The organism is Gluconobacter sp. Dm-74, from assembly GCF_018256135.1.
Classification (GTDB): Bacteria; Pseudomonadota; Alphaproteobacteria; order Acetobacterales; family Acetobacteraceae; genus Gluconobacter; species Gluconobacter cadivus.
In genome coordinates this window covers 56,770-114,440 of sequence record NZ_JAERLX010000003.1, presented here as the reverse complement: position 1 = coordinate 114,440, position 57,671 = coordinate 56,770, and the positions used below count along the sequence as shown (strand labels likewise).

46 protein-coding genes, 1 tRNA gene and 1 riboswitch (2 of these 48 only partly in view) are annotated in these 57,671 nt (G+C 57.0%); of the genes, 16 read left to right on the top strand and 31 right to left on the bottom strand.

What is annotated here, in order from left to right; translation table 11 throughout:
- Positions 1-53 carry the 3' portion of a DNA gyrase inhibitor YacG gene (locus JK208_RS06035; RefSeq protein WP_194267264.1) on the top strand. It extends 127 nt beyond the left edge of the window, so only the last 53 of its 180 coding nucleotides appear in the window; the start codon falls outside the window, past its left edge; the stop codon is at positions 51-53.
- Between the two features lie 60 nt (positions 54-113).
- A tRNA-Phe gene (locus tag JK208_RS06030) sits at positions 114-189 on the top strand.
- Positions 190-442: 253 nt separating this feature from the next.
- On the opposite strand, the gene JK208_RS06025 is transcribed toward JK208_RS06030, so the two are convergent.
- Entirely contained in the window at positions 443-895 is a 453-nt protein-coding gene (locus tag JK208_RS06025) for a MarR family winged helix-turn-helix transcriptional regulator (protein ID WP_194261039.1), read from the bottom strand.
- Between the two features lie 67 nt (positions 896-962).
- On the opposite strand from JK208_RS06025, the gene JK208_RS06020 reads away from it, so the two are divergent.
- Positions 963-2,453 (top strand): FAD-dependent oxidoreductase, encoded by a 1,491-nt coding sequence (locus JK208_RS06020; RefSeq protein WP_349291963.1) that lies wholly within the window; start codon positions 963-965, stop codon positions 2,451-2,453.
- A gap of 41 nt (positions 2,454-2,494) precedes the next feature.
- Here JK208_RS06020 and ctlX read toward each other — a convergent pair whose 3' ends face one another.
- Positions 2,495-3,424, bottom strand: a complete 930-nt coding sequence (gene ctlX / locus JK208_RS06015) for a citrulline utilization hydrolase CtlX (RefSeq protein ID WP_211574918.1) — start codon at positions 3,422-3,424, stop codon at positions 2,495-2,497.
- 37 nt (positions 3,425-3,461) lie between these two features.
- A complete protein-coding gene (locus JK208_RS06010; RefSeq protein ID WP_211574916.1) occupies positions 3,462-4,478 on the bottom strand; it encodes an ornithine cyclodeaminase in 1,017 nt (338 codons plus the stop codon).
- Positions 4,479-4,603: 125 nt separating this feature from the next.
- Here JK208_RS06010 and JK208_RS06005 point away from each other — a divergent pair, with 125 nt between their 5' ends.
- Complete coding sequence (locus tag JK208_RS06005) at positions 4,604-5,023, top strand: Lrp/AsnC family transcriptional regulator (protein ID WP_194267278.1); 420 nt, start codon at positions 4,604-4,606, stop codon at positions 5,021-5,023.
- A 63-nt stretch (positions 5,024-5,086) separates the two neighbouring features.
- Here JK208_RS06005 and JK208_RS06000 read toward each other — a convergent pair whose 3' ends face one another.
- From JK208_RS06000 to JK208_RS05935, 14 genes are all read right to left on the bottom strand, one after another.
- Entirely contained in the window at positions 5,087-5,518 is a 432-nt protein-coding gene (locus JK208_RS06000; RefSeq protein ID WP_211574914.1) for a hypothetical protein, read from the bottom strand.
- Positions 5,519-5,685: 167 nt separating this feature from the next.
- Positions 5,686-6,711 carry a type I glyceraldehyde-3-phosphate dehydrogenase gene (gene gap / locus JK208_RS05995; RefSeq protein ID WP_211574912.1) on the bottom strand — a complete coding sequence of 342 codons (1,026 nt, stop codon included), beginning with the start codon at positions 6,709-6,711 and terminating at the stop codon, positions 5,686-5,688.
- A gap of 67 nt (positions 6,712-6,778) precedes the next feature.
- The gene (locus tag JK208_RS05990; RefSeq protein ID WP_211574910.1) at positions 6,779-8,179 is read right to left on the bottom strand and encodes a sugar porter family MFS transporter; all 1,401 of its coding nucleotides are present in this window, start codon (positions 8,177-8,179) and stop codon (positions 6,779-6,781) included.
- A gap of 108 nt (positions 8,180-8,287) precedes the next feature.
- Complete coding sequence (locus JK208_RS05985; protein WP_249201975.1) at positions 8,288-9,937, bottom strand: electron transfer flavoprotein-ubiquinone oxidoreductase; 1,650 nt, start codon at positions 9,935-9,937, stop codon at positions 8,288-8,290.
- Between the two features lie 43 nt (positions 9,938-9,980).
- Positions 9,981-10,907: an electron transfer flavoprotein subunit alpha/FixB family protein gene (locus JK208_RS05980; protein ID WP_211574908.1), complete on the bottom strand. Its 927-nt coding sequence runs from the start codon at positions 10,905-10,907 to the stop codon at positions 9,981-9,983.
- Positions 10,907-11,668 (bottom strand): electron transfer flavoprotein subunit beta/FixA family protein, encoded by a 762-nt coding sequence (locus JK208_RS05975; protein ID WP_211574906.1) that lies wholly within the window; start codon positions 11,666-11,668, stop codon positions 10,907-10,909. The genes JK208_RS05980 and JK208_RS05975 overlap by 1 nt, the downstream gene beginning before the upstream one ends.
- Before the next feature lie 14 nt (positions 11,669-11,682).
- On the bottom strand, positions 11,683-12,540 hold the full coding sequence (locus JK208_RS05970; protein WP_211574904.1) for a sugar phosphate isomerase/epimerase: 858 nt from the start codon (positions 12,538-12,540) through the stop codon (positions 11,683-11,685).
- A complete protein-coding gene (locus tag JK208_RS05965) occupies positions 12,540-13,691 on the bottom strand; it encodes a dihydrodipicolinate synthase family protein (protein ID WP_211574902.1) in 1,152 nt (383 codons plus the stop codon). The genes JK208_RS05970 and JK208_RS05965 overlap by 1 nt, the downstream gene beginning before the upstream one ends.
- Positions 13,692-13,699: 8 nt before the next feature.
- Positions 13,700-14,467: a 3-ketoacyl-ACP reductase gene (locus JK208_RS05960; RefSeq protein ID WP_211574900.1), complete on the bottom strand. Its 768-nt coding sequence runs from the start codon at positions 14,465-14,467 to the stop codon at positions 13,700-13,702.
- On the bottom strand, positions 14,464-15,606 hold the full coding sequence (locus JK208_RS05955; RefSeq protein WP_211574898.1) for an acyl-CoA dehydrogenase family protein: 1,143 nt from the start codon (positions 15,604-15,606) through the stop codon (positions 14,464-14,466). The genes JK208_RS05960 and JK208_RS05955 overlap by 4 nt, the downstream gene beginning before the upstream one ends.
- A 111-nt stretch (positions 15,607-15,717) precedes the next feature.
- On the bottom strand, positions 15,718-16,977 hold the full coding sequence (locus JK208_RS05950; protein WP_211574896.1) for a glycerate kinase: 1,260 nt from the start codon (positions 16,975-16,977) through the stop codon (positions 15,718-15,720).
- 40 nt (positions 16,978-17,017) lie between these two features.
- The gene (locus tag JK208_RS05945; protein WP_211574894.1) at positions 17,018-18,589 is read right to left on the bottom strand and encodes an acyl CoA:acetate/3-ketoacid CoA transferase; all 1,572 of its coding nucleotides are present in this window, start codon (positions 18,587-18,589) and stop codon (positions 17,018-17,020) included.
- Between the two features lie 118 nt (positions 18,590-18,707).
- Complete coding sequence (locus JK208_RS05940) at positions 18,708-20,303, bottom strand: GMC family oxidoreductase N-terminal domain-containing protein (RefSeq protein ID WP_211575225.1); 1,596 nt, start codon at positions 20,301-20,303, stop codon at positions 18,708-18,710.
- Entirely contained in the window at positions 20,303-21,799 is a 1,497-nt protein-coding gene (locus JK208_RS05935; RefSeq protein ID WP_211574892.1) for an aldehyde dehydrogenase family protein, read from the bottom strand. The genes JK208_RS05940 and JK208_RS05935 overlap by 1 nt, the downstream gene beginning before the upstream one ends.
- Positions 21,800-22,135: 336 nt before the next feature.
- Between JK208_RS05935 and JK208_RS05930 the strand changes: the two genes are divergently transcribed.
- From JK208_RS05930 to JK208_RS05915, 4 genes are all read left to right on the top strand, one after another.
- A complete protein-coding gene (locus JK208_RS05930; RefSeq protein WP_211574890.1) occupies positions 22,136-22,792 on the top strand; it encodes a TetR/AcrR family transcriptional regulator in 657 nt (218 codons plus the stop codon).
- Between the two features lie 166 nt (positions 22,793-22,958).
- Positions 22,959-23,555, top strand: coding sequence for a TetR/AcrR family transcriptional regulator (locus JK208_RS05925; RefSeq protein WP_211574888.1), 597 nt, complete (start codon positions 22,959-22,961; stop codon positions 23,553-23,555).
- Between the two features lie 248 nt (positions 23,556-23,803).
- Positions 23,804-25,195: an NAD-dependent succinate-semialdehyde dehydrogenase gene (locus JK208_RS05920; RefSeq protein WP_211574887.1), complete on the top strand. Its 1,392-nt coding sequence runs from the start codon at positions 23,804-23,806 to the stop codon at positions 25,193-25,195.
- 228 nt (positions 25,196-25,423) lie between these two features.
- On the top strand, positions 25,424-26,716 hold the full coding sequence (locus tag JK208_RS05915) for an NAD(P)/FAD-dependent oxidoreductase (protein WP_211574885.1): 1,293 nt from the start codon (positions 25,424-25,426) through the stop codon (positions 26,714-26,716).
- A gap of 466 nt (positions 26,717-27,182) precedes the next feature.
- Here JK208_RS05915 and JK208_RS05910 read toward each other — a convergent pair whose 3' ends face one another.
- The 5 genes from JK208_RS05910 to JK208_RS05890 form a co-directional block, all read right to left on the bottom strand.
- On the bottom strand, positions 27,183-28,139 hold the full coding sequence (locus JK208_RS05910) for a WcbI family polysaccharide biosynthesis putative acetyltransferase (RefSeq protein ID WP_194261019.1): 957 nt from the start codon (positions 28,137-28,139) through the stop codon (positions 27,183-27,185).
- Positions 28,140-28,154: 15 nt separating this feature from the next.
- Entirely contained in the window at positions 28,155-29,336 is a 1,182-nt protein-coding gene (locus tag JK208_RS05905) for an FkbM family methyltransferase (protein WP_211574883.1), read from the bottom strand.
- Positions 29,337-29,345: 9 nt separating this feature from the next.
- Positions 29,346-30,566, bottom strand: a complete 1,221-nt coding sequence (locus JK208_RS05900) for a glycosyltransferase family 9 protein (protein WP_211574881.1) — start codon at positions 30,564-30,566, stop codon at positions 29,346-29,348.
- Positions 30,567-30,616: 50 nt separating this feature from the next.
- Complete coding sequence (gene rfaD / locus JK208_RS05895; protein ID WP_211574879.1) at positions 30,617-31,600, bottom strand: ADP-glyceromanno-heptose 6-epimerase; 984 nt, start codon at positions 31,598-31,600, stop codon at positions 30,617-30,619.
- A gap of 457 nt (positions 31,601-32,057) precedes the next feature.
- On the bottom strand, positions 32,058-33,500 hold the full coding sequence (locus tag JK208_RS05890) for a glycosyltransferase family 2 protein (RefSeq protein ID WP_211574877.1): 1,443 nt from the start codon (positions 33,498-33,500) through the stop codon (positions 32,058-32,060).
- 249 nt (positions 33,501-33,749) lie between these two features.
- On the opposite strand from JK208_RS05890, the gene JK208_RS05885 reads away from it, so the two are divergent.
- On the top strand, positions 33,750-34,772 hold the full coding sequence (locus tag JK208_RS05885; protein ID WP_211574875.1) for a bile acid:sodium symporter family protein: 1,023 nt from the start codon (positions 33,750-33,752) through the stop codon (positions 34,770-34,772).
- Here JK208_RS05885 and JK208_RS05880 read toward each other — a convergent pair.
- The 4 genes from JK208_RS05880 to JK208_RS05865 are packed head-to-tail and all read right to left on the bottom strand — an operon-like array spanning position 34,697 to position 39,269.
- Positions 34,697-35,467 carry an ABC transporter ATP-binding protein gene (locus JK208_RS05880; protein ID WP_211574873.1) on the bottom strand — a complete coding sequence of 257 codons (771 nt, stop codon included), beginning with the start codon at positions 35,465-35,467 and terminating at the stop codon, positions 34,697-34,699. The two genes, JK208_RS05885 and JK208_RS05880, sit on opposite strands and share 76 nt — an antisense overlap.
- 10 nt (positions 35,468-35,477) lie before the next feature.
- Positions 35,478-36,464 carry an iron ABC transporter permease gene (locus JK208_RS05875; protein WP_211574871.1) on the bottom strand — a complete coding sequence of 329 codons (987 nt, stop codon included), beginning with the start codon at positions 36,462-36,464 and terminating at the stop codon, positions 35,478-35,480.
- A complete protein-coding gene (locus JK208_RS05870; RefSeq protein ID WP_211574869.1) occupies positions 36,461-37,321 on the bottom strand; it encodes an ABC transporter substrate-binding protein in 861 nt (286 codons plus the stop codon). The genes JK208_RS05875 and JK208_RS05870 overlap by 4 nt, the downstream gene beginning before the upstream one ends.
- The gene (locus JK208_RS05865) at positions 37,311-39,269 is read right to left on the bottom strand and encodes a TonB-dependent siderophore receptor (protein ID WP_249201973.1); all 1,959 of its coding nucleotides are present in this window, start codon (positions 39,267-39,269) and stop codon (positions 37,311-37,313) included. The genes JK208_RS05870 and JK208_RS05865 overlap by 11 nt, the downstream gene beginning before the upstream one ends.
- A 106-nt stretch (positions 39,270-39,375) precedes the next feature.
- Positions 39,376-39,583: riboswitch (cobalamin riboswitch) on the bottom strand.
- 158 nt (positions 39,584-39,741) lie between these two features.
- On the opposite strand from JK208_RS05865, the gene JK208_RS05860 reads away from it, so the two are divergent.
- From JK208_RS05860 to JK208_RS05835, 6 genes are all read left to right on the top strand, one after another.
- Complete coding sequence (locus tag JK208_RS05860) at positions 39,742-40,509, top strand: sulfotransferase family 2 domain-containing protein (RefSeq protein WP_249201972.1); 768 nt, start codon at positions 39,742-39,744, stop codon at positions 40,507-40,509.
- A 225-nt stretch (positions 40,510-40,734) separates the two neighbouring features.
- Entirely contained in the window at positions 40,735-43,251 is a 2,517-nt protein-coding gene (locus tag JK208_RS05855; RefSeq protein ID WP_211574867.1) for a TonB-dependent receptor, read from the top strand.
- Between the two features lie 168 nt (positions 43,252-43,419).
- Positions 43,420-43,923 carry a DUF892 family protein gene (locus JK208_RS05850; protein ID WP_211574864.1) on the top strand — a complete coding sequence of 168 codons (504 nt, stop codon included), beginning with the start codon at positions 43,420-43,422 and terminating at the stop codon, positions 43,921-43,923.
- Between the two features lie 49 nt (positions 43,924-43,972).
- The gene (locus JK208_RS05845) at positions 43,973-45,223 is read left to right on the top strand and encodes a DNA repair exonuclease (protein ID WP_211574862.1); all 1,251 of its coding nucleotides are present in this window, start codon (positions 43,973-43,975) and stop codon (positions 45,221-45,223) included.
- A complete protein-coding gene (locus JK208_RS05840) occupies positions 45,223-48,633 on the top strand; it encodes an AAA family ATPase (RefSeq protein ID WP_211574860.1) in 3,411 nt (1,136 codons plus the stop codon). The genes JK208_RS05845 and JK208_RS05840 overlap by 1 nt, the downstream gene beginning before the upstream one ends.
- Positions 48,634-48,843: 210 nt before the next feature.
- Positions 48,844-49,710, top strand: coding sequence for a helix-turn-helix domain-containing protein (locus JK208_RS05835; protein WP_211574858.1), 867 nt, complete (start codon positions 48,844-48,846; stop codon positions 49,708-49,710).
- Here the strand turns inward: JK208_RS05835 and rfaE1 are convergent.
- The 5 genes from rfaE1 to flgE form a co-directional block, all read right to left on the bottom strand.
- Complete coding sequence (rfaE1, locus tag JK208_RS05830) at positions 49,696-51,135, bottom strand: D-glycero-beta-D-manno-heptose-7-phosphate kinase (RefSeq protein WP_211574856.1); 1,440 nt, start codon at positions 51,133-51,135, stop codon at positions 49,696-49,698. The genes JK208_RS05835 and rfaE1 overlap by 15 nt on opposite strands.
- Before the next feature lie 129 nt (positions 51,136-51,264).
- On the bottom strand, positions 51,265-53,136 hold the full coding sequence (gene htpG / locus JK208_RS05825; protein ID WP_211574854.1) for a molecular chaperone HtpG: 1,872 nt from the start codon (positions 53,134-53,136) through the stop codon (positions 51,265-51,267).
- A 78-nt stretch (positions 53,137-53,214) separates the two neighbouring features.
- Complete coding sequence (locus JK208_RS05820; protein WP_211574852.1) at positions 53,215-54,276, bottom strand: flagellin; 1,062 nt, start codon at positions 54,274-54,276, stop codon at positions 53,215-53,217.
- 2 nt (positions 54,277-54,278) lie between these two features.
- Positions 54,279-55,811: a flagellar hook-associated protein FlgK gene (gene flgK, locus JK208_RS05815; RefSeq protein WP_194261002.1), complete on the bottom strand. Its 1,533-nt coding sequence runs from the start codon at positions 55,809-55,811 to the stop codon at positions 54,279-54,281.
- Positions 55,812-55,836: 25 nt separating this feature from the next.
- Positions 55,837-57,144 (bottom strand): flagellar hook protein FlgE, encoded by a 1,308-nt coding sequence (gene flgE / locus JK208_RS05810; protein ID WP_249201971.1) that lies wholly within the window; start codon positions 57,142-57,144, stop codon positions 55,837-55,839.
- 246 nt (positions 57,145-57,390) lie between these two features.
- Here flgE and JK208_RS05805 point away from each other — a divergent pair, with 246 nt between their 5' ends.
- On the top strand, positions 57,391-57,671 hold the start of the coding sequence (locus JK208_RS05805; RefSeq protein WP_211575221.1) for an MATE family efflux transporter. Its footprint extends 1,042 nt past the window's final position; 281 of the gene's 1,323 nt are visible here — the first part of the coding sequence; the start codon lies at positions 57,391-57,393; its stop codon lies off the right edge, out of view.

The window sequence follows — 57,671 nt, the reverse complement described above, 5'->3', positions numbered from 1 at the left end:
TTCGTCAGGACAATCACGAAGAACAGGACGAATATCGCGACGGAGAGGGTTGATCCCACCGCAATCATAAGCTACATCCCATCTCCGCAACGGGGTTCGCCCTGAAGCTCGGTGCCCAAGTAGCTCAGTTGGTAGAGCATGCGACTGAAAATCGCAGTGTCGGTGGTTCGATTCCGCCCTTGGGCACCATTTATTTTCCCTGAAATCGGGTGCATTCCGCCCTATCAGCAGATGGTCGCTCCTCAGAGCGTAGCGCCTGTCAATCCCCAGTTCCGTTCTGCCATATAAGTTGCTCGATCCCGCGTCGCGATCAGGCCATGCACAATGGCTCGCAACGCGCGGAACCAGTCGAGACCCTGCTTGGCGGCTGTGCGGGGGGACGCAAGAGCAGACAACGTGACGGATTTGGATCAGGATCGGGCCGCAACGTCTGTTTTCGAACTCATCGCATCAGATCGTCAGCGAAGCGTCTCAGAAGCGCCCTCAACTGAGCGAGGTCTTCGTCGGTCCAGTCGACGAGAATGCGGTTCGCCAGCCTCTCGCGCGCTGCGTTGAGCAGGTCGACCATTTCCTGCCCCTTTTCTGTCACTGTCGCTTCCCGAACACGCCTGTCCGTCATGGACGGCTTGCGCTCGATGAGGCCCAGTTCCTCCAGCTTGGTCATCTGTCGGCTGATGGTCGTATGATCGCGGCCCGTCCGATCCGCGAGTTCGACAACACCGATCGGACCATAACGCCATACGCGCGCCAAAAGCGGAAACAGGGCCCGATCCAGCGGAATACCGGCCTCTTCGATCAGGCGATCATCCCGACGCGGCCGGTTAATTTCATCGACCAGATCGATAATTGCGGCATGGAGTCCGCGCAGGATTTCAGAATCGTGTGCATTATTCACGTTTTTCGTTGCCTTCGACGCGGAGCCTATATATGTGAATATTACACATTGATTCGCGGAGCTGCCAGTGTCTTTCGATACAGACGTCCTGATCTCGGGTGCGGGGGCTGCGGGCCTGACACTTGCCATCGACCTCGCCCGACGTGGAATTTCGTTCCGACTGATCGAGCAGAATACGCAGCCGTTCAGCGGGTCGCGCGGCAAGGGCATCCAGCCCCGAACGATGGAGATTTTCGAGGATCTCGGCATCGTTGATCGTGTGGCTGCGGCAGGCGGCCCCTATCCGCCGCTGTGTCAGTATCGCCCTGATGGAACCCATAAAATGTCGCTTCTGACGGAAGCAGACGTCTTCCCGACCGCAGCCGAGCCCTATGCGGCGCCACTGATGCTGCCGCAGTTCGCCACCGAAGCCGTCATGCGAGAGCGGCTTTCCGAACTAGGCCATCATCCACATTTTGGGACGAAGCTGACAGGGTTTGAACGGGACGCCCAGAGCGTTACGGCGAGCATCGAACAGGACGGCGGGGAGCAGGTTATCCGCGCCCGGTTCCTCGTCGGGACCGATGGTGGCCGCAGCTTCGTGCGTCATGCATTGGCGATCGATTTTCCGGGAGAAGCACTGGGCGTGCGTGCAATCGTGGCCGATGTGCAGTTGGAGGGGTTGGATCGGACCGTCTGGCATCGTTTCCAGTTCGCTTCACCGGCAATGCAGGTGATGATCTGTCCTCTGGCGGGGACGGACCTGTTCCAGATTCAGGCCCCTGTGGCTCTGGACGGAGAGGTCGATCTGACTCCTGTCGGACTGACCGCGCTGATCAAAGACCGGACCGGCAGGGGAGACATTATGGTCCGTTCGGTGTCGTGGTCGTCAGTTTATACCATGAGTGCGCGTCTGGCCGATCGCTATCGGGTCGGGCGCGTCTTCCTTGCGGGGGATGCCGCGCATGTTCACCCGCCAACCGGCGGTCAGGGGCTCAATACCAGCGTTCAGGACGCCTATAATCTCGGCTGGAAGCTGGCGTCCGTGCTCGCGGGGGCGCCGGAAGCGCTGCTCGACAGTTACGAAGCGGAACGACGACCGATCGCATTGAACATGCTGCGCCTCTCGACGCGGCTGCTTGGGGAAGTCAAGCAGGGCACCATGCGACGCGATCGCGAGGCGCGTCAGCTTGACCTCGGCTATCGCGGTTCATCATTGAACGTGCCCGGTTCGGTGAGCGGCAAAGTGCAGGCGGGCGATCGCGCCCCTGATGCGCCCTGTCGCGGACAGGCCGGGCAGCGGACGCGGCTGTTTGCGGTTTTTCAAGGAGCTCACTGGACCCTGCTCGGTTACGAGGTGCGTGACCGGCCGTTGGTCATCGCAGGTGTTCGGATCGTCACCATTGGCGCGGGGCATGAACTCGTCGATGAAGAAGGCGATATCGCCGAAGCGTACGGTGTCGAACCCGATCAGTGGGTCCTTGTGCGTCCGGACGGTTACATCGCCGGAATTATCCCTTCTGACAATTTGGAGGCGCAGCTTTCGCACTATTTTTCACACATGCTGCCGCCTCGTTGATCGATACATTCGAGGGGGCATATCGCGGGCGGTTTTGGCATTCAGAAGCGCGGTGTCAGATGAACTCCTGCCATCATGCAGCGAACGGAGCCGCCGGCCAGTTCGATGGTTGGGACGTCCAGAGGCAAAAGCGTTGCCGAGCGTTCGATGATCCGGATCTGCTCTGGCCGCAGCGCCTTGAGGGCGCGTCGCGACAAGGCCAGAACGCGCCCCTGAGATCCTGAAAGTTCTAAAGCATTTCCAGCAAAATCATTGATTTGGTTAAAGGAGAGATCAATGATTTCACGACCATTTTCGGTCAGTCTGTTTCGGACTTCCTGACGACGGTGCAGGTTGCTGATTGTCTCCAGGCTGATCATTGCAAAGCTGGTACCCACACACATCAGCACATTTGTATGATAGATCAGGCGCCCGGCCTCATCTGCCGCGTCAAAAACAATCGGTTCAAAGTTGAAATGGGTGCAAAAGCGCTCCATGGCAACCTCGTTGGTCCGGTTGGATTTAGCCGCGTAGGCAATGCGGCTGATATGGTCGAGGACCATGGCCCCGGTCCCTTCGAGAGACAGGCCGTCCTGCTCCAGTCCGGAATAATCAATGACATCCTGAACGCGGTATTCGTGTTTGAGCATTTCGATGACGTCTCCGCGGCGCTCACGGCGGCGGTTTGGAGAAAACATCGGGTAAATTGCAATATGGCCACCAGCGTGAGTGGAAAACCAGTTATTGGGAAATACGGAATCCGGCGTTTCCTTGGTTTCGTCTTCGAACAGATGGACTTTCACACCGACCTGTTCCAGAGCTTCTGCCGCCCGGGTGACTTCGGCATGGGCCTGTGTCGCAATTTCTGAAGTCGTCCGCGTACCGTCCCGCGTCTGAAAGACGTTATCCTGTTCCGTTTCCGGATTGGGATGGAAATAGTGCGGTCGGATCATGACCACCGCTCTCGGGGCCTGAACTGAGAAGGACGTCATGAGAATATTCCCCTGAAATGCTCTGGAATGACTGAGTTCAGACCTGATTGAGAAGACCGAAGAGGTTACGGGGGTCTTCCGGCTCGGCCACAAGGTCAATTTCCGTATAAAAATCGGTGCCCAGAATTTTATCTTTGAGGTAACGCAGCGCAGAGAAATCCTCCGTGGCGAAACCCACCGAATCAAAGATCGTGATGTCCTGTTCGGAGCGGCGGCCCTGAACGTCTCCGGTCATGACCTGCCAGAGTTCCGTCACGGGGAAATCTTGCGGCATCTGCTGAATTTCACCTTCAATACGGGTCTGCTCAGGATATTCTACAAAAACGCGTCCACGGTTCAAAAGCGCGGCCTGCAACTCGGTTTTTCCCGGGCAGTCGCCCCCAACGGCATTGATATGAACGCCCGCGCCGATCATGTTATCAGACAGGATCGTGGCCTTCAGTTTGTCAGCCGTCACGGTCGTGATGATATCAGCGCCCGATACGGCATCCTGACTGCTGTTTGCGACGGTGATATCGAGCCCACTGATCTGCATGTTCCGACAGAATTTTTCCGTTGCGGCAGACTCCACATCGTAAACTCTGAGATGCGTAATGCCGCACAGCGCCTTGAAGGCCGTCGCCTGAAATTCAGACTGCGCGCCGAGACCGATGATGGCCATCACCCGGCTGTTGGGCCGGGCCAGGCAGCGAGCCGCCACTGCAGACGTCGCGGCCGTTCGCAGAGCGGTGAGCAAGGTCATCTCAGAAAGCATGAGCGGATAGCCGGACTGCACATCTGACAGCACACCGAATGCCGTAACGGTCTGGAGGCCTTTGCGCGTATTCCTAGGATGACCGTTAACATACTTGAAGCTATAGAGCGCATCATCGGCCGTTGGCATCAGTTCAATCACACCATCGCGGGAATGGCTCGCCACGCGCGGCGTCTTGTCGAATTCCGGCCAACGGCGGAAGTCTTCTTCGACATAAGTGGCCAGTTCCGTCAGAAATGTTTCTACCCCAACCGAACGTATCAGCTGGATAAGGTTTTCGACACCGACATACTGGACCATGATCTCTCCTGCTTTCTGCTGTGGGATAATGGTGCCTTCACGATATGCTGGTTAACATGATCAATATGATATAAAATATGAAAAAAATCAGTCATATTGCTCGATAGTATATGGCATAATAACGTATGTATATTTTTGACGACCTTGATCGTACCCTTATCTCCATTCTGCGTGAGGATGGGCGGGCACCTGTCGCCAAGCTTGCATCCATCATCGGCGTATCACGCGCGACTGTTCAGGCGCGGCTGGATCGCCTGTTGGAAAACGGCTCCATTTTAGGGTTTACCGTTCGAGCGCGTGAACATCACGACGACATCAGGGCCATTATGCTGATTGAGGTTTCTGGAAAATCGACCACCTCAGTGATCCGCGCCCTGCGATCCATTCCGGAGCTCTATACGCTTCACACAACGAATGGTGCCTGGGACCTTATTGCGGAAATTCGGACAGATACTCTTCAGAATTTCGATCGTGTTCTGAGGGAAGTTCGTATGACCGATGGTATTCTCAATTCAGAGACCAGCCTGATGCTCAGTTCCATTTAAGAGCACCAGTTCCTCAAGTTTATGGGGCTCGTTTATTTCGGCCCTCGTTCGCGGAAATCGTGATTAGCGATGATGTCGCTTGGGTTGGCACGACAGGAGGTTGATAGTTGCCGTATCGTCAAAACGGTCCGGATGCGCCGTGAGAGGTAAGGAGATGACATCGTTGCTCCGATGATCAACATAGACGAACTTCCAATAATGAAGCCGGGCATCAAACCAAGGGTTGTCATCAAACATTTTGTCCCACTCCAGCAGATCACGCCGCAATGGCGATCCGACGCCGTTGCTCTGTGTCCAGACCGCAGACTTGCAAATTGAGGCACGCTCGACGCGCACGATCAGCCGCCCGTTGAGAAATGCCTTTCCATCAAGCTCCTCGTTGAGCACAATGTTGGGGTTATGGGTTAACTCCTCCAGCGATTCCGGCTTGGCTCCTGCGAAGGCCGTGCCGCCGATAGCAACGGCAAAAATCAGGCTGAGAAAAACGCGGATCATTGATTTTGTCCTTTCGGAAATGACATAGCCTCGTCATAGCGGCGCGCGCCACCGGCCAGTGTCCATTCCCAAGAAGGCAAAAGCAGCTAAAAATTATCCGCAAAACAGGTAAAAACGGTCATTTCGTTTTTTTATCAAAATGAGCGACTTACCAAAGTTGCTTGCACTCAGTCAGATTGCAAAGCCATAAAAACGGCGGTGTCGATCATCCTGTTCGAGAAACCCCATTCATTATCATACCAGCTACAGACATGAACCATTTCACCGTTCCGGATGAGGGATGTCTGTGTCGCGTCGAAATTGGAGGATGCGAGACTATGATTGAAGTCACTGCTGACCAGCATGGCGTCGCTATAATCCAGTATGCCTGCAAGAGCCCCTGTGGCCGCATCGTGGAAGGCGGCATTGACCTCATCTACGGATGACGGCGCGCGCGACGGCATGAAATCAAGTGCGACCATCGAGACATTCGGTGTCGGCACACGCAATGACGATCCGGAAAGCCGACCCTTGAGATGTGGCAGGACAAGATCGATCGCTTTGGCTGCGCCTGTAGAGGTGGGCACCATATTCAATCCGGCCGCCCGGGCGCGCCGCAGGTCCCGATGTCTGCGGTCCACGATCTGCTGGTCGCCGGTGTAGGAATGAACGGTCAGCATGTAACCGCATTCGATTCCGAATGCTTCGTCGACGATCTTTACAAGCAGCGCGAGGCAGTTTGTTGTGCACGAACCATTCGAGACAACGGTCATGCCCGGCTTAAGAGCCTTATGATTTACGCCATAGACGATCGTGGCATCCACATCACTCGCGGGCGCAGAGATAAGAACTTTTCGCGCTCCCGCCTGTAACAGGGGTTGTACGGCCTGTTTCGATGTAAACAGCCCTGAACATTCCATGGCGACATCCACGCCATCAAGGTTCAGCGCCGCTGGATCACGCTCTGAGGAAATGCGGATCGGTCCGTAAGTCCGCCCCTGTGCCTCGATCGTCAGATAGTTGCCTGCAAGCTGGACCTTTCCTGAAAACCTGCCGTGAATGCTGTCGTAAACCAGCATGTGAACCTTGTCTTCGACACTACCTGGACCATTGATGACAACGGGAACAATGTCGGTCCGACCGCTCTCGATAATGCTTCTCAGGGTCAGGCGTCCTATCCGTCCAAATCCATTGATCCCGATTTTAACTGCCACGATACCGTCTCCGTTTGGGGGCCCGATGTCAGGGCCTGTTTTTATGTGAAAGGAGAGAGGCCTGCGCTTACAGGCCGATGCGGTTGAGGGGTTTGCCCGCCATGAGATTCCGCTCGATCTGCTCAAGCGAGACGCCCCGCGTTTCGGGAACGAACTTCATCGTCACGAAAATAAAGACGAGATTGAGCAGCGCGTAGAGCCAGAAGGTCTGGGCATTTCCCATCGCCGTGAGAAGCGACAGGAATGTAAGACCAACAATCATGTTGGTGCCCCAGTTGGTGAAGGTGGAGCAGGCGATACCGAAGTCTCGCCCCTTGATGGGCTGCACTTCAGAGCACAGGATCCACACCAGAGGCCCGGCGGAAAAGGCAAATCCGACGATGAAGCACAGCAGCATCGCGACGGCTGCGTAACGCGCCAGATCGCTGTCGCCCGTACCGAAATAGAGCAGCATGCCGACCGTAAACATGCCCAGCGCCATCATGACGAAGCCTGCAATCAACATCGGCCGACGGCCCCAGCGATCGACATATCCAATGGCGATGAAGGTGGAGAGCACATTGACCAGCCCCACGATGACCGTGCCCCAAAGCGCGGCGCTGGTGCCGAAACCCGCCATCTCGAAGATGTGGGGCGCGTAATACATGACCACATTAATGCCGGTGAACTGCTGGATCGCCTGAAGAGCCACGCCCAGATAGACCGCACGGCGGAAATTGGGGTTCTTTTTGAAGAGTGTGTAGCCACCGTCAGACTGGGCAAGCTGCTCGCGGATCTCGACGATTTCGTCACGGGCATGCGCATCATTGCCGCGCAGACCGTGCAGGACGTCAAAGGCCTCGTCGTGCCGTCCACGCAGGACCAGCCAACGCGGGCTGTCCGGCAGGAACAGCACGCCAATCAGAAATAGCACGCCCGGAATTCCCACAATTCCGAGCATCCAGCGCCACGACCCGGAATAGGCCAAAAGCGCATCGGAAATGAACGCTACCAGAATGCCAACAGTAATCATGAGCTGATAGACGGAAATCAGGGCGCCACGATGCTGCTGATGCGCAATTTCCGAAATATAGAGCGGTGCCGTAAAGCTTGCGACACCGATCGCCAGACCGAGGACAACACGTCCGCCGATCAGCAGGGCGACGGAAGGTGCCAGAGCGCACAACGCCGAGCCGGAAATGAAGAGCAGCGCCGAAATGATCAGCAGTTTTTTGCGCCCTAAAACATAGGAGAGCCGACCGCCAAACAGCGCCCCCAGTGCCGCGCCGACCATCATGCCAGAGACGATGCACTCCTTGCCGAAATCATTAACCTGAAACTCGATCCCGATAAATTTCAACGCCCCGGATATGACCCCAAGGTCCAGCCCGAACATCAGACCCGCCACCGCAGCCAGTGTGGCTACGAGGGCACTTCTGCCGTTGAGTGAAACGCGCGGAATGCTTTGTACGACGCCAACGTCACTCATGACCATCTTCCTCTTCTTGATCGTCTTGTATGATCGGAAGAAACACTTCGGCAGGCATGGATTCCGAACCCTGCATGGATGCCGTTACTTTGATCTGAACTGTAAAACTTACATATTCGGGTAATTTGGACCGTCCCCGCCCTGCGGCGGTGTCCAGACGATGTTCTGGGATGGGTCCTTGATGTCGCAGGTCTTGCAGTGCACGCAGTTCTGGAAATTGATCTGAAAGCGCGGCTTCTCCGCGTCTTCGACAATCTCGTAAACGCCGGCCGGGCAGTAGCGCTGTGCAGGTTCGGCATAGACCGGCAGATTTACCGTAATCGGAAGATCGGGATTCCTGAGCTTCAGATGACAGGGCTGGCCTTCATGATGATTGGTGAACGAAAAGGCCACATTGGTTGCGCGGTCGAAGCTGAGCTTTCCATCTGGTTTCGGATAGGCAATGGGCGAAAAATCCGCCGCCTTTCCCGTCGCCGCGGCATCGGTTTTGTGATGGTGCAACGTCCCGAACAAAGGTGCTCCGGTCACGGACGCCGTCCACATATCCAGACCGCCCAGCACAATCCCGCCCGCAAGCCCGTATTTTTCCCAGAGCGGCTTGACGTTACGAACGGTCTTGAGGTCGCGGGCGATTGGCCCCTCCCTCAGGGCCGTTTCATAAGCTCTGAGTTCATCGCCGCTCCGTCCCTTTCGGATTGCCGCATAAGCGGCTTCGGCAGCATGTATCCCTGAATAAATGGCGTTGTGGCTGCCCTTGATGCGTGGAACATTTACAAGCCCCGCCGAGCAGCCCAGCAGCGCACCCCCGGGGAAAACGACTTTCGGGATCGACTGCCACCCTCCTTCCGAAATCGCGCGGGCACCATACGCAATCCGCTTTCCACCTTCCAGCAGCTCGGCCATCAGCGGATGATGCTTGAAACGCTGGAACTCGCGATACGGGTCTAGATAGGGATTTTCGTAGCTCAGATGCACGACGAACCCGACACAGACCTGATTGTTGTCCAGATGATAGACGAACGCGCCACCACCGGCATTCCGCCCCAGTGGCCACCCCATAGTGTGAACGACCGTGCCGGGTTTGTGCTTTGCCGGGTTTACCTCCCAGATTTCCTTCAGGCCGATCCCGAATTTTTGCGGGTCCCGACCATCCGACAGGCCGTAACGCTCCATGATTTGAAGCGATAAAGACCCGCGCGCACCTTCGGCGATCAACACATATTTTCCGGCCAAGATCATGCCGGGTTCGTAATTTTCTCCTGGCGTGCCGTCGGTATTGCGACCAAATTCTCCGGCGACCACGCCCCGGATCTCGCCTTTATCGCCATACACAAGCTCACTGGCCGCCATACCGGGGAAAATCTCGACACCCAGCGCTTCTGCCGTTTCGGCAAGCCAGCGACAGACATTTCCCAACGAGACGATGTAGTTGCCGTGATTGCTCATGAAAGGCGGCATGAGCCAGTTGGGCAGACGTGTCTGCCCCTTCTCGCCGAGGACGTAAAAACTGTCTGTCTGGACCGGTACGGTGATCGGCGCGTTCATGGCTTTCCATTTCGGAATCGGAACATCAAGCGCACAGGGATCAATAATCGCGCCAGAGAGAATGTGCGCGCCAATCTCGGAACCCTTGTCCAGCACGACGACGGACATATTCGGATCAAGCTGCTTGAGACGGATGGCCGCGGACAGGCCTGCCGGGCCGCCACCGACGATGACGACGTCATACTCCATGCTTTCGCGTTCAATGGTCGTCATGAACGTTCTCCCTGTCCGAAGGTGATGCCGAGGCTGCGCATGGTCAGATCTTTGCCGTCAGTTCGGGCAGGATGGTGAACAGATCCCCGACCAGCCCGTAATCGGCGACTTGAAAGATCGGGGCGTCCTCATCCTTGTTGATCGCCACGATCACGCGGGAGTCCTTCATGCCAGCGAGATGCTGGATGGCGCCCGAGATACCAACTGCGATGTAAAGGTCTGGCGCCACGATTTTTCCGGTCTGGCCAACCTGCCAGTCATTGGGCGCATATCCCGCGTCCACCGCCGCACGGCTTGCGCCGACCGCGGCACCCAGTTTGTCAGCGAGCAGGGCGATGGTATCGAAGTTTTCCTTCGATCCGAGACCACGACCACCGGACACGATGCTTTTCGCCGATGTCAGGTCCGGGCGCTCGGAGACGACCGTCTTGTCTTCGACCCACTGCGACAGGCCAGGATCGGCCGGAATACTGACGGCTTCGACAGCAGCGCTTCCACCCGCCTGAGCAGCCGTGAAGGCCGCCGTGCGGATTGTGAAGACTTTCACAGGGTCAGAAGACCGGATAGTCTGGATCGCATTGCCCGCATAGATCGGACGCTCGAACGTGTCGGCGTCATGTATGGCGGTCACTTCGGAGAGTACCATGACATCCAGCAGGGCAGCGACGCGCGGCAGCACGTTCTTGTAAAACGCCGTTGCTCCAGCGGCGATGTGGCTGTAATGCGCTGCCAGCGAGACGACCAGTGCGCTCACGGGTTCGGCAAGCCCGTGCGCCAGAGACGCATCGTCCGCCAGAAGAACCTTCGACACACCCGCCAGCTTCGCCGCTTCATCGGCAGCTGCCGCGCAGTTTTCGCCTGTAACAAGAACATGCACGTCTCCCAGCGTGCCAATCGCTGTCAGGGCCTTGGCGACCGTATCCGTCCCGAGGCGCTCTTCGGTGACTTCGGCAAGTAACAGAACGGACATCAGAGGACTCCTGCATCATTCTTCAGTTTCGACACCAGCTCATCGACGGAGCCGACTTTCACGCCCGCCTGACGCTGCGGCGGCTCGACCGTCTTCAGAACCGTCAGACGCGGGCGAACCTCGACGCCGAGCGTGTCGAGTGACAGCTCTTCAAGCGGCTTTTTCTTCGCTTTCATGATGTTGGGCAGCGCCACATAGCGGGGTTCGTTCAGACGCAGATCCGTCGTCACCACGGCAGGAAGCTTCAGTTTGATGGTCTGAAGACCACCATCGACTTCACGGGTCACCAGCGCAGATCCGTCCTCGACTGTAAGGGCGGAAGCGAACGTGCCCTGTCCCCAGCCCAGCAGAGCGGCGAGCATCTGGCCGGTCGCGTTCATGTCGTTGTCGATCGCCTGCTTACCCGCGATCACCAGACCCGGCTGTTCGTTTGCGACGACCTTACTGAGGATCTGCGCCACCGAGAGCGGCTCCAGGTCCACGTTCACGTCATCCGTCACAGTGACGAGAATGGCGCGGTCCGCGCCCATCGCAAGGGCGGTCCGCAGTGTGTCCTTCGCCTGCGCGACGCCGATGGAGACGACGACCACTTCGCTCGCCAGCCCTTTTTCCTTGAGACGAATGGCCTCTTCGACCGCGATTTCGTCAAAGGGGTTCATGGACATCTTGACGTTCGCCAGATCGACGCCAGACCCGTCCGGACGGACGCGGATACAGACGTTATAGTCGACGACCCGTTTCACGGGGACGAGGATCTTCATGATACTCTCCGTTCTCAGCAGATATCGCGGAAGCGCTGTATCATCACATCCAGCACTTCGGCCGGATCGCGCTTCCACCAGTTGTTTGCAGAAAAAATCTCGACTTCGCAGAACCCGGCGTAACCTGCGCGCTCCACACCCGCGCGCAGGGCTTTCAGATCCGCCACGCCGTCCCCCATCATTCCGCGATCCAGGAGAAAATCCGTTGTGGGAACCAGCCAGTCACACAGATGGAACCCCATGATGCGTGTCCCGGCCCGTTCGAGCTGACGCGGCAGGTCGGTGTCCCACCAGACGTGATAGACGTCGACCGCCACGCCGAGCGTCTCGGAGTTGAGGACATCGCAGATATCGAGCGCATCGCGGACAGTTGGCAGGCAGGAGCGATCGCCGCCATACATCGGATGCAATGGCTCCAGCGCCAGCTTCACCCCCCGGTCAGCCGCGTAATCCAGCACCGCGGACAGGCGGTCCGTGACGATGCCGAGGCTCTCCCGAACGCCTTTGGTGCTGGGTTCGACGCCGCCCACCACGATCGTCAGGATTTCCCCTCCAAGCTCCGCCGTCTCGTCGATCGACCGACGGAAATCATCCACGACTGCCTGCCGCCCCTGTGGTGCCAGAGGCCCTACAAGAAACGGCGACCGGCACAGACCCACAACGCTCACCCCGGCTGCACGGGCATATCGCCCGATGGAGGCGGCGCGTCCCTGAAGTTCAGGCCGCCAGAAGACGATGCCGCCAATGCCACGCTCGGCGCAGGCGTCGATCGTGCGTTCAGCAGACCATCCTGCCCCCGCGCCCGGGACATTGTGACCGAGGGTCGCGGTGTTCAGGGCCAGCGCGGAATGATCGTGGGTGAAGTCGCGCATCAGTCGGCTCCATAGAGCGACAGAAGCGACTTCATGCGGCGGACGGCCAGTTCCGGATTGCGGAGCAGTCCGCAGCCATCCGCCAGCCGGAAGATGTCCGTGAAATATGGCAGCGGTCGCATGGACTGCGCACTGCCCAGCATGATGAAGTAGTCTTGAAAGCCATTCAGCCAGGCCAGGAACACGACACCCGTTTTGTAATACTGGGTCGGAGCCTTGAAGATCACCCGGGCCAGCGGAACCGTGGGGTCCAGCGCCGCGCGGAAAGCGGCCTTGTCACCCTCGCCGAGTTTGCTCACCGCATAGGCGGCCAGCGGCGCCAGCGGATCGAACACGCCCAGAAGCGCATGGCTGAAGCCCTGCTCGTCGCCTTCGATCAGTTCGGGGTAATTGAAGTCGTCCCCGGTATACATCTTTACGCCTGCCGGAAGCAGACGGCGCATCCGGATTTCCTTGTCCTTGTCCAGAAGGGAGATCTTGATGCCGTCCACCTTGGCGACGTTTTGTCCGATCATTTCCAGCACGGTTTGCAGCGCCTCATCGAAGCTGTCCGTGCCCCAGTATCCGGCGAGGGCGGGATCGAACGCTTCGCCCAGCCAGTGCAGGACGACCGGCTCATCGCAGGCGGAGAGCACTTCGCGATAAACGCGCAGATAATCCGCCGCTCCTTTCGCGACGCGGACCAAAGCCCGGCTCGCCATCAGGATAATCCGGCCACCGACGGCCTGAATGGCTTCGACCTGTTCCAGATAGGCGCGGATGACCGCATCCACATCCCGCACGCTCGCAGGGTCCAGATGGTCGGTGCCGCAGCCATTGACGACATCAGCGTCCGGCAGTTCGGCTTTTGTGCGACGGATCAGTTCCAGCGCCATCGACCAGTCCAGACCCATGCCACGCTGGGCCGTGTCCATCGCTTCGGCGATGCCGAGCCCAAGATCCGCAAGGTGGCGGCGGAATGCCATCGTCCTATCCCAGTCGATGGCACCGGGCCCAGACGGCGCTCGGCCCGTATAGGGGTTGGCGACGACATGCGCCGCCGAATAGACAATGCGGGCCGGATTGCGCCCCAGTGTTCCTGTCGGTGCGGGGGTTCCGATCAGATGATAGTCCGTCTTGCGGCCTGTTTCATCGGGAAGAATGATTTTCATGACCGTTCTCAGAAACGCGGCACAAGCATTCCGGCATCAGCCGAAATCACTTGGCCTGTGGTGTAGGGAAGTCCGCCCGAAGCAAGAGTCGCGATGATGCCGCCCATGTCCTCAGGCTCGCCGATACGCGGCAGCAGGGTCAGTCCGTCTTCCGCTCTCTGGCGGTACTGGCCGATCACGGCGGCGGTCATGTCAGTCGCGATCAGGCCGGGCTGGACGTCATAGACCGCGATATTTTCCGGCCCCAACCGCACGGCCAGAGCCTTGGACACCATCGCCGAGGCCGCTTTGGACGCGCAGTATTCCGACCGCTGGACGGCAACCGCCGTGGCGTTGGAGGACGTCACATTCACGATGGAATGAAACACGCCCTCGGGACGCGACCGTGACAGGAGCAGCTTCGCAAAGGCCTGCGAGAGAAAGAACAGCGCCTTCGTGTTCACCGTCAGGCACCGGTCCCAGCTCGCTTCACTCACATCCAGCAGATCTCCGCGTTGCAGGACGCCCACGCCGGCGTTGTTCACGAGCGTGGTCAGCGGCCCGAGTTCTGCTTCGACCTGCGCCAGTTTTTCCGCATGCACGGCAAGATCCGTGATGTCGAACGGGAGCGCCATGACAGATGCTCCGGTTTCAGACAGGCGGCGGACGGCCGAGCGCAGTTCCTCGTCATCGAACAGTCCATTGACCGCTAAAGCAAAGCCCCGTTTCGCCAAGGCCTGAGCCGTGGCGAAACCGATGCCGCGTGAGGAACCGGTCACGAGGGCGACCTGTCTCATCCCCGTGCGCCTTTACGCAGGAGCTCGCGGGCGATGATCATGCGCTGGATCTGATTGGTGCCTTCATAGATCTGGGTGATCTTGGCATCGCGGTACAGGCGCTCGACCTCGAAGCCACGGATATAGCCCGAACCACCGAAGACCTGTACGGCATCGGCGGTACGCGCCACCGCCATGTCTCCGGCGAAGCACTTGGCCATGGAGCAGGCGCGTGTAGCGTCCTGTCCGCGATCGATTTTTGTCGCAGCGGAGTGAACCAGAAGTCGCGCGGCCTCGATGTCCTTGGCCATGTCGGCCAGCAGCCACTGTACGCCCTGAAATTCCGAGATGTGCTTGCCGAACTGCTTGCGGGTGCCGGCATAATCGACGGCTGCCTCAAGACCGGCCTGTGCGATGCCGACAGCCAGAGCCGCGATACCGACGCGGCCTTTGTCGAGCACGCTCATCATCATATGGAAGCCGCGGTTCATCTCGCCCAGAAGCGCGTCGCTTCCGAGACGCACGTCCGAGAAGTCGAGCGCGCCGACCTGGCTCGCGCGCTGGCCCATCTTGTGTTCCTTGGGACCGCGCTCGACGCCCTTGGCATGCAGGTCCACGATGAAAATGGACATGCCGCGGTTGCCCGCTTCCTTGTCGGTGCGAGCCAGAACAAAGCCCGTATCAGCGACCGGCGCATTATGGATCCAAATCTTGCCGCCGTTGAGAACCCAGCCATCACCGTCACGCACGGCTGTCGTGCGGATACCAGAGACATCGGTGCCGGCCTCAGGCTCCGTGATACAGTAGGCGACCTTGCGCTTCATGGAGAGGATATCGGGCAGCATTTTCTGCTGTTCCGGCGTTCCGTGACGCACCAGAAGCGTGGAAATCAGCTCCACCAGACCGCACTGGTCGGCCACGCTGGCGTAACCGCGCGAGAGTTCTTCCATCACGACCGCATAGGTCAGCGTGTCGAATCCCGGTCCGCCCAGTTCCTCGGGAACGGCGATGCCAAAGAGGCCCAGCTTGCCCATTTCCTCGTAGATTTCCGCCGGGAAGCGTTCCTCACGATCCAGCGCCTCGGCGGCGGGACGGATGACGTTATCCACGAAAGACCGTGTCGTTTCGCGGACTTCTTCCTGCATTTCGTTCAGAAACATTGCCGACTCCACATAAGTAACTAACTAGATGGTTACTATTGAAAACTGTTAAAGACTACGACTTTCGCCACACGCACCGATCAATCATTATTGAAGCTTTCCGGGCCGGTCCTAGCGAACCAGAACGGCCCGGAAATCATTCACGTTTGTGCCGGTTGGACCCGGAACAAACAGGTCTCCCAGCGCCTCGAACGCAGTATAGGCGTCGTTCTCCATCAGAAGATCCATGGGATTGAATTCCTTCTCCCTCAGACGCTCCATGCTGACACCATCAGCGAAGGCTCCGGCATTGTCTTCCGAACCGTCAATACCATCGGTATCCGCTGCCAGAGCCGCGAACGGCAGGCCCTCCGCCGCCAGCGCAAAAGCCAGAAGAAACTCGGTATTGCGGCCACCCCGCCCCTTTCCGCGTATCGTTACCGTGGTTTCGCCGCCTGACAGAATGACGACGGGTCGGCGGAAAGGTCGCCCTCTGAGGATGATTTCCCGCACCAGTGCAGCATGAACCTTGCCGACATCCCGGGCTTCACCCTCGATCGCATCGGACAGGATCACGGGGTAGATCCCCGCCTGCCGTACCTTGTCCGCCGCCGCTTCCAGAGACAGATGCGCCGAGGCGATCACTCGCACCTCGTTGTTGCTGAAGGCCGGATCGGTTGCCAGAGGGGCGCGACCCTCGTCTCCATCCAGCCAGGACTGGATCTTTGCCGGGAGACTCAGTTTCCACGTCTTTGCCAGAACACGAGCCTCCTCGCGTGTGCCCAGATCTGGAACCGTAGGGCCTGAGGCCACCTGCGCCGGATCGTCGAAAGGGACATCCGACACGACCAGAGACACAACCTTTGCCGGAGCCGCAGCGGCCGCAAGACGGCCGCCCTTGATGCCCGACACCTGCTTGCGGATACTGTTCATGACTGAAATCGGCGCACCGGATGCGAGCAGGACACGGTTGAGTTCGGCCTCGTCCGCAAGTGTCATGCCCGGCGGCGGTGACGGCAGAAGGGCAGAACCGCCCCCACAGATGAGCGCCACGACGAGATCATCCGGCCCCAGTCCCTTCACCGCTTCGAAAAGCGCCTCCGTGGCCTTCAGACCCGCTTCGTCCGGCACCGGATGCGAGGCCTCCAGAACCTTGATGAACTGCGTTGGGCAGATATTGCCGTAACGCGTGACCACGACCCCGCTGAGCGGTCCTTTCCAGACGCGCTCGAAAGCCGCTGCCAGTTGGGCCACGCCTTTTCCTGCGCCGACAACAACCGTCCGGCCCTTGGGGGGGGCGGGAAGATGCGCTGCCAAGATCTGCTCCGGCTCTGCCGCGGCAACGGCAGCGTCGAAGAGTTCTGTCAGAAACATACGGTCCTGAAGCATCATGGTCAGTTCCTGTCTGTCTGGCTGGCGCGAGGGAGGACGGTCACAGGGTCAAACCCATGGGTTCATCCCGGAACAGGGCCGCGTTCATGTATTTCAGATCTGGCGAAACCTCGAGATGAGCCGTCGCCTGACCCAGAATGTCCCGCTGCAAGTCGATCCCCGGCGCGATTTCGGTGACCGTCAGCTTGCCATCGAGCAGCCTCAGGACGCAACGCTCCGTCACATAAGTGATCTTCTGTCCGGTCTCGGCGGCACGGCGACCGGAGAAACTGACCTGAGATACTTCCGGCACGATTTTCGCGATCTTGCCTTCCCTGTCGATCACCAGACGTCCGTCTTCGATATGCATTTTCGCCCCGGCATTGAAATTGCCCGAGAAAATGATCCGTTTGGCGCGCGCCGTGATGTCAACGAAACCGCCTGCTCCCGCCGTACGATGCGGTGTGGCCGCCAGACGGCTGACATTCACCGAACCATTCTGTCCGATTTCAAGGAAGGACAGCAGGGAGCAGTCGAAGCCACCTGCCTGGAAATAGGAGAACTGATGGGGTGAGGCGACGAAGGCTTCGGCGTTGCTGGCGCAGCCGAACTTGAAGTCCAGCAGAGGGATGCCGCCTACGGCCCCCTGTTCGATCACCCACGTCACCGCGCCATGTCGCCCTTCTTCCAAAAGAATACGCGGAACATTAGCGGAAATACCAAAGCCGATATTGACCGCCCAGCCCTGTTTCAGTTCCTGCGCCACGCGACGGGCCATGACTTTGGATGGTCCGAAATCCGGAATTTCGAACGTGGACAGCGGACGGAAAATCTCGCCAGAAATGGCGGGGTCATAGGCTGTTGCGGTTGTCTGAAGCTGCTCCGGCGCTTCGACGATCACGTCCACCAGAATGCCCGGAACCTTGACGTCATGCGGCTTGAGCGTGCCCTGCGCTGCGACACGGCGGACCTGCGCGATCACCAGACCGCCATTGTTATGCGCCGCCAGAGCCATTTCCATCGCGCCCAGCGTGGCGCCTTCCTGCTCGAAGGTCAGATTGCCGTTCTCATCCGCCGTCGACGCCCGGATAATCGCCACGTCCGGACGAAGTGCCGGGAAATAGAGCCAGTCCTCGCCCTCGAAATCCATATGACGGACCAGCGGATTCTGCCGGGCCGTTTCGTTCATTGCGCAGCCATCACGCTTGGGGTCCGCGAAGGTATCGAGGCCGACCTTGGTCAGCACGCCGGGGCGCTTCGCCGCACCCTCCCGCAACATGTCAAACACAATACCGGACGGCACATTATAGGCGGCCAGATCCTCTGCCTGAATCCGCTGCCAGATCAGCGGGGGCTCGGCGTTGCTCGGGCCTGAGGGATAGGAACCGCCAATGATTTTCGTGATCATGCCGGGACGGGCGAGATGGTCCACGCCCCTGGTCCCGAACATGTCTCCTGCGGCAATCGGATGGACGGTCGTCAGTTTCGCAGGGGATTTCGTGGCTTCGAAACGTTGTCCAAGGGCTTCAAGAACCGCATCGGGACACAAAAGCCCCGAGGACGAATTGACGGCAACCATGGCTCCGTCCCTGATGAGGCTTACGGCCTCGGTCGCTGTCCTGACTTTCGTCATGTTCCAATACCTTAGTATCTAACCAGTTGGTTACTATAAATTTCAACGAAAGAGTCCGGCATGGCTGCACGGCTTTTCCGTTATCCCGTAGTTTCAGAAGGTGCGGGCAGATCCCGGTTCAGGCATTCCCCTGAATAAAATCTGCCGCGCGCTCCCCGATCATAATCGTTGCGGCATTCGTATTTGACCCCAGCAGCGAGGGCATGACCGAACTGTCGCAGATCCTGATGCCCTCAAGACCATGAATCTTCAGGCGCGGATCGACGACGGACATCTCATCCCGCCCCATCTTGCAGGTACATGTCGGATGATAGGACGTCCGGCCATGTTCCCGCGCGTAGTCGCGATACATCTGCATCGTCGGCCGTTTACCGCTAAAGAAGCAGGTTTTTCTGATGTGCTTCTGCAAGGAGGGCTGGGAGAACATCTCATAACTCAGCCGAACGCCTTCCGCAGAGGTTTCCAGATCGGCGGGATCGCCCAGAAAATTGGGATCGACCATTGGATTCAGCCTCGGGTCCGCCGAGCGAAGCCGGACGGTTCCGCGTGACTTCGGCCGCAGCACATAGCTGTTGAGCGTAATACCGGACGTCCCTTTGGGAACGGACGTCACTCCGGCTTCTGCCCCGGCACCGGCGAGAAAATGGAACTGCAAATCAGGCACATCCGAAGACGGGTTCGAATACCAGAAGGCCCCCCCTTCAACCACGTTGGACGCAACAGGGCCGGAGTTGAACATCGTGTATTCAAGACCTGCCCAGAGCATCCAGTGCAGTTTGCGGTATTTGTCGAAGCTCTCATCCGTTTTGAGTTCCGCCACGATATCCACGCCGAAATGGTCCTGTAGGTTCTCGCCCACGCCCGGCAGATCCTGCACGACCGAAATTCCTTTGTCCCGCAGATGTGCGGCAGGGCCGACGCCTGACAACATCATCAGCTTCGGCGTGCCGATGGCGCCCGCTGTCACAACGATTTCCTGCGTGGCCTCAGCTGTTTCAAGAGTGCCGTTCGCGATGTACTGCACCCCCTTGGCGCGTGTGCCGTCGAACACGATTTTCAGAACCAGTGCGCGCGTTACGACCGTCAGGTTTTTCCGCCCCAGAGCCGGACGCAGATATCCTACAGCCGTGGAACAGCGCCGGTTGTTCCGGATGGTCATCTGGTAGATGCCAGCCCCTGCCTGTGACGCACCATTGAAGTCAGGATTGTAAGGCAGCCCCATTTCCTGACAGCTCTGCACGAACGCGCGGCTGGTCGCGTTTGGCTCTGCGAGATTGGAAACGCCCAGCGGTCCGTTCGTGCCGTGCCAGTCCCCTGCAAAAATTGCGTTTCCTTCAGAGCGGATGAAGTATTTCTGGATGTCCCGAAAGCTCCAGCCATCTGCGCCCTCCGCAGCCCAACGGTCGAAATCGGACGGATGACCGCGCGTGAAAACTTCTGCGTTGATGGACGAGCCACCGCCCAGAACCCGTCCCTGCACATAAGGGATCTGACGGTTGTTTGCGTTCTTTTGCGGTTCCGTCAGAAGGTCCCAGGTGTGCGGGCCCGTGGTCATTTTCGCGAAGCCGACCGGCATGTGGATCAGGGGATGCGTATCCCGCCGCCCCGCCTCAATGAGGCAGACACGAACGGACGGATTTTCGGAAAGACGGGCTGCGAGAACACAGCCAGCCGAACCGCCACCAACAACGATGTAATCAAAGCCACGCGTCATCATGAAATCCAGTGCGAACGTTTGCCAGTCTCGATATGGACAGACTTGATCTGCGTGTATTCCTCGACGCCATACAGGCCCGACTCACGCCCCCATCCTGACTGCTTAAAACCACCCAGAGGCGTTTCCGGACCACCGCTCATGATGGTATTGACCCAGAAACGGCCTGCGCGAACGCGACGGGTTACGGCCAGTGCCTTATTGATATCCTTGCTCCAGACCGATGCGGCGAGGCCGTAGACTGTGTCATTCGCAATCGCGATCGCCTCATCGACGGTGTCGAAATGGAAGGATGCCAGAACCGGGCCGAAGATTTCGTCACGCGCGATGCCCATGGACGGCTTCACATCCGTAAACAGCGTGGGCTGAATGTACTGCCCCTTTCCAAAATCGACGGCCCCGCCACCGCACAGCAGTTTGGCGCCCTCGGCCTTACCTTTCGCGATATAGTCCAGAATGGTTTTGTTCTGAGCTTCCGTCGTGATGGCGCCGATCTGCGTTTCGGGATCAAACGGGTCACCAACGCGGATCTTTTCCATTTTTGCCACAACCAGACGTTCGAACTTCTCAGCGATGGACCGCTCAACAATCAGACGGCTTGAAGAAACGCAGCACTGCCCGGTGTTGAAGCTGATCCCGAATGCCACCGCGTCAGCCGCGTCTTCGAGGTCACTGTCAGCAAACACCAAAATGGGGTTTTTACCGCCCAGTTCGAGCCCGAGTTTCTTGAGGTTACTGTCCGCTGCCGCATGGATGCAGGACTTGCCAACCCCCGTGGAACCAGTGAAGGACAGCATGTCGATATCCTGATGCTCGGTCATGGCCTGACCAACCGTGCGTCCTGTTCCTGTCACCACATTAAACACGCCCTTTGGCAGGCCCGCATCCGCAAGAACCTCTGCCAGAAGCAGCGTCGTGGCACTGGTCACCTCAGCGGGCTTGACGACAAGTGTGCAGCCTGACGCGAGAATAAACGGTGCGCGCTCACACAGGATCATGAACGGGAAGTTCCACGGCGTGATTAGCCCGACAACACCGATGGGCTCACGCAGGACCATGCCGAACAGTCCTTCACCCAGATTGTTGAACGTATCGCCATGCAGCAGACGCGCAGCACCTGCGGCCATTTCAAAACAGGCGATACAATGGTCGATCTCACCCTTGGCCTGGCTAATGGGTTTTCCGTTTTCAAGAACTTCCCAATAAGCAATGTCATCCCGGCGCTCACGCAGCAGGCCCGCAACCTTCAGAAGAACCGCAGCGCGCTCCGAAGACGGTAGCCCCGACCAGCTTCCATTTTCGAAGGTGCGACGTGCAGCGGCCACAGCATCATCAAGATCTTCACGGGTGCATCGTGGAATGCGGGTAACGGGAACATCATGTGCGGGCGAAGAGCGGTCGAAGAATTCCTTACCTTCGCGCCATTCTCCATCAACAAAGAATCCGAATGTACGAGGCTTTAACGGTAAAGAAATATTCTTTGCAACAACATTCATGAGACTTATTCCTGCCGACTTTGGAGCTGTCATTCCTTTTTCCAAGGTGCAGCCCGGTTTTTACTGTTCTGACGTGGATGATCCGGGAAATATCGAAACTTATAATTTCCGTTCTCGGATGCTCCTCGCTTTCATTTGACCGGAGACGCTCAGGCTCCAACTTCCCAACGCATAACGCACCGTTTAGTTACTTACACATATCTCAGGGGGCCGCCAGCATGAAATCACGTTACGTTGATATTTTTTATCATTCTATATGTGATTTTAGGCGCTACTTTCCTTTTGGGACAGATTCCCTCAAAAAGAACGTCCATATTGAGTGCGGAACAGGCCCTGATGCCCCTTGAGAAAAGCAGATTGTCCCAGGCGACGAAAAAACGTGTCAGGGACGCGGACGCCACAAAATTGCGCATTCTCGAAGCCGCCAAAAAGGAATTTTCAAAGAATGGTCTTGAAGGCGCACGGGTCGATGCCATCGCCCTGGATGCCAAAGCCAATAAGAGAATGCTCTACCATTATTTCGAAAGTAAGGACGGTCTCTTCAGAACGGTACTGGAACGGGAATATCTCAAAATCCGCGCTGAAGAGAATTTGCTGGATCTGGAGAACCTCCCTCCAAGAACCGCTCTTGAGACGCTCGTCCGCTTCACGTGGGAATATTACATTGCAAATCCCGAGTTCATCACGCTCGTGAACAGTGAAAACCTTTGCAAGGCCGCCCATATCAAAAATTCGCCTACCTTGAAAACGATCAGCCAGAAATTCGTTCGCCGTATCCAAACGCTTCTGGATCGGGGGGTTCGGGAAAATGTTTTCCGTGACGGCATTGACGCAGCACAGTTAAACATCACCATTGCCTCAATAAATTACTATTATTTTACCAACAGATTTACCGGATCGGTCATATTTGAACGCGACTTTACAGCACCAGAAGCGCTTAAAGAGAGAATTGATTTTAATATTGAAACCATATGCCGCCTCGTATGTAAGTAATTATAAAATATACCCTCTCTGTCGTGTATTCATTTGGTTCAGTATGATTTTTTGGGGCGCGGACTGTCTGCCGATATCAGGCCAGATTTCAGCTGAAATTATTCTGTCTCCCCGAAACCCCGCAGAAGATATTGACCCGTCCGACGACCAGACGCATGAATGACAGATGACCGTTTCAACCAAACAGATGCTTGCCAGACGCACCATTGTGGATGCGGCCCGCCCCCTGATCGGAAGTCAGGGTTTTTCGGCGGTTGGTATTTCTCAGATCATTGAGGTCGCCGGGATTCCAAAAGGCTCTTTTTATCATTATTTCGAGTCAAAAGAGGCGTTTGGCGAAGAGCTTCTCCATCTTTATATCTCGGATTATCTGGCCAAGATGGACGTTATGTTCGGTGCCTCCCGGAAAAATGGCCGGGAAAAAATTCTCGCCTACTGCCAGTTCTGGTGGGAAACACACGTCGATGGAAAAACAGGCGACAAATGTCTGATCGTTAAGCTGGGAGCCGAGGTTTCCGATCTTTCCGAGCGCATGCGGCATATCCTCAAAAAAGGAACGGAACAGGCTGTCGAGCGCATTACGGCGATCATTCGGGCAGGCCAAGAGGATGGGTCCATCCAGTCCGCCATGAATTCCTATATCCTCGCACAAGCACTTTATCAGCAATGGCTTGGCGCAACCCTGATGGTCAAAATCACGAGGGACTCACATCCATTTGATAATGCATGGGTAGCGACGAAAAGCTTTCTCGATCATACCTGAAGCTAGCAGCGAGGCCCTGCCTCCTGTTGGCTCGATTCTGTAGACGACCGGTCTAATAATAGTCGACCGGTCTAATTTTGTGGAAAGACCGCCTGAGAGAAGGGAGTTTTCTTGATGCCTTGCTCTGCCCGTTCAGCAGAGAGCCATATGTTTCGTATCCGGATCGGTTGGAAGTTGATGGTCATCTGTATGACGGCGGCCTGCTCTGCTCAGCGTCACTTTTTCCACATATGCAACACGAGGTAAGAATGGCTTACGCAAGTACCAATCCTTTTACCGGCGAAGTGCTGGCAACTTTCCCGAATGCAACAGATGCAGAGGTTCAGGCGGCTCTGACGCAGGCCAATGCTGCCTACGAAAAATGGCGTGAGACGTCATTTGCCGAACGCGCAAGAATCATGAAGGCTGCGGCTGACATTCTGCGTCGTGACGTCGATAAATATGCCCGTCTTGGAACACTGGAAATGGGCAAGCTTTTCTCGGAATCGAAGAAAGAGGTCATCCTTTCCGCCGAGATCTTCGAATATTACGCCAAATATGCCGAAGAGCTGTTGAAACCGGAATCTCTGCCAGTTGCCGATCCTGCCGAAGGCAAGGCTGTTCTGGTGCATGAGCCGCTTGGAATTGTTCTTGCGATCGAGCCGTGGAATTTCCCATTTTATCAGGTTGTCCGCATCATTGCGCCGCAGCTGTCTGCTGGTAATGCGGTCATTCTGAAGCATGCGTCGAACCTGCCGCAATGCGCTGCCATCTGCGAAAAACTGATGAAAGAAGCAGGTCTTCCAGCGGGACTTTTCCGTAATCTCTACACGGCCCGTCATCATACCGAGATGATCCTGAGTGATCCTCGTGTTGTCGGTGTTGCGCTGACGGGCTCCGAAGGGGCAGGAACCATCATCGCCGCCACGGCAGGCAAGGCGCTCAAGAAATCCATGATGGAACTGGGTGGGGCAGATGCTTTCATCGTTCTGGAAGATGCAGATGTTGAAAAGGCAGCAAAGTTTGCAGTGATTGGACGTCACTGGAATGCCGGTCAGGTCTGCGTTTCGGCCAAGCGTCTTATTGTGGCTGATGCCATTTATAATCGTTTCCTGGAATTATATAAGAAGGGTGTTGCCGAACTGAAGGCTGGCGACCCGATGGATCCGGCGACAACCCTGGCACCCGTCTGCTCCCAAGGCGCGAAGGAAGATCTGGAACGCCAGGTCAAAGAGGCCAAGGATCATGGTGCGAAGGTTGAGGTCATTGGAGCACCCGTGCCCGAAAAAGGCTCTTTCTTCCAGCCGCTCCTGATGACGGGACTGGACAGCAACAACGCCGCCCGGCACTGGGAATTTTTCGGTCCGGTAACGCAGCTTTATCGTGCCAAGGATGAAGATGATGCGGTGCGCATCGCAAATGACTCCCCTTATGGGCTGGGCGGCGCCGTTTTCACGAAGGATGAAACCCGTGGTGCCCATGTGGCATCTCGCATCCGCACGGGCATGGTGTTCGTCAATCATCCGCTCATTCCCAAGGCAGACCTGCCATTCGGGGGGATCAAGAATTCCGGCTTCGGTCGTGAACTGATTGGTCTGGGCATCAAGGAGTTCGTCAATCACAAGCTGATCAACATCGTTGATATTGACGCTCCGCTGTAATGAAAAAAGGGCAATGGAATTATTCCCATTGCCTTCTGACCCCGGCGTCTGATCACGCATGACGCCGGGAGTTGGATGACGGACCTTTCTCAAGAAAAACGCATGAATCTTGAAGCCAGCGGATAACACTTCGTCATCCGGAGCTTTCAGTGTGTCAGAAAACCCTGCTTGATTCAGACAAATATGGTTTTTCTGACAGGAGCCGTGCAAACAGAGGCTTGTAAACCAATGACGTCTCGTCCTGAAATTCTGATTGTTGGCGGAGGTGTGGCCGGACTTTCTCTGGCAACCCAGTTGGGAAAGTCCCTTGGTAAGCGTGGCAAAGCCCGGATTACCCTTATCGACAAAAGTTTTTCCCATGTTTGGAAACCGATGCTGCATTGTTTTGCGGCAGGAACGGTTCTAAACGAAAACGATCGGATCAGCTTTATCACGCAGGCCAGCCGATGTCATTTTGAATTCTGGCCCGGAGAGGTTGTCTCGGTTGACCGGTGCAAAAAGGAAGTTGTTCTCAGCCCATTTTATGCGTCTGATGGCACGCTCGTACTGGATAGCCGTACCCTGCGCTATGATGCCATGGTGCTGGCGATTGGTAGCTGCGCTAATGATTTCGGTACACCAAGTGTAAAGGAACATTGTCTGCCGATCGACAATCTGGTCGATGCCAACCACTTCAATGAAAAATTCCGCATGGAGTTACTCAAAGCATTCGCCAACACCTCGGAACTGGATATCGCGATCGTTGGCGGAGGGGCGACAGGGACGCAGCTTGCGGCGGAACTGCACAAAGCACTTGATATTGTAGATCCCTACAGCCTGCATGCTTTCGGCCGTACCCCCCCCAAGCTGCATGTCACGCTCCTGCAGTCCGGGGCGCGTATTTTACCCGCCTTCCCTGAATCGGTTTCCGAAGCGGCCAAAAATGAACTGGAGCGGATTGGCGTCACGGTCAGAACCGGTGCCCGTGTTGCCGGCGCGGATGCGGACGGTTTCATTCTCAAGGATGGCACACATGTTCCGGCCAAACTTCGTGTCTGGGCTGCTGGCGTAAAAGCCCCGCAGGTCACACAGACTTATGGCGGCCTGCCACTAAACCGGTCCGGGCAGATTCTGGTTCATGACAATCTTTCGTCGAAAGATGATCCGAATATCTTTGCCATGGGAGACTGCTCGTTTATCGAAGACGATCCATTACCAGCGACAGCACAGGTTGCGCGCCAGCAGGCCAATCATCTGGGGCGACATCTGCCGGCCTGGATCGAGCATGGGCGGGACGTGCCAGGATGCATCTTCCACAACAAAGGCGCCATCGTGGCGTTGGGTAAATACAACGGCTGGGCGGCTTTACCGGGTGGGACTGTCTGGGGTGGTGGCTTTTCTCACGGCCTGTCGGCAAGACTGGGGCATATTATGTTGTATCGACAGCATCAAATCGAATTGTTTGGATACTATCGCGGTTTGATTTCCTTTTTCTCCGACTGGGTGGAAGGGTTTGTCCGTCCCTCCATTCGGCTGGACTGATGAGGTATCCGGTCTGTCTGAAGTTATGGATTTCCGACAGACCAAAACCTGTCAAACGGAAAAACATTCATGTGTTTTTCTGCACAGAATGTCTGCTGATGTGAGCGATTATCAGTCAGCGAAACCAAGGGTTCACGCAACAGGGACATTCAAACTGTTTTTCCTCATCCGGCACGCTGTCCTGCGGATTATCGCACCTTATAGAGGATTCATACTGCTGACCCTCATGTGTTGCATTCAGGGTTGGAACATCTCCAGGCAAACCAACGTCCTCGTTTTGTGTATGATCAGGCCTCATCATCATTTCCATAATAGAGTTTACCAAGTCCGATCAGTGGAGAATTCTGATCGCGGCAATGAGCACTGGTATCTCGCAGTGAGTGGATTTGGCTATGAGTGCCGCGTCTAGATAAGGGCTTTCATATCCTTGGTTAGGTTTTAATTCAGGACCAAAGATATGGAAATATTAAAACCGACGTTTCAGACTGGCCCTCATAGGGGGCTGGATAACAGGCGCATCCGGATCTACAAGAAAACGTAGATTACTTTCGTTAGAATAATATTGGGTCAAATCGCTTGGGGAGTGAACAACAAGATCTCTACGTGGTGTATTTTTATACGTATCATAGAACTGCGAAATCAATTCAGCACGATTTATAAATCTACGCCCCAACGAATTGATGCGCCAATAGCCCGACCCCCGATAAGGTAGGTTTCGCATTTCAGCAACCAGATTATCGATCGGTGTTGTATCATGCTCTTCCAGAGGGTCTTCGATAATAACAGGGTTGATACTTCTATAGATCACACCAGAATGCAGAAAAACCTTCTCAAGATATTCTGACATCAGGGCGAGAGAAGGGTGATTCATTGTGATGAATGCGGGATAGCGCAAACAGGCCTGTTCCATGAGGGCTGCGCCTGGAACATCGACACTATTGCTCCCTTCACGGCGAAACATTTCCGCCATACTGTTCTCCCATGCCTGCAGGAGACCAAGCCGACTATAGTTTTCCCTGTTAAAACAATGGGCAGCATTTTCTTCGCTTTCTCCCCGAAGGAAGGCATCCAGAATAACAATGCTGTTAATAGCCGTAGGTTTATCCAGGCGATTTCCAAAGCTGCCTATCATACAGCTATCGGGAAAAAGCCCTCGAAAATAGAAGTTTGCAATTGTTTTGACTTTCGAACCAAAACGTTCACGCAGAGCTGTTTCGTTTGTGATCGAAAAGGACGCTGTTTGGGTAAAAATATAATCGCAGTCTTCCAACTGCTCAACAAACCGCTCACGAACAGCCTCTTCACGGGTTTCAGGCCGTGAATAATCCAGCGCTACAACTTCAGCTCCGGCGACCATAAGGGGCGTTAAAGCACTGTAGGATTGTACCTGACAGTTCCCTAAAAAACCTATGCGACATGTCATGGATACAATTTCCCGTCAGAATCTGAAACAGCCAAGATAGAAGTCTGCACGCCCTTCCTGATTAGGCATGTCGAGAACCTGCGGGAAAAGTTCATCAGTCTCTTCGGATGAATAAAGGTCTTTTCGGGCAAAACTGATCTCAAGAGATTCCGGCAGAATAATATTCTGCACATTTACGAGATTGCCGCAGTTGTTCCCGTGGACATGAAAAACAAAAAACTTCTCTGCCAGCTTCTTAAAAACCCTTTCTGCTCGCGCACGGAATTCCGGCTCTGCAAGGCGCTCGCAATGATGGAATTCCACAACAATCTGAGTAAACCGTTCAAGGATATCCAAGGAGGTTGTATCAAAAACCGACCATTCATCTCCCTCGATATCCATTTTCAGAATGATCGGGGTATTTTGAGGAATAGCGTTATCCGAAATTACATCCCGAAGGAGACGCCCCTCCTCTTCTTCCTGGGCTGTAATACGCTGGGAGTAGAAATGAAAACGCTCATGCGACTGCGGTAATGCGCTAATAGTATGGTCATACTGAAAGACCTCACAACCGCGTTCTGCAACAGCGAGGTCCCAGGAAACATCATCATTGATGCCCAAGGAAATTGCCACGCTTCCCGATGGAAAACTGTCAAGCATGACATATCCGCCATCGTAATCACGTCCAACACGGCATTTTTCGACGTCTTTTGCTCTCCTTGGGGCAAGGAAGCGGAGAATATGGCGTATTTCCTCCGACCCTTCGGGCGTCGCGTTCCAACTTGGAAAGACTGCTTCTTGGGCACGCGCCAGACTTTCCAAAACCTCCAGCTTCTGATTTTGAGTTTCAGAAAGACGCGCTAACCTGTCGATCTGTTCCTGAACGATGGATGGGATGCTCTGCTCCATTGCAGGTACAATGATTCTGGCCAGGGCTTCTGTATTGGTGCTTTGCTCCAACAGCTTTTTCTGGGTATTCAGCAAATTGGTGATATCGCGATGCTGCTCGATCAGAAACTGAGTTGTTTCATCACAGAACTCGTTTACGGAAGACATACCCGAAGTCATTTCACGGATAAGAGACTGCGGTATGATGATTTTCTTTCTCTCAAGAACATCCACTCTGTTTGAGAGTATATCCAGTCTATCAAGAATAATTTTAAGAACGCTGAAAACATCGCGTGGAAAACTGCGAATATTTTTTGCCATCTGAAACATGTGAAATCCTTATGCCCCTATTACGCCGGTCGTCATGCGGCGTCGATGGGCCGCGATAATCTTGTTTCTAACAGCCGCCCGCACATCTTCCTGAGTGATATCGAGAATACAGCTATGATTGTGGTTACAGTCTTTCAGCTGCAAAATATGGCAACTTGAACAGGGTGTGGGAACGCGCAGAACGGTAACGTCTTCCCCGACAGGTGCCCACATAGCGGTAGGATCAATGCCGGAAAAAATACTGACCGATGAAACTCCCATTCTCGCCGCCATATGGGTCAGGCCCGTGTCATTGCCAATATACAAGTCAGCGCGAGTCAGAAGATCCATGGATTCTCTTAAAGTCGTTTGACCAATAAACGACGCAAGAAAAGGTGTTCGGCAGGTTTCCAGAAGATAATCCGAATCTTCCTTCTGATCCGGGCCTCCCAAAAGAAAAACTGCTACTTTCATTTTGTTGCAGAGCCATGAAATCAAAGACTGATAACGACTCAGAGGCCAGTTTTTTACCAAACGCCCGGACGAAGTATTTATAGCGACAACGATGCGCCCCTGAGCAAATCCCAAATCGACAGCAGCAGGTTGCGCAAGGCGTTCCCTCAAGAGTCGACCGATATCTGGAGAGGTCCGGAACAGGTCGATAACACTATCAGCCAGTCTTTTCATCAGAAGGGTCTGATGCATGCCCAGGTTCATGTCTGTTCCTGGAGGCATGGCATGTGGGAGCCACATGGTCATCATCTGATTTAACTTATGCGAGCCTGAATCAAAGCCACATTTATAAGTTGCCTGAAGATGAGGAAACATGACCCGTGTATCGATATCGATACGCACATCCACGATAAGATCGAAAAATTTCTTTTCGAGGCCATTAAGGAGCTTAACGGAGAAAGGCGGCCTGGGTATGTCTGCACGGGATTCGAAGAAATTTACGACATGGATTTCGTCAAAGAAATCCAGCGCCCGTGCAATTTCTACATTCCAGGGTCCGCAAGCTAATGTCAGATGTGCGTTAGGAAATGCCTGACGCATGGCAAGCATAGCATCAAGCGATAAAATGAAGTCACCTATGGCATCTGCCTTGATAAGCAAGATGCGCTCAAGAGGCACTTTTTTGTTGAAGGCCTGATAGGCGGCCAAATCAGACCAACGCTCTGCAATGCCGAATAGAGAACGACTGCCATTGCCGTACTGCCAGTCATGAGAGTGCAATATGTCATCTGAATGCACGGCGAGACAATCCTACTCTAAATTCCATAGTGAAAAATGGACAATGCAGCTTAACGATAAGGGTCTTCAGAATTGAGATACGTGTCGATGCAATGACGTACCGCTGTCTCCAAAGAAGTGGACGGCACAGGATAACCTGCTGCTCGCAAACGTTTCTGATCAGCTTTGGTATAATACTGGTAACGCTCACGCATTGCTTCGGGCATTTCAACAAAACGGATCCGTCTTTCCAGACCCAGCGTATCGAAAATGGCATACATAAGATCTAGGAAGCTCCGCGCTTCGCCGCTCCCAAGATTGTAAAGAGCGACGCCCTGAGCGTGTTGCAGTAGCCATTCGATGGTGCGGGTTATATCCAGGACATAGACGAAGTCACGAAGCTGTTCTCCATCTTTGTAGTCAGGTTTATAGCTTTTAAACAGGTTTACGGTTTCACCATTCCGGATCAGAGGAAAATATTTAGAGACCAGACTCATCATTCCACCTTTGAACTGCTCATTGGGTCCAAAGACATTGAAAAATTTCAGTCCGATGCACACGGGAGGCAATTTTTCCCCGTTCTCAAGACGGGTAGCGATAACCTGATCGAAGAGATGCTTGCTCCAGCCATAAAGGTTGAGAGGTCTCAGCTGGCGCAAATACGAGAGAGAAATATCATCGTCGAAGCCATGGCTGCCATCACCGTAGGTCGCAGCCGATGAGGCATAAATAAACTTGACTTGATGCTCGGTACACCAGTCAAGCAGCTTCAGGGAGAACCGAAAATTACTTTTCATGACCTCATCCCCATCCTGAGCCAGGGTGGATGAATTGGCGCCCATGTGAACAATGGCTTCAATGTCTGTGCGGCCCTGTAGCCACGACATCAGTTCATCCGGAGGAATGACGTCTTGCACGATTCGTCGCCCAAGGGTTTGCCATTTTCCTTCGGACCCGAGAGTATCGCAGACGACAATATTATTTTGGCCAGATTCGTTAAGAGACGCAACGATATTAGACCCAATAAATCCGGCTCCTCCGGTAACAACAATCATCCTATATTCCTGCTCTACTAGAAATTACCGTATGTGTAACTTACGAACCAAAAGCGGTTTATATACTGAAACCCTTATAGCTAACACTCCTCCAATGCGCGAACTTTCCTCAATTTTTCAGTGTGTGAAAAGATTTTTGAAACCTCATGGATGAGCAATTCGGCATATCATCAGGCTTCCCATGAGGATGTGGATCATGATTTCTGCAACGTTGATTCATTGCTCACAACGTTTCACCAAGCAGCGCGACAGAAGATCGTCAATGATCGTTTAATTTTTCCGTCAGATCGGAGTGCATTCACTGCTCTTCGTAAAGAGCAGTGTTGAATTACGCCCATTCTTGCCAAAAACTATCTTTTATCACACAGAATCAAGAAACCCTTTGTATGCCGACCGCATTGCAGCGACGGCATACAGGCAATAGATTACTATTATTATTTCGAAATTCAGTTAAATGTTAGTCCTGTATACGGCACGATATGTTCAAATTCCTGAACATTTGATTCCATGCTTCCTGTTCTCTTTCAACTTCGCAGATATCTGGGACATCGGTGTTATAAAATAGCATTCTAGGATCAGCTTTAGCCGAAGAGCCAAAATTAACGAACAAGACTTTGAAGTCCAGATTAGGATAGCGGGCAGATATAGCTTTAATAAGACGCTGAAAATCAGCTGTATTAGAGCCTTCAGGACGATGACTTCCCGCGTACAGATAACTGTCCCGCCAGTCCCTTACGAATAGAACCTTTTTGGAACCATCACACGCACTGTCCATCTTCTCAATTAGAGAATGATAGTTTTTTCTTGTATCGTCTATATTGGAGACAAAATTTCCAACTCTTTCCGCTGGCTCCGCAATATTGTTAATTTTTTTATGATAAATCAATAATGTTTCACGGCATCGTAGGGCATCGTAATATCCATATAGGCATACCGTAGAAAGGAGATGCTCAAAATTCGTTTCAAATAGCGATATCAGTGTATGAAAAGGCGTAATAAACTGTCCAAACAGGTCCGAACCTGTTTTATGAAAGAAATTTTCTACAAACAAGGAAGAGCGATGGTCTCCTCCCAACGAAATTATGGAATCGAATTCTTTGTGTTCGAACTCGTTATTCGCTGAAGGACGATTCAGTGAAGAATTAATTTCTTCTCTGAATAAAAACATTTGCTCGTCCGTTCTCCAGGGTGAACGGTATATGGGATCCTTTTTGATCTCTTCATGAACACGCTGATTATAGCTGGCAATTTCATGATCTCCATGACTTTCGGAAGGCATAACACTGAGCCCGCCGCGAAGATAATAAACCTGCCCCCGTTCCGGAGTGAGGTATTGAGGCAGACCTCCGTAGCCTGCTCGGAGAAACCGGTGTGTATGTTCAACGTGCTCTTCGCCATATTTCTTAAATCTGACATCCAAGAACCCGACGTAATCAAGAGCTTTTGCGTGATATCCCACACATAATGCCTGATGCATGGGCGCAATATAAGGATCGACGGCTGTTCCCGATCCGGAGGAAATATCATTGTCTATTTCGATGGTGATCTCAGGCATATAATTGATGTGCCCAAAGGACTCTAACGCATCAATCCATTGTTGCTCCCACCCGAATTCTACAGGCTTGCAGTCATCTTCAAAGATGATGATATTATCACATTTTCTTTCATTTTTAAGAAACCAAATAGCTCTATTTCTATTCCACGCGATTCCTCTATTATCTCCGGTAACACATGTGATCCGCATCTCTTTTAGGGTTTTCTGAGTGCCATCAGAAGACCCGTCATCAGCCACAACAAAATCAAACGGTACTTTTGTAAAACGGAAGATATTTTGGATTGTCTCTAAAAGAATATCTTTTCTATTATAGGTAATAATCCCAATACCTAACTTGCCAGCCATAGAAATGTAACTCCATCGAAGATGGAAAATAACATATCGTTGGTTTGTCTGTTGGAAAAGATCTGCACGGTAAGAATTAAGGATTTTGTAACAACCTGATGAGGCAAGATAAAATGTCCGAAGGGCCTTCCAGATACCAGCAGGTGTCAAACATGTCCCTAGGGGGCACCGATCAAATCCCGACACGGTTTGGAACCCCTCATTTCCCGAACCGTTGCATGTTCAGGGTGAATACGGACATAGTGCGGCATGAAGCGCCTTGACCCTTTCCTCTTTTCCCTGATCTGCGCGATTGCGCTGGCCTCCATCCTGCCCTGCCGCGGACAGATGGAGCATCTTCTTCAGCATGTCGTGACGATCCTCATCACCTTCATGTTCTTCTTTCAGGGCGCGAAGCTCGAACGTCACGCTATCGTGGACAGCGTGAAGGACTGGAAACTTCAGGGCAGCGTTCTGCTCTGCACGTTCGCTCTGTTTCCTTTGCTCGGGGTCGGGCTTCATCTGCTGTTCCGGGCGGTCTTTCCCGATGCGCTGTTCGGCGAGGAACTGTGGTCGGGCGTGTTGTTCCTGTGCTGCCTGCCGTCCACCGTGCAGTCTTCCATCGCACTGACCTCCATCGCGAGGGGCAATGTTACGGCGGCAATCTGTGCCGCGACGGTCTCCAACATTGCAGGCATTGCGATGACGCCGCTGCTGACCGGGCTGGTGCTCGGGCATGTGGGGGCGGAGCATTCCCCGCTGGGGTCTATCCTCGACGTGAGCAAAGAGCTTCTGCTGCCCTTCGCACTCGGGCAGATCCTACAGAAATGGGTCGGGCCGATCGTGCGCAAGCACAAGATCCTGATCTCGTTTACCGACCGCGGGTCTATCGTCGTTGTGGTCTATACCGCGTTCAGTTCCGCCGTTGTGGAGGGGATCTGGCATCGTGTTTCGGGCGCGCATCTTCTGGAAGTCGCATTGCTCGACAGTGCCATGCTGGCGCTGGTTCTGGGTCTGTCGCATCTGATGGGCAAAGGGCTGGGGCAGACAACATCAAACAGTATCGCGCTTCAGTTCTGCGGATCGAAGAAGTCTCTGGCGTCAGGAGTACCGATGGCGAGCGTCATTTTCCCGGCGGCGTCGGTCGGCATTATCGTGCTGCCACTCATGATTTATCACCAGATTCAGCTTTTCACCTGCACGCTGCTGGCCCGGCGTTATAGCACGCGTTTCCTCGACACCAGCGACCAGGGGACGGCGACCTCTCCGCAGCGCCGCACCGCCACGCCGTAAACCTCGGCGAAGAGCGCGTCCGTCAGTACGTCTGATGGCGTGCCGATGCTGACGAGAGCACCTTCCGACAATACGGCGATCCGGGTGCAGAAACGGGCTGCGAGCGCCAGATCGTGCAGGACGACGGCCACGGCCTGACCTTGCGCCGCGTACCGGTTAAACAGTTCCATGACCGTCAGGGCCTGAGCGGGATCGAGCGCTGCGACCGGCTCATCCGCCAGCAGAACGGGAGCCTCCACCGCAAGCGCCCGGGCGAGCAGAACGCGCGCGCGTTCGCCACCTGATAAACTGGCGGAGGAGCGGTTGGAAAACGCGCTCATTCCCACGGCATTTAGCGCCTGCTGAACGGCAGCCATATCCTGCTCCGCCGAAGCTGTGCGGCGATGAGGCAGACGACCAAGTGTCACAACATCCTGCACGCTCATGCCGATGGCGGCCGGGGCGTCTTGCGGCAGATAAGCCAGATGCCGCCCGCGCTGATCGGGCGGCATGGAGAACAGGTCCTGCCCGTCCAGCAGGACACGCCCGGTCTCGGGACGAAGCAGCCCGGCCATGACGCGCAGGAGCGTGCTTTTACCTGCGCCATTCGGGCCGATCACGCCAAGCACGTCGCCGGGGCGGACGTCGAGCGTGATGTCATGCAGAAGCTTGTTCCCCTGAAGGGTCAGGCTGAGTGTGTCGGTCTGGAGGATCATGATCCGCGCCTCATACCGGTCGTCCGCGCAGGCGCCAGACCTGCCAGAAGAAAACCGGCGTTCCGATCAGGGAGGTAACGACGCCGAGTTGCAGTTCGGTGCCACTGACAGGCAGGCGTACGAACAGGTCAGCCGCCAGTAGCAGTGCGGCCCCTCCCAGCGCGGACGGCAGCAGCAGACGCGAGGGTCGCGCTCCGACGAGCGGACGCAGCAGATGCGGCATGACGAGGCCGACGAACCCGATCCCCCCCGCAACGGCCACACCGCTTCCAACAGCCAACGCCGTTCCGATCACGACGCGCCATTGCACGGCCCGCAGGGAAAAACCCATCGTGTGGGCCACATCCTCGCCAAGAGTCAGGGCATCCAGCGAACGCCCGGTCCCGAGCAGAAACGCCGCCCCGATCAGCAGACCGGGCAAAGCGATCAGAACGTCATGCAGGCTCGCACGGGACAGGGAGCCCATAAGCCAGTGCATGATTTCGTAGGAGGCATAGGGGCTCGGCACGAGATTGAGCGTCAGGGCCAGAAGGGCGGCGCTCATGGAGCCCAGCGCTGCACCGGCCAGTACCAGAACGAGCGTTCCGCCGCGCGTGAGGGCCAGCAGCAGCAACGTTGCGAGCCCGGCGCCGGACAGCGCCGCCAACGGGAGTGCGGGCGCCCAGACTGCCGAGACGCCGGTGTAAAAAACGAGGATCGCCCCAAGCGCTCCGCAGCCCGAAATACCGAGCACGCCCGGATCAGCGAGCGGATTGCGGACCAGTCCCTGAAGCGCCGCCCCCGACAGACCGAGCGTCCCGCCAACCAGCAGGGCAAGAATCATGCGCGGCAGGCGGATCTGGCCGATGATGGTCGCGGCGATAGTCTCGCGGCCATGCAGCATATCGGACAGCCCCTGAAGGACGCCGATCCCCGCCGGGCCCGTGGCCAGCGACACGATGGCGAGGGTCAGAACCAATACCCCCAGAACAGCAACGGTCAGGGCATAACGGCTCATGGTGAAGGCTCCGCTGCGGTTAGACGATCATGCGCGGCGATCAGGCCCCCCAGCGCATCGAGGGTCTCGGGCGTGCCGCACATCGTCAGACGGCCGGGAAGCGCCAGACGATGCGCGCCCGTAAAACGTCCCTGTAGCGCGGGATGGCGAACGACATTTTCGGCCAGAGACGCGCCTTCGGAAATCATGCCGGTCACCAAAAGGTCTGGCGGATGGGCGATCAGGGTTTCCAGCGCGATGGTGCCGTCCGGCCGTTCGGAGGCGGACAGGCGGAACCCGGCGCGTTTGAGAAGATCGGAGATCAGCCCGCCCTCTTCTCCTGCAAGGTTCGCGCCGATAACCGTTGCCGTCAGGATTTTTTCAGGCTGGGCGGGATGGAGGCTTTCAAGCCGGTCCGCAAACGCGCGGATCATGTCCTCGCCGCGCGCCTCTTCGCCAATGGCGTGGGCGACGGTCCGGATCTGAACGGGAATGTCCGCAAGGGACGCGATAGAGGGGAGTTGGACGAACGGAACATGCAGGGCGTCCGTCACGAGCGCGGCGGTCGGGCGGTGCCATGTGCCGTCCAGAACGAGATCGGGATGAGTGGCGACGAGGTTCTCCCCGTCAGGGCGCTGCACGGGATAGGTCTGCGCCAGTTCGCAGCGGACAGCTTCCGCGCAGTCCGTTGCCAGCGGGCTCAGACCGAGGATATGGGACGGGTCTGCCAGTTCGAGCAGCAGTTCGTCCGTACACAGATTAAGCGAGACGATACGGGTCCGCACCGGGCCGGCACAGGCCGATCCGGCAAGAGCGCCCGACAGCAGAAGCACTGCCGCCGGGGCTGAGAGGACGTGAAGGAACGCCTTAAAGGCCAAACGTCACACCGCCGTAGAAAGACCGGCCCGGCTGGAGGTAGCCGACCGGGTTTTCATAATACCGGTTCCCCAGATTGTCGCCACGCGCAAACAGGGTGACAAAATTGGCCAGCTTGTATTCGGCGGCAATGTTCACCGTCACATAATCATGGCCGATCGTGCTCATGGACGTATACCGGTCGAGATCGTGCCAGCCGCTGACATAAAGCAGGCTTGGTGTGACGCTCAGGCGCTTGGTCGGCGTCCAGATGACGCTGGCCGTGGCTTTGTGACGCGGGCGACGCACGAGAGCCGCACCCGTGCTGCGATCCGTGGCGTCCGTCCAGGTATAGGTGCCGCGCAGATCGACACTCTTGATGATGCGGTAATCAACGAATGCCTCAACACCATGCGTCTGGGCGCGGGCGACGTTGACATAGGTGTAGTTGTAGCCCGACAGCGCGGTATTGATGAGATTGCGGACATGGTTGCCGTAATAGTCGGCACCGAAGGTCAGCTTGCCGTTCAGAAGGCGCTCTTCAAACCCGGCATCGAAGCCCAGAAGGCGCTCGGCCCGCAGGTTCGGGTTTGCGAGGAAATAATAGGCTGGGTAGCTGACGAAAAGCTGGTTCAGGGACGGCCCGTGGAAGCCCGAGCCACCGCTGGCCTTCAGCGTCAGACCCGTTCCGGGGATTTTTACAGCCGGGGCCACACGCCAAGTCACGTAATTGCCATAACGCGAATTATTGTCGTAACGGATATTGGCCGAGCCGAAGAGAATGTCGTGCCAATGCCCCTCAAGCTGCCCCCAGGCGGCGTTCGTCGTGGTCTGGGCGTCAATCGGCGTCAGGATGCGCTCGCGGATATAATCATATCCGACGAGGAATGAGCCGTTATGGCCGAGATGCGTCAGGCCCTGCCAGTCTACTTTCAGCCGGTCACCACGATTGGACGCGATGTCTGATTCCCCGGCTGTAATGTCGTGGCGGCGATAAGTAACGTACCCGACGCCCAGCGTCTGCTCGAACACACCCTTGAAAGATTTCAGATGGGCCGTTCCGCGCAGAATGGCCTGTTTGAGATCGCTCTCATTCTGCTGGGCTGAAGGCAGCGCCGGGTAGGAGCTGTAATCGTCGGCGACGTATTCATAATCCGCCTGCGTCAGATGGGCCGTGAAGCCGAGATCGAAATTGTCCGTCACGTCGTAGCCGAGGCGCACATTGGCCGTGCGGTTGTCGTTGCGGTTGGATGCAACGTCATGACCGTGAACCTGCGCGCGGATCTCTTTCGGCACGGCCTGATAGTCGCCGACATGGTTGTGCGAGACTTCGACCATATAATGAAAACGATGGAGCGAGCCCGAGAACCCGGCCGTCTGGTTCTTGGTGGAATAGCTGCCGCCTTCGAGCCGGACGAAACCGTGCAGCGGCCCCTGCCCCTGCTTGGTCGTCATGTCGATGACACCACCCATCGCATCCGCACCATACAGGCCGCTCTGCGGGCCGCGCAGGATTTCCACGCGGGCCAGCCCATCCGTCAGGAACTGTGCCGTATCGAACGCCCCGGCCGGGGTGGAGGGATCGTTGATATCCATGCCGTCCAGCCGCACCTTCACTTCGTTGGCGTTGGTACCGCGCATGAAGATCGAGCCCGTACCGCCGGGGCCGCCCGTCCGCACCATGTTCAGACCCGGCTCGCGCGACAGAAGGTCGGCGAGGTCACGCCGCTGGAGCAGTTCAATGTCACGCTGGGTCACAACCGTAACCTGTGAGCCGACCTTGCTCAGATCCTGCGGGATGCGGTTCGCCGTCACCGTAACAGTCTCGGGGATGGACGATGAAACGGCTTTCGGAGCCGGAGATGCCTTGGGCTTCGGCGGCGAAACCGGCTCCTGTGCCGGAACGGACGCCAGCGCCGGAACAGCGACGAGCATGCTCGTCGCAAGAAGAAGGCGGGAAATACGGGGCATGGTGATGGTGGTGTCTCGTCGTTCTGCGTTGCCCTCAAGAAGGAGGCAGACCCGCCGTCGCGCGGTCTGACCCGGCGTTCCGATGCACCCCGCCCGGACCGTCCTTCGGACAACTCATGCTGACGGCAGGTCTCCTGGCTCATGCTCCGTCTTCAGGCCCCTTCCCGGCCTGCGCCAGTGGGTTCATGTCCTGAAATCGCGCCACCCGCCTTGTGAGGCAGCAGCCAGCATTTACAGTTGCGGGGGCAGCCGCAGTTTCACACTGCATTCCCTTTTCACCCGTGCGAACGGGCACCGTCAGCTGTCATGAAGCGCCCTGCACAGGGCAAGTCAAATACAAAAGACCTTTTGTGACAGATTTGACACAGTGAAGTCCGCAACATGGCTTTCATTCCGTTACAATCTACCCTTTGCCTCGGTTTCCTGCGGCCGCCAGTGTCCGTTTCAACAAAGACAGGATCAGGACACGCTCATGACGCCCCCTTCTGCCGTTCGGATGAGTGACGAGACCCAGACCCTTCTCGCTGACCCAGTCGATTGCGGCCCAGAAGGCTCCGGCCTTCCGCAACGGATGTTGTGTCAGTTGTTCGGAGTGCAGCAGTATCCCGATGTTCATGCCCGTGCCGCCGATCTGAGGCTACGGCTGCCGCTTGGTCGAAAGCGCCTTCAGCGGCTTGAACGCATCCGGGAAGCCGGCGCGCTGTTCATCCATGTTCCCAAAAATGGCGGAACGTCAGTCTGTGACCTACTCTATGGTGGGATCATGCTGCATGAGACATGGCGGTATTATCATCATGTGGCGCCAGAACTCTGTCGGACGCTACCCAGTTTTGCGATCTGGCGCGATCCTGTGAAGCGTTTCGTCTCCGCATGGTCTTTCGCACGGCGCGGCGGGACGGCGCGCGTTCGGATCCATCCTTCCTTCAACCAGTTCTACCGCTCGCTCCACACGCTGGATGATGCCATCGATCATGTGGAATCCTGCTCCTCCGTTTATGACATGGACCATGTGTTCCGGCCCCAGAGCCTGTATGTCTGTGATCGGAATGGTCGGCTTGCGGTGGATCAGCTTGTTCCGATGGACCGGATCTCATCCCTGCCCGATCTGGTACCTGCCCTGCGCGGTAGGATCGTGCCCCATCTGAACAGCAACAGCCACGATACCGTCGCCACGCCTGCACAGGCAAAGAGGATTCGACAGATCTACAGCGCAGATGAAGACCTGCGCCCCACAGGGTAGGATTTTGAAACGATCTTTCCTCAGAAAAATGGGACATGTCTTCCAAATGTCACAATCGGCGGGGAGTTTCCTGCCATTTATCGCCGTTCCGAAGGTGAAATGTGACTAAATTGCCATACCCCCCTCATGTCATAGTGTATCATGGCACATCTGATTGAAATGAAGTGTGCACTCATGCTTTTTCTCGGCCGAAAGTTCACCTGACCGAGAAAGACCGAAAACACAATGCGCCTTGCTCGCCTGCTTTCGACTTCGGCCCTGTTTGCGTTTGGTACAGTGTCGGCATTTGCCGCCCCCGCAGACAGCACGGCTCCTTCGACAAAGAAGAGCCCTACGAAAGTCGCAGCTGCCGCTCCGTCCATGATGGGCAACACGGCTCCAACAGACGAACATGAAGAACATGTCTCAGTCAGCGGTCACCATTCCTATTTCGATGGCGTAACACGCCGCGATGTTGGTGGTGGTCTGATGCAGAAACAGGACGCGGCGAAGTCCGTTTCGGCTATCTCGCGCGACTACATCGAAAAGCAGGCACCGGGTCAGGACCCGATGCAGCTGATCGCCATGCTTCCGGGTGCAAACGTCACATCCTCCGATCCGGCAGGTCTGACAGGCAGCCACATGAGCGCCCGCGGCCTCGACCAGTCGCAGATGGGTTTCACGCTTGAAGGTTTCCCGATCAACGATATCGGGTCCTTCGCGGTTTACTCCCAGGAAATCGTGGACTCCGAAAACCTGCGCAAAATCAGCCTCGCACAAGGTTCTGCTGACCTCGACAGCCCCCATCTGAGCGCCACCGGCGGCGTGGTCGACATGTATATGATCGACCCGAAGATGAAGAAGGGTGGCGCGTTCGACGTGTCCTACGGCTCCTACGCCTATACGCGCGGCTTCCTGCGTCTCGACACAGGCAAGATCGGCCAGACCAACCTGCGTGCCTATTTCTCCGGTTCCTATGCGACCGAAGATGCCATCCATTCGATGGCCACGAACCGCAAGCTGCATGCCGAAGCCAAGATCGTGAACGACTGGGGCGACGGAAACCGCGTCTCGCTCGCCATCGTCGGCAACCGTTTGTACAACTACCTGACACCCAGCGTGAACAAGGCGTCCTGGGACGCTTATGGCTTCGGCGTCAAGGACAAGTATGTGGCCTCCTGCTACAGCGGCAGCACCTGTACCCGTCCGGATGGTACGACGTTCAAGAACACCAGCAACGCTACGATCAACAACACGGTCTATAACGGCGCTTACAAGGCTGGCGACGCCAACTATTACAAATTCCACCAGAACCCGTTCACCAACATCTACGCAAGTGCTCCCTCGACTTTCAAGCTGACGGATCACCTTGTCCTGACCGAGACGCCATATTTCTGGTACGGCAGCGGCAGCGGTGGTGGAGCCTACACGGTTCCCACGAGCTGGGGCGCAACGTCCATGAGCGGCACACTGGATGGCAAGCCCGTCGCCAAAGGCTCGCTGCTTTATGAACCGTCCATCACCACGACCTATCGTCCGGGTGCCGTCACGAAGCTGACGCTCACCACCGGCGTCAACCGCCTGATGGTCGGTTACTGGTTCGAATACGCCAAACAGTCCCAGACGGCTCCCGCCACGGGTATCGGCGCCGATGGTACGCCCTGGGATATCTGGGGTGGCGGACCGAACTATGTGTTCAATGACGGCACCACCTATCAGTATCGCGCCAGCCTGACGCAGACGCGGACGCACACCATGTTCATCGGTGACAGTCTGTCGCTGCTGAACAACAAGCTCACCATTGATGCCGGTCTGAAATATGCGATCGTCACCCGTGACGGTCACAACATGCTGCCCGACACCTCCACGGGTCCGTATATCGACAAGACGTATTACGAGCCTCTGCCGACAGCATCGATCCGCTATCAGATCAATCCGGAAATGCAGGTTTTCGTCTCGGGTTCGACGAACTTCCGTATCCCGACGAACTACTCCCTGTATGACGCTGGCGCCTATTACAAGAACGGCGGTTACGGCACGCAGGCCAACAAGAACCAGCAGCCGGAAATCTCCATCTCGGAAGAAGCTGGCTGGCGTTACACGGGCCCGACGGTCATGGCCTCGGTCACGTATTTCCACTACAACTTCACGAACCGCCTGATCTCCCAGCAGGAATGCCTCGACAACGCGTGCCTCAACTACGCAACCACCAACATCAACGCGGGTGGCCAGAGCACGAACGGTGTGGATGCGGAAATCGGAACGCGCCCGATCTTCTATCACCTCCGTCCCTATGCCTCGTTCGAGTATGTGGACGCACGCACAACCAGCAACCTGCTGTCCAGCTCGGGCAACAAGGTTGACTACATGCGGACCAGCGGCAAATTCGCTCCTGACACTCCCAAGTATCAGGTCGGCTTCAACCTGGACTATGACGACGGCAACCTGTTCGGCGCCTACAGGCTGAAATACGTTGCCAAGCAGTACTCCACATTCATGAATGACGAACATATCCCAGGCTACGTCAAGATGGACGTCACAGTGGGTTACCGCTTCAAGAACCTCGGCTTCCTCCAGGCCCCGAACATCAAGTTCAACCTGACAAACATCACCAACAACCACTATCTGGGTTTCCCGACAGGCACCCGCGTCAATGCTACGACAAAGACAGGTATCTTCGGAAACTCCATCAAGGGAACGGCCCCGACCTACATGATCGCGGCTCCGTTCGCTGCAACCGGTTCCATCAGCGCCGGTTTCTGATCCTTCAGATCCTGCTGGCCCTGAATACCCCATGCCGGTCTCCGGCATGGGGTTTTTCATGACCATGAAGGGATTCCAAAACGAAGCGCTACGCTCTTGCACTCCATTGGACAATATGGCCATTTAAGTTCACACCCGCGACACACCAGAGACACATAAGGATCCACGGTGGGCAGAACGAAAACGACGGACAGGTCAGCTCTGGATATCTATCTGGGCGCTCTTCGGGATCATCTGTCCATTGAATCCAAGGCCATCGAGACCGCGCTGTCGGAGCTTCCGGTGTGTGAGCGGTATCCGGGGCTGTGCCGGCGGATGGAGCAAGATCTGGCGATGGGCCGGAGCCATGCGCGGGAGATCACGATCCTTCTGTCGCGGCACGGGCACCCTGCCCCGGTTCCGCATGAAACGGTGTCGTCTATTCTCAGCACCGTCTCGGGGCTGTTGCATGGCGGCGAAGCGCGGGATGTTCTGAAGAACGTGCTGGCGACGAGTGGATACCGGGCGCATCAGATCACGTCACTTCAAGTTCTGATCGTGCTGGCGCGGCAGCTTGGTTTTACGCAGGATGCAGCGGCACTGGAATGTCTGAAAGACGAAGAGACGGCTTCGGCCGAGGCGCTTGAGAGCCTGATGCCAGATATCGTGTCGCAGTATCTGGCCGCCGCCTGATCCTGGCGGGACTGCTTGCAAGACATCGTGGAGGGCGTAAACTTCGCGAATGTCCTCTTTCCGCTTTCTCCATGCCGCTGATATTCACCTCGACAGCCCCCTGAAGGGGCTGAGCCGTTACGAGGGGCTTCCCGAGACGGAAATCCGTGGATCCACGCGGCGCGCGCTGGATCGGCTTGTCGAGACAGCCCTGACTGAAAAAGTCGATTTCGTTATTCTGGCGGGGGACCTGTATGACGGGACCTGGCAGGATGTGGGGACCGGGCTTTACATGCTCAAGGCCCTGAGCCGACTGGTTCAGGCGGACATCCGGGTTGTGACGCTTTCGGGCAATCATGATGCGCAGTCGGTCATTGCGCGGGAACTGCCGCTGCCGGACGGGATCGACCATTTTTCCTATGAGGCCCCGCAGACATTTCATTGGCCGGAACTGGGCGTGGCGCTGCATGGACAGAGTTTTCGCGACCGTCATGTCCCGCATGATATGACGCGGGCCTATCCCGCGCCCATCGCGGGGTGTTTCAATATTGGTGTGCTGCATACGTCGCTGTCGGGGTATGGCGAGCACGAGACCTACGCGCCCTGCTCCGTCGAAACACTATCGGCGAAGGGATATGATTACTGGGCGCTGGGGCATGTGCATGCGCGCGAAATCGTCTGCGAGCATCCATGGATCGTGTTTCCGGGCGTGCTTCAGGGGCGTCATGCGCGCGAGACCGGAGCCTGTGGCTGTGCGCTGGTGAGTGTTGAGGACGGGATCGTCCGCTCGGTCGATTTCGTGAACTGTGATGTCGTGCGGTGGTGTCGGCTGGAGCTGGATGTCAGTGACATGCAGAGCATGGATGGCGTTCTGGGGGCCGCGCGACGGGAGATGGAACGCGCTCTTTCCCAAGCGGAAGGGCGCACGGTCATTGCGCGGATTGTACTGACGGGGCGCAGTGTTCTGCATGACCGGTTATGGGCGTCGCGCGGTTGGGAGGACGATCTGCGGGGCATTGCAGTGTCGATGGCGCAGGAGACCGCCGACGGGACGGCACAGATTGCTCTGGAGAAAATTCGCAACGAGACATCTGCGCCCCTTCGACAGAGCGACGTGGCAGAGACGCGGGAACTTGATTTGGCGCTGGACGGACTCATGCAGGACGAGGCGTTTCTGGCGTCCCTACCCGACGATTTCGAAGGATTTTTCTCTGCCCTGCCCTCCTGCGTGGAGCGTGACAGTCTGATGCCGGAGGGCCAGTTTCCACTTGAACAGGCGCGGGCGGCTTTAAGGGCGCGGTTGTTGGGGGAGACGGAATAATGCGGTTCGAACGCCTCGATCTTCTGCGTTATGGCGGTTTTCAGGAGACCACGCTGAATTTTCCGAAAGGAGCGCGGGACCTGCACGTTATTTATGGCGCGAATGAAGCCGGAAAATCGACGACGCTCTGTGCGATCCGGGATTTCCTGTTCGGGTTTCCGCATCATATCGCCGGGGATTGGATGACGGCGGCGTCGCTGCTGCGGGTCGGGGCCAGTCTGGAGCAGGATGGAACGGTTTTTGAGGGCGTGCGACGCCGGGGGCGGACACAGACACTGTTTGCGGCCGATGACAGGACGCCATTGGAGGATCTGCCATTGCGGAGCTGGCTGGGAGGGCTGGATTCGAAGGGGTTTGAGGCGGCCTGGGCGCTGGATCATACGCGGCTGCGCGACGGCGGCGAGGAAATGCGCCGCCTAAAAGACGATGCCGGACTTCAGATTCTGGCGGCCGGACTGGGACTTGAGGGTGTTGGAAAACTGAGTGCGCGGCTGCAGGAGGATGTTGGTTCGGAATGGAAATCTGGACGCGCACGTTCGGCGTTGCAACAGGCGAGACTGAAGTTGACGGCATTGCAGACGGCACTGCGGAGCGACGCCGTAACCGTCAAAAAACTATCCGTTGCCAATAAGGAACTTTCTGAATCAGAAACAGAAAACCGATCTTGCGATGCAGCGGCACAGGAACTTGGTGTACGTCGCAGAACCAATTCTCGACTGAAAATGACATCCGTTCCTTTTCAAAAACTAATTCAGACCGAAACGGAAATAGGATCTTTTCCGAGTTGGAATTTAACGATTGAGGATTGTATTCGATTTGAGAACATTCTTGAATCGTTGCAAAAAGAAACCCATAGCACCTCTGTTTTGCGACAGCGGTTCGAAGCGTTATGCGTCCAGATTCAAGACTTTGGCGACACCTCTCCTGTCCTTTTGGAACAGGACGCCATTCAGACGCTCCTGAAGCGCAGTGATCTGGTCGCGCGCCTTGAAACAAAGGTCGAAGAGCGGAAAATACGACTGACGCGGGATGCGATTTCTCTGGAACAGTTCTGGGCACGGCATGGCTGTGAGGCTAGTGCGTTGCCTACTCGGGAAGATTTGGACGATCTGGGTCAGAGGCTTCAGGCGCGGGAGGTGTTGCAGACGCAGGAAAAAGATCTTCGGGCGCGGCTTCAGGAAACGGAGCAGGCGCTGAATATTCTTCATCCCGTATCCGTTTCGGAAGCGGACGAAAAAATCCGTCCTGAAAATCTACGCCGGTTCCGGCTGGAACTGGATGAGGCCCGCAGTCTGGGCGCACTGGATGACCGGATCGACAGTCTTGCCGCCGAAGTCTTGCGGCTGGAAGACGCCACGGCTGCGGCTTATGGGGCGCTGATGCCGTGGCGCGCCAGCACGGCCGATCGCAAGGGAGAACTGACGGCACTTGGATTGCCGGACGGGACGGTTCTGGAAGAAGAAACGCGGCTCTGGGCAATGCTGGACGAGCAACGGCGCGTTGCACGGGACGAGGCGCAGGCGGCGGAAACGGAAGGGGCGCGTCTGGCGCAGAAGTGTCGACGTCTGGAAGAAGACGGTCAGGCCGTGTCGTGGGAGCAGCTTTCCGAGGCACGACAGGAACGCGATCAGTTCTGGCAGGGCATGGAGGATCAGTTTCACTCCGGCGACTGTCCCGCTCCTGCGACGCGGAAGGCGTTCGGGGTTCTGATCCAGAATGCGGACAGTCTGGCGGACCGGCGTCATGCTCATGCCGAGCAGTCGGCGCAGCTTGCGACCCTGTTGCGACAGAATGAGGATGTTACGCTTCGGGCGGAGGAAGCCCGTCGGCGAGGAATGCGGGCGCAGGACGAACTAGACCGCCGTCAGACCGCGTGGAGCGCTTTGCTGGAAACATTCGGGGCTCCGGTGCTGCCGCCTGCGTCTTTTCAGGTCTGGGTGGTTCGACGTCAGGAGGCTCTGACCGCGGAAGAGGCGTTGCAGAGCGCAAAAAAACAGCTTCAGGCCGAGACGGACAGCCGGACCGATATGAGCCGACGATTGCAGGTTTTTGGTGCGGAATCTGCGTCCGAACGACTGGCGGTTCAGATTCGGCAGGCGACGTCCTTGCTGGAGCAAGGAGAGGACGCGGCGCGGCAGGCGGATGCGCGGAAAAAGGACCGTCTTCAGCGGGAGGAGTCTTTGCTTAAAGACCGGGCAGCCCTGTCCGGCGTGGAGCAGAAGCTGGCGCTTTGGGAGGAAGACTGGGGCCGGGCATGTGGAGACTGCCGCTATCCGGGGCGGCCCGAGCAGGCTGATCTGCGGGATGTGGAAGAGGCGCTGACAATCCGGACGCGGCTGGACAGCGAGCAGAAAGAGCAGGACTCCGAAGCGCGCGATATCGCAGCGTTCCGTATGGAACTGGGCGTGTTTCTTCAGCGCTACGGGCAGGGATCTGCAGCAGAACTTGAACGGTTCCTGACGCTGGAGCAGGAGCGCGAGCAGGAACGGAAATCCGTTCTGCAGCAGCGTGCGGCTCTTGCAGACGAGATCGCGCAGTCCGATCTGCGGATTGTGGAACTGGAACAGGAGCTGGACCCCGTGCGGCGTCTTCTGGGTCTTGGGGCAGAGGACGACCTGCGTCATGCGCTATCCCGGGCACGGGAGCGGGCAGGGCTCTGCGACAGGCGCGACGAGTTGCAGGAGCAGATTCTTCAGGCCGGGAATGGCCGCTCCCTTGAGGCGCTTCTGGACGAAGCGCGCATGACGGACCCGGAGCAGCTTGAGCGGGACTTCGAGGAGATCGAAGCTGAAGCAATCGCACTGGATGCCCGCAAATCAGCGGTTATGGAACGACTGTTGCGGGCGCGGAGCGCGCTGGCGGAACTGGAAAATGCCCGTGGCGTGCGTGAGGTCGCGGAAGATATTCAGGAGACGGAAGCAGAAATTACCGAGCGGGCCAGCCGGTATGTTTCGCTCCGGCTTCAACAGTTGATGCTGTCACGGCTGGTGGAGCAGGGCCGTCAGCAGGCGCATGGACCTCTTCTGTCGCGGGCGGGGGCCCTGTTCTCACGTCTGACGCTTGGGCGGTACGAGGGACTTGTGACGGAAGAGAGCGGGTCGGACGGTCTGGTTCTGGCGGGGCAGCGCATGGCGAGCACGACGCCTGTTCCGGTTCACGCCATGAGCGAGGGCACACGCGATCAGCTTTATCTGGCTCTGCGTCTGGCATCAGTAGAACAGGCGCTGGAGCGGGGTATTCGTCTGCCATTTCTGGCGGATGATCTGTTCGTGACGTTCGATGAAGAACGGACGGGAGCGGGAATGGAGATACTCGCAGAGCTTTCAGAGAAAACGCAAGTTCTGTTTTTTACCCACCACGGGTATATTATAAATAATTTGAAAGAAATTCCATATTCTATAGAAATATAATTCTTTTTATAAAAAAATATTTACTTTGTTTGAGGGCTACGCTTCAGACATCCAGAGCACGTCCTTTGGCGACACAGTATGAAATACGAGACAACTATTTCCATTTTGGCTGATTTTCCCTATATCCAGCCCGTTATGGTTGTTTCAATTGGCTTTACTACTGAAAATGGTGTTTAACGGAATCTCAACATTCTTCTCCAGAGCATGGTCGTGACTGACATCCCTCACGGCAGCCTGAATGCCCAACGCATCATTCCGCTGGCGACGCTTGCGGCCTCTCCCCGCGGGATGGACCCGTCTGTCGTTCGTCTTCGCACGGCGCTGTCACCGGCAATTGCCACTCTTCTGGATCAGGGTCGGACGGTTGTGGTGCTGTCTCGGCAGTCCACGGGCAAGTTGTATCTGGACCCGCACCAGTTCTCCACACTCGCCAAACCGCCCGGCATCGAGCCCACGGCTGATGTCTTTCTGCTCAGTGTGGCGCGTCAGGCATTGTTGCGACATCTTCCCATGCTTTCGGGCCTGCCCCCGCTGTCGTTTGATCTGGCGCGGGGGCCAGGGGCTTTTCTGCTGGCCGAGGCTTCCATGCTTGAATCTGGCGTTCTGGACGATGCCATCCCCCAGACGCGTCAGCGCCTTTTGCAACATGTCACGGATCTGATGATCACGACAATTCTGGATTGTTTGGATCTGGAAGTCAGCGTGGCGGGACGCCGGCGGCATCGGCAGAGGCATATCCGGCGTCATATTGAATCACGGCTGCACGAGCATGATCTGACTCCGCAGAGCATTGCGGAGGCTTCCGGGATTTCGACACGGGCGCTTTACCAGCTTTTCGACGGGGAAGAAGGCGCAGTTGCGGGCTGGATTCTGAACCGTCGGTTGGAGCGCATTCACTCGGATCTGACAAACCCGGCCCATGATGCGCTCCCGATTGCTCAAATCGCTCTAAACCACGGCTTTCGCAATGCCGCGCATTTCTCCCGGCGTTTCAGGCAGAAATTCGGTGCGTCTCCACGTGAAATCCGGCAGCGGGCGGCCATGAGGCCGGGGACACGGGCCTCAGGCCGGGGTTGACTGCATTCCTTTGACGAGGCGTGTGGTAGATTGGCCGTCCACGAGGTCCACCAGCACCACCTTGCCGCCATATCCCTTCACCACATCGGCACCAACGACCTGATCTTCCGTATAATCCGCCCCTTTGACGAGAATATCGGGCTTCAGGGTGCGGATGACGTCGAGCGGGGTGTCGTCGTCGAACAACACGACCAGATCGACCGCACGCAGGGCGCCGATCACCCTGGCTCGGGCGTCTTCCTTCTGAATCGGACGGGTTGGCCCTTTGAGACGGCTGACGGAACTGTCGGTATTGAGGGCCACAATGAGGCGGTCTCCTGCGCGGGCTGCCGCCTGAAGCAGGCTGACATGTCCCGGATGGACCAGATCGAAGCACCCATTCGTGAACACGACTTTTGCACCATGCCGCTGCCAGCTTTCCACGATACGGGCAGCCTGTTTGACCGGAACAAGCGCGCCTGTTTCAGGCATTTCCTGAAGAAGTTCGCGGGAGAGTTCTTCGCGGGAGACGGTGGCGGTGCCAAATTTGCTGACAGACAGGGCGGCCGCGGCTGTCGCGATGACAACGGCAGTTTCCAGCGTCTGATCGGCAGACAGCACTGCGGCGACCGTGGCGACGACGGTATCTCCGGCGCCGGAAACATCGAACACTTCGGATTTGCGGCTGGCGACATGCAGTGGGGTCGCGTCACGCTGCCACAGCGTCATGCCGTCTTCCGAACGGGTGACGAGAACGTCGCCGCCGAACTGGCGGGAGAGGATTTCAGCGACCTTCAGGACATCGTCATCCGTCCGGACAGACAATCCGCTCGCCTGTTCCGCTTCGATCCGGTTGGGCGTCACGAGTGTGGCACCGGCATAGGCATCCAGCGTGCGTCTTTTGGGATCGACAATGACAGGAATGCCTTTGGCACGTCCCGCTGCAATGATGACCTTCAGGACCTCATCCGTCAGAACGCCTTTGGCATAGTCCGAGCAGACGAGCACGTCCGAAAGCTCAATCGCGCGGAGGGCTTCTTCCATGAGGCGCTTTTGAAGTGTGTCGGAAAGGGGGGTCAGTTTTTCGACGTCGATGCGCACAATCTGCTGGCGACCACTGACGACGCGGGTCTTGGTAATGGTCGTCCAGTCCGGAGCAGAGACGATCCCGTCCGTCTGGATGCTAGGCCAGAGGTTCAGACTGTCTTTCAGTCGCTGGGCCGACTCATCCTCGCCGACGAGACCGACAAGATGCACCTGCGCCCCCAGAGCGGCAGCATTGACCGCAACATTTGCGGCTCCGCCCGGCACGCAGCGCAGGCCATCATGCAGGACGACGGGGACCGGGGCTTCAGGAGAAATACGGCTGACATCTCCTGAGATATACTGATCCAGCAGCAGATCGCCGATGATCGTTATGCGGCCAAAGCGGAAATCGTCGATCACGGTCTGCTACTCCTTCAATCATGCACCTGTTCCATATCTCACCGGAACTTAGCAAAAAGAAAAGGCGAGGAATAAAATCCCTCGCCTTTGATGGATAGGAACGAAACGAATGCTGCGTTCAGATCCGCTTTATCCGACGGCCGGCCCCGCCAGCAGCGTGGCGAGCGAACGGCCGAAACCGGTCGGGTCAGGCAGGGGTTCGCCTTCCTGCACACGCGCCAGATCCAGCAGGACGCTGGCATAGGCGGTGATACTCTCGCCCTTTGCAACACGCTCGGCCAGAGCCTTGATGAGCGGGTGCTTCGGGTTAATTTCGAGGATCGGCGGCATGGCGGGCATAGCTTGACCCGAGCGGCGCATCAGGCGCTGCATCGACAGGTCCGGGCCGCCATCGGATGTGATAACGACGGCGCTTCCCGTCAGACGCACCGTGCTGCGAACGTCCTTGACCTGCTCGCCAAGGGCGTCCTTGAGGGCCGGAACCAGCTTTTCGACATCCGCGGCTTCGGTCGTGTCGGCATCCGTGGATTCAAATTTTTCCAGATCGCCATGGGAATGGGCGACGGAACGCAGCGGCTTGTCCTGATAGGAGGACAGGCGCTCCGGCCAGAAGCCATCAACCGGATCGGACAGCAGCAGGACTTCAAGACCCCGGGCGCGGAAGCCTTCAAGCTGGGCAGAGGATTTCAGTGCGTCAAGATTGTCGCCGGTCAGGTAATAGATGGCGTCCTGACCATCCTTCATGCGCGCAATATAGTCGTCCAGCGTGACGAGATCGTCGCCCTGGGTGGAATGGAAACGGGCGAAACCGGCGATTTCCGTCCGGTGTTCGGCGTCTTCCCACAGGCCTTCCTTGATGACCGCGCCGAAGTTTTCCCAGAACGTGTTGAAACCGCCCTCGGCGTCCTTCGCACGGTTGCGAATCTCGGTCAGGACACGCTTGGTGACCGCTTTACGGATGCGGGCCAGAACCGGGGTGGCCTGAAGCATTTCACGCGAAACGTTGAGCGGCAGGTCTTCCGTATCGACCACGCCCTGCACGAAGCGCATCCAGTTCGGAACCAGTTCCGCTTCGTCGGTGATGAACATCCGGCGGACATGGAGATGAATCCGGCTTTCGCGGGACTGTTCCATGAAGTCGAACGGGCGGGCGCTGGGCAGGAACAGCAGGGCCGTGAATTCGGTCACGCCTTCCGCGCGCCAGTGCAGCGTCGCATAGGGTTCGTCGAAAGCGTGGGAAATGTGCCGGTAGAACTCGGCATACTGCTCCGGCGTGATGTCGGATTTCGGCTTGCTCCACAGGGCCGTGCCTTCATTGGCGGCCTGATCTTCCGTGGTGCCGTCTTCCTTGGTTTCACGCAGGGTGATGGGCCAGGAGATGTGGTCCGCCCATTTGCGGATGATGGATTTCAGGCGCCAGCTGTCGAGGAACTCGTCGGCGTCGTCCTTCATATGCAGGACGATGTCGGTGCCCGGCGTTGAGCGGGACGCGGGGCTCAGCGTGAAGGCGCCCTTGCCGTCCGAAGACCAGGTCCAGGCCTGATCGGAGCCGGCCTTGCGGGAGGTAACCTCCACACGGTCCGCGACCATGAAGGCTGCGTAGAACCCGACGCCGAACTGACCGATCAGGTTCGGGCGGTCTTCAGGCTTTGCCGAATTCAGCTTTTCTCCGAAAGCGCGCGTGCCGGAGCGGGCGATCGTGCCAAGGTTCTGGGCCAGTTCGTCATGGGTCATGCCCACGCCGTCATCGGAGATTGTCAGCTCTTTCTGGCTCTTGTTCGGATTGATGCGGATGGACGCATTCTCGGGAAGCGCCACAGCACTGTCTGTCAGGGCTTCGAAACGGCGTTTGTCCGTCGCGTCCGCCGCATTGGCGACGAGTTCGCGCAGAAAGATTTCACGATCCGAGTAAAGGGCATGGACCACAAGGTCCAGCAGCCGTCCAACCTCTGCACTGAACTCATGCTTTTCGGCGGCCTGCTGGGTGTTCGTTTCACTCATTTCATCAATCTCCGTTTAGGAAAGTGATCTTGATATGCGATGTCACAATCGGTTTTTCAACCGGGATCAAAGGCCTGATCAGAGGTAAGAAGCCAGCGTCATGCCTTTCATGTCCGCGATCAGGGAATAGGACGCCTGAAGCTGGTTGTTGGTATCCGTCACCTGCGTGGAAACCTGCGCAAGATCAGCGTCTTTCACCTGACCGAGCTGGGTCGTCAAAGCCGAAGACATCTGGGTCAGCATGGCGGTCTGGTTGGTCAGGCTGTTCTGCTGGACCCCGAGCAGGCCGCTCATGGTGCCAAGGCCGCTCGTAACCGTGCTCATGGAACTCTGAAGGCCGGAAATCAGGCTGGCGTAGTCGGTGGTGCTGGTGGACGACGAGCCTAGGGAAGCGACCACCATCAGATTGCGCATGAGATCGCGGATCGGGGAAGTGGTGGACGTGGATGTCGCGCCCTGTGTGGCGACCATCCCGACGGACACCGTTTCAGACTGTCCGACGACGATGCGCGTGTTCTGCTGCTGTGCCTGATCGGGCGATGTGGACAGCGTGGCCGAGAAAGGCTGACCGACAGCCGTATTGCTGGCCAGATTTTCCGTTGTGCTGAGCACATCCGCTGCGTTGGTCGAGCCGAGCTGGCTGACTGTTTTGGCAATCTGGGTCGCGAAGTCCGACGTGCCCAAATCCGTGCTGACGGGAGCGGTCGTGTTCTGCTGCCCGGCGAAGACGTAGCTGTCGCCCTGCCGGGTGTTGAGCAGGTTGCCGAGAGAGGTCAGCGCCGACTGGGCGGCAGAGGCAGCCGTCGTGACGGTTGAATAAGACAGCGTGCTGCCGAGAGTGGAAAGCGAACTCGTCAGGTCTTGGGCGATGGTGGAAATCTGGGACAGGGCGCTTTGTGTTGTGGTCAGCGTCGTCTGGGCGTTCGTGACGTTGCTCTTCCAGGCGGAAACCTGCGTGATGGCGGGCTGAAGCGCGAGGGCCTGTGTCCGCGAAGACCCGAGATCGGCATAGCTGCTGGCGAGCACGCCGGTGCTGGTCTGAAGCTGAAGGGCGTCTTTCGCCTGCGACAGATTCTGGACGCCGAGAAGGAGCTGGCTGGAGATTCCGCCAAAGCCGAAGCTGGAGATGGTTCCGGTCATGATCAGGTTCCGATTGCGCTCAGCAGGGCGCTGAACATTGTCTGGACGGTCGAAACAACCTTGGCGTTGGCAGCGTAGGCGTTCTGGAGCGTGACGATATTCGCCATTTCCGTGTCGATGGAGACGGTGGACGTTCCGGACAGATTGGACGTCAGGCTGGTCTGCGTTGTCTGCGACAGGGCAAGGCCGCTGCTTGCATCGCTGGCCGTGGCGGCCTGATTGGCGGTCAGGGAGGTCGCAAGGGAAATGATTTTCTGGTTGCCCGTGTATCCGGTGGACAGGGTTCCGGTCATTCCGAGATTTGTGCTGGGCGCGGCCGTCTGGGCGGTTCCGGAAGCATCGGAGGTTGTGCCGAACGTATAGCTCAGGACGTTTTGGATGGTCTGCGTGCCGGACGTCGTGCTGTCGAGCAGTTTGGATGGGTCGCTGGAATAGGTGCTGGACACGCTGATGTCCTGCGAAAAGCCGACGCTTCCGGTGGGAATAAGGTCTGTCTGGGAGGTTCCCGGAACAACGCCGTTTGTGCCCGATGTCGTGAACAGGGACATACCCTGAGCCTGAAAACGGGTGGCGACCGTCGAAGACAGGGAGTCCAGCTGCGCCTGCATGGTGGGGAGTGTTGTATCGCGCAGGGTGATGTTTGCGCCCAGCGTCCCGCCCGTCAGATGCGTGGTGACATCGCGGCCGTTCAGGGTGATGGCGGGAATGGTGTTGCTGGACGATGTGCCGGGATAGGTCGTGCTGACCGAAATCTGAGCGGACGACGTGGTGAGCGGCCATGTGGACGAGACGGTCGCGCCACTGGAACTGCTGGTGTCACGCGTGGGCAGGGTGACGCCGTCGGCCGTGGCGATGGTCATGTCGCCGTTTGCGGACTCGGACCATGAGACGGAAAGCTCGGAGGACAGGGAGGAGAGGGCTGTATAGCGCTGGTTTTCCAGCGCGGCCGTGTCCTGACCGGTGCTTTTGAGGTTCATGATCTTGGTGGACAGGGTGCCGATCGTGGTGAGGTCGGTATTGATGTCCGAGACCGAAGAAACGACAGCATTCTGGGCCGTTTGACGCTGGGTCTGATAGGCCGAAGCCAGCGTATTGACGGACTGGGCGAAGGTAGACGCTGCGGAGACAACCGTGCTCTGAGCCGATGCGCTATCAGGGGTGGAGGTCAGGGATGTCAGGGCGGACTGAAGATTGCCCAGTTCATCCGAAAGCGTTCCGCTGCTGCCGGATGTGGCGCTGGTGGAGCCCTGAAGCGCTGTGATGTTGGACAGGGAATTGCTGGTGGCCGTGTAGGCCGCCACATCCGCGTTCTGGGCGTAAAGCGCCTTCTGGACCTGCTGGTTGGTCGCGAGTGTGGTGGCAGCAGTGCGGACACCGTTGCCTGTATTGCCAGCCACGCTCGACTGGACGTTGGCGCTTTCCTTGATATAGCCGCTTGTCCCTGCATTGGAGACGTTGTTGGAGGCAACGGCCATGGCATTCTGAACGACATTCAGGCCGGAAGTTGCAATCGAGAGTGCGCTGTTCAGTCCCATAGATCCGGTGTCCCTTCAGTCGTGCTTACTGGATCATTGCCAGGGTTGTCTGAAGAAGCTGGTCGGCCGTGGAGACGACTTTCGTGTTCGCGCCATAGGCCTGCTGGGCCACGATCAGCTTGCTGAGATCGCCAGTCAGATCGGTTGTGGAGTCTTCGACCGAGGCCGTGCTCAAGGTGCCAGCACCATTGGTATTGACGGCGTTGATCTGCGGGGTGCCGGACTGGGACGTGGCGGTGTAGGCCTGTCCGTTCTGGGGAGACAGGTTGTTCGGACTGGCGAAGGTTGTCAGCGGGATCTTGGCGACGAGCTGGGAGTAGCCGTTGTCAAACGTCGCCATGACCGAGCCGTCCGTCTGCATGGAAATGCCGGAGAACGTGCCGGTGGTCACGCTGTCGGACACCGCCGTAACGCCGGTCGGAGTTGAGCCGTCCGTTGCGAGGCTGACGCCGCTCGTGCCGCCGATGGTTCCGAGACTGACGGTCATGTCCTGGGGTGAGCCGTCATATTCGAAGCTGGCGGTAGAGCCAGAGGCCTGGCTTTGTCCGTTGACGGAGGCAATCGCGCCGGTGGAGGAATCGAACGTCACGGTCGCGCTGTTGGTCGCGTCACTGGGATTACTGACGGTCCAGGTCGTGGCGTTCACCTGCGTCCAGTTCAGGGAGACGGTCTGGGCGTTGCCTTTGCTGTCATAGGCCGTAGCCGACGTCGTAGCGCTTCCGCCACTGGAAGTGGCGGTGCTGCCGATCTGGCCGGTCAGGGTCAGCTTCGTGCTTTCCGTCGGCTGGAATTTGACGGTGGAGGGCACCTGAATGGGGCTGAGGGCCGTACTCAGGGTGCCTGTGGAGGCGTTGACATTGTAACCTTCGAGGTAATAGCCTGACGTGTTGACCAGATAGCCGTTCTTGTCCTGCGAGAAGTCACCATTGCGGGTGTAATACTGCTGTGTGCCGAGGACTGGGGTGCTGTCGTTGCTCTGGCCGGTGGCCTGCACGACGTTGAAGAAGCCGTTTCCCGAAATGGCGAGGGCCGTGCTGTTGGTCGAGGTCGTCACCATACCCTGGTTGTCGTTGTGCTGGCGGGTGGTAGCGACGACGCTGTCGCTCAGGGCTTCGCCGTCACTGGCCAGTTCGTTGTTGGTGACGTAGTCCTCGAAGCTGGTGGTGCTGGCCTTGTAACCGGTGGTCTGGCTGTTGGCGATGTTGTTGGACAGGTCGCTGAAGGCGTGTGACTGCGAGTTCAGGCCGCTGACGGCAGTGTGAACTGCATTGATGATCGAGGACATGGCATACTCCCGGACATGCAACAGGCTGCGGGTCGTATGCCCGAGCATCGCTACCGAGGATTCCACACCGGATATTAAAGAAGTCCTTACAAGCGCAAAAAGGGCGGATTCGCCTACTGTTACGAACAGAGACAGAGTAAAGACCGGGGCGAAAAAACGCTGTCGGCCTCTGGTTCTCCTTCCCTGAAACGGGCATGATACAGGGACATGCCAGAGCCAGATGACGACCCCAAAAAGCCCTGTATTCCCGACGATTCCCCGGTAAGACCGGCCAGATTCGTTCATGGCAGCATCATGCGTCATGTCGTGACGATGGCCGGGACCGGGGCGATCGGGCTGATGGCCGTGTTTGCCGTGGATCTGCTCAATTACGGTTATATTTCGCATCTGCATGACAAGACACTGACGGCGGCGATCGCGTTTGCGACGGCGGTCAGCTACGTGCAGGTATCGGTTTCCATCGGGATGACGATCGGGCTTGGGGCCTGCACGGGGCGGCTGATCGGGGCGTGTCAGCATGCCGAGGCGCGTCGGATGGCCTCGGCGTTTCTGGTGGTCATGGTGGCGATTGCGGC

Excerpts from the sequence above, each read along its gene's own strand:
- ctlX (WP_211574918.1), bottom strand. The coding sequence starts at position 3,424 with ATGACGTCCTTCTCAGTTCAGGCCCCGAGAGCGGTGGTCATGATCCGA.
- JK208_RS06010 (WP_211574916.1), bottom strand. The coding sequence starts at position 4,478 with ATGGTCCAGTATGTCGGTGTCGAAAACCTTATCCAGCTGATACGTTCG.
- JK208_RS06005 (WP_194267278.1), top strand. The coding sequence starts at position 4,604 with ATGTATATTTTTGACGACCTTGATCGTACCCTTATCTCCATTCTGCGT.
- JK208_RS06000 (WP_211574914.1), bottom strand. The coding sequence starts at position 5,518 with ATGATCCGCGTTTTTCTCAGCCTGATTTTTGCCGTTGCTATCGGCGGC.
- JK208_RS05990 (WP_211574910.1), bottom strand. The coding sequence starts at position 8,179 with ATGAGTGACGTTGGCGTCGTACAAAGCATTCCGCGCGTTTCACTCAAC.
- JK208_RS05985 (WP_249201975.1), bottom strand. The coding sequence starts at position 9,937 with ATGACGACCATTGAACGCGAAAGCATGGAGTATGACGTCGTCATCGTC.
- JK208_RS05980 (WP_211574908.1), bottom strand. The coding sequence starts at position 10,907 with ATGTCCGTTCTGTTACTTGCCGAAGTCACCGAAGAGCGCCTCGGGACG.
- JK208_RS05975 (WP_211574906.1), bottom strand. The coding sequence starts at position 11,668 with ATGAAGATCCTCGTCCCCGTGAAACGGGTCGTCGACTATAACGTCTGT.
- JK208_RS05970 (WP_211574904.1), bottom strand. The coding sequence starts at position 12,540 with ATGCGCGACTTCACCCACGATCATTCCGCGCTGGCCCTGAACACCGCG.
- JK208_RS05965 (WP_211574902.1), bottom strand. The coding sequence starts at position 13,691 with ATGAAAATCATTCTTCCCGATGAAACAGGCCGCAAGACGGACTATCAT.
- JK208_RS05960 (WP_211574900.1), bottom strand. The coding sequence starts at position 14,467 with ATGAGACAGGTCGCCCTCGTGACCGGTTCCTCACGCGGCATCGGTTTC.
- JK208_RS05955 (WP_211574898.1), bottom strand. The coding sequence starts at position 15,606 with ATGTTTCTGAACGAAATGCAGGAAGAAGTCCGCGAAACGACACGGTCT.
- JK208_RS05950 (WP_211574896.1), bottom strand. The coding sequence starts at position 16,977 with ATGATGCTTCAGGACCGTATGTTTCTGACAGAACTCTTCGACGCTGCC.
- JK208_RS05945 (WP_211574894.1), bottom strand. The coding sequence starts at position 18,589 with ATGACGAAAGTCAGGACAGCGACCGAGGCCGTAAGCCTCATCAGGGAC.
- JK208_RS05940 (WP_211575225.1), bottom strand. The coding sequence starts at position 20,303 with ATGACGCGTGGCTTTGATTACATCGTTGTTGGTGGCGGTTCGGCTGGC.
- JK208_RS05935 (WP_211574892.1), bottom strand. The coding sequence starts at position 21,799 with ATGAATGTTGTTGCAAAGAATATTTCTTTACCGTTAAAGCCTCGTACA.
- JK208_RS05930 (WP_211574890.1), top strand. The coding sequence starts at position 22,136 with ATGCCCCTTGAGAAAAGCAGATTGTCCCAGGCGACGAAAAAACGTGTC.
- JK208_RS05925 (WP_211574888.1), top strand. The coding sequence starts at position 22,959 with ATGACCGTTTCAACCAAACAGATGCTTGCCAGACGCACCATTGTGGAT.
- JK208_RS05920 (WP_211574887.1), top strand. The coding sequence starts at position 23,804 with ATGGCTTACGCAAGTACCAATCCTTTTACCGGCGAAGTGCTGGCAACT.
- JK208_RS05915 (WP_211574885.1), top strand. The coding sequence starts at position 25,424 with ATGACGTCTCGTCCTGAAATTCTGATTGTTGGCGGAGGTGTGGCCGGA.
- JK208_RS05910 (WP_194261019.1), bottom strand. The coding sequence starts at position 28,139 with ATGACATGTCGCATAGGTTTTTTAGGGAACTGTCAGGTACAATCCTAC.
- JK208_RS05905 (WP_211574883.1), bottom strand. The coding sequence starts at position 29,336 with ATGTTTCAGATGGCAAAAAATATTCGCAGTTTTCCACGCGATGTTTTC.
- rfaD (WP_211574879.1), bottom strand. The coding sequence starts at position 31,600 with ATGATTGTTGTTACCGGAGGAGCCGGATTTATTGGGTCTAATATCGTT.
- JK208_RS05890 (WP_211574877.1), bottom strand. The coding sequence starts at position 33,500 with ATGGCTGGCAAGTTAGGTATTGGGATTATTACCTATAATAGAAAAGAT.
- JK208_RS05885 (WP_211574875.1), top strand. The coding sequence starts at position 33,750 with ATGAAGCGCCTTGACCCTTTCCTCTTTTCCCTGATCTGCGCGATTGCG.
- JK208_RS05880 (WP_211574873.1), bottom strand. The coding sequence starts at position 35,467 with ATGATCCTCCAGACCGACACACTCAGCCTGACCCTTCAGGGGAACAAG.
- JK208_RS05875 (WP_211574871.1), bottom strand. The coding sequence starts at position 36,464 with ATGAGCCGTTATGCCCTGACCGTTGCTGTTCTGGGGGTATTGGTTCTG.
- JK208_RS05865 (WP_249201973.1), bottom strand. The coding sequence starts at position 39,269 with ATGCCCCGTATTTCCCGCCTTCTTCTTGCGACGAGCATGCTCGTCGCT.
- JK208_RS05860 (WP_249201972.1), top strand. The coding sequence starts at position 39,742 with ATGACGCCCCCTTCTGCCGTTCGGATGAGTGACGAGACCCAGACCCTT.
- JK208_RS05855 (WP_211574867.1), top strand. The coding sequence starts at position 40,735 with ATGCGCCTTGCTCGCCTGCTTTCGACTTCGGCCCTGTTTGCGTTTGGT.
- JK208_RS05845 (WP_211574862.1), top strand. The coding sequence starts at position 43,973 with ATGTCCTCTTTCCGCTTTCTCCATGCCGCTGATATTCACCTCGACAGC.
- JK208_RS05840 (WP_211574860.1), top strand. The coding sequence starts at position 45,223 with ATGCGGTTCGAACGCCTCGATCTTCTGCGTTATGGCGGTTTTCAGGAG.
- htpG (WP_211574854.1), bottom strand. The coding sequence starts at position 53,136 with ATGAGTGAAACGAACACCCAGCAGGCCGCCGAAAAGCATGAGTTCAGT.
- JK208_RS05820 (WP_211574852.1), bottom strand. The coding sequence starts at position 54,276 with ATGACCGGAACCATCTCCAGCTTCGGCTTTGGCGGAATCTCCAGCCAG.
- flgK (WP_194261002.1), bottom strand. The coding sequence starts at position 55,811 with ATGGGACTGAACAGCGCACTCTCGATTGCAACTTCCGGCCTGAATGTC.
- flgE (WP_249201971.1), bottom strand. The coding sequence starts at position 57,144 with ATGCTCGGGCATACGACCCGCAGCCTGTTGCATGTCCGGGAGTATGCC.